Origin of the sequence: Brevibacillus sp. B_LB10_24, from assembly GCF_046036945.1 — a bacterium.
In the GTDB taxonomy this organism is placed as follows: domain Bacteria; phylum Bacillota; class Bacilli; order Brevibacillales; family Brevibacillaceae; genus Brevibacillus_C.
Genome location: NZ_JBJQOQ010000025.1, coordinates 1 through 57,671, shown reverse-complemented (window position 1 = coordinate 57,671; position 57,671 = coordinate 1). Strand labels below are relative to the sequence as shown.

The following is a 57,671-nucleotide window of genomic DNA, read 5'->3' as shown; positions in this document are numbered from 1 at the left end:
GTTGCCGCCCGCTGCCGTATTCTCCGACGGCGCCGCCTCCGGCCCTGCCGCTGCCTTCTCTGTGCTGCTTTCGGTTACGCTGCCGGCGGTTCCGCAGCCTGCAAGGGTCAAACCCATGATGGCTGCCGCTGCCAGCAGGCTGATTCGTCTCATCTTCGCTCTGCTCATCTCTGCTCAGCTCCGCTTTCTATTATTTTTTACTTTTGTACCTGGCCTACATAAACCTTTTGGCCGTTTTCAAACTTGTAGACGAATACTTGTGCAAATGAGTTGTCGCCTTTTTCGTCAAATCCGACTTTCATAAACTTGCCCTGGAAGTCGTTTACCTTCTTCAGCGCCTCGACGACCTGCTCGCGGGTCGGCTTGTTGCCGTTGTTGGCTTTGATCGCTTCTTCCACTCCGTGCAGCACGGTATTCATCGCATCATAGCCCAAAGAGGTGAAGATCCCGACTTTTTTACCCGTATTTTTTTCAAATTCTTCTACCCATTTCTTGCCTTCATCGGTAGCGCCTACATCGCCGACCGTCGAGGTGTAGATAACCCCGTCAGCCGCTTTTCCGGCAATTTTCACCATTTCGTCGGAGTCGAGACCGTCGGCGCCCATGAAGCCGCCCTCATAGCCTTTCTCGCGAAGCTGCTTGATCAGGATCCCGCCTTCAGCGTAGTAGCCGCCGAAGTACACCAAATCCGGTTTCTTTGCGACAATCTGGTTGACGATGGCGCTGTAGTCTTTTTCGCCGGCAGTGATACCTTCGTAGCCTACGAGTTCAACGCCGCCGTCCTTTTCTACCTGGGCTTTCACCTGTTCAGCCAAGCCTTGGCCGTAGGCTTGTTTGTCGTGCAGGACAAACAGCTTTTTCACATTCAGCTCGTTTTTGGCGTAGACAGCCGCTTGTGAACCTTGGGCGTCGTCACGGGCGCAAACGCGGAAGACCACCTTTTTGCCCTCTTCCGTAAGCTGGATGCCTGTTGCCGAAGGAGCGACCATCGCCAATCCTTCCTGATCGTATTTTACCGAAGCTGAAATTGCGGCGCCTGTCGTAACGTGGCCGACGACAGCCAGGACGTCTTTATTTGTAATGGCCGCTTCAGCAGCAGCAACTGCCTGCTTGGGATCTGCCTGATCGTCCTGCGGGAGCAGTTCAATGTCAAATCCGAGCTTTTTAAAATCTTCCTTCCGGCTGCTTAGCGCGTATTCAGCGCCCTCTTTCGCCGTTTCACCGTAAGCCGAGTTCGGTCCGGACAGCGGTCCGATCGAAGCGATCACAATTTTGCCGCCAGCCTTTTCTCCTGCAGACGCTTCACTGCCTGCTCCGCTTCCGCTATTTGCCGGCTGGGTTGTCTCGCTGCCGCTGTTGCTGCCTGTGTTGCCCGCACTGTTGCCGCATCCGGCAAGCGCAGTTCCAAGCGCCAGCAATCCGGCCAAAAATGCAAATTTCATTTGTCTTTTCATGCCCGTAGATTCCCCCCTGTTTATTTTGAATGCTTGTTTCGCCCTTCTGCCTTGATGTGACCAGAGTCGCATTATGGCGAAAAACAGCTAGGCTCTGTACTTATTTTAGAATAAATAAGAAAATTTACAAGAGAAAAAATTATTTTTGTAATAACATTAATTTCCAGTTATAATCGAAATATCGCAGACAAACATATCTTTTACACTTTCACGCATGAAAGAAATAGTTTACCCATTAGCTATTTTAAACGTTTTACCCATGAAGTAAGGAACCGGGACGAATGCCCCAAGAACAGGAAATATCGTAAAATGTCGACTCTCCCCATTAATGGTTTATACTGGTTCTGCCTCAACTGATCAAAACTTGCCCAACGGGACGGAATAGTTCATAAATTCGGTCTTTTTCACTTACATCATAACGATTTTCTCGCTTTTTGAACAGACAAAAATTCCCTTGGCTGTTTTTTATTTTGGGGTGCAAACTACTAACTGAAAAAGGGAGGGAAAGTTTGATGCAAAAGAACGTCGGTACTCTTGATGCGTATCTGCGTATTATGTTTGGAATTTTGGGCCTTGCTTACGGGGTGGGCAGAATGGCCCGCCGGCCTCACCGCACGCCATGGATCCTCATGATGCTTTCCGCGATGAAGGTGGCTGAAGGAGTGACCCGGTACTGTCCGATGCTGAAGGCCATGGGCATCAATACGCGCCAAATGCGGCAAATGCAGCTCGGCAATTTCCTGAGCCGCATGACTCCAGGAAAAGGCGAAGATAAAACCGATTTATCCGACAGAATAGAATCCCGCCACCGCGACTCCGACCATCAGGAGCATGCCCTGTCGGCAAGGCGCTCTTCAGAGGATTACCGGCAGAGTGAGCACCTGCATCCCATGTATCCATAGGAGGTGGTAAGCGATGGGCATGGTAGGGCCGCCGATTTACGAATGGATCACGCACAACCTGTTTGTGATTGTCCTGGTCGTTGCTGTGGTTGCCGTACTGATCTACGCTTTTGCCGTCGGCCGAAAAAAGGGGTGGTACCGCTGATGCAGCGATCCACCCCTTTTTTTCGTTATTTACGCAGCCCTGAAGCCGCGATATCCGTACGATAATGCTTTCCTTCAAATGAAATGCGGTCGGCTGCCGCATAGGCGGCATCCCGCGCTTCGGCGAGCGACCCTGCGATCCCCGTCACTCCCAGAACGCGTCCGCCGTCTGTCACCAAGCCTTGTTCCGTCTGTTTCGTTCCGGCGTGAAAGACCACCTGCCCGTCGGTCTCAGCCCCGATCCCCTCGATCACGGCTCCCTTCGGGTATTTGCCCGGATAGCCCGGTGCCGCCATCACCACGCATACGGCACTCTCCCGCTTCCAGGCGATATCGATAGAAGATAGCTCTCCATTTATGGCGGCGATGAAAATATCTGCCAGGTCTGTCTCGAGCAATGGGAGTACCGCCTGGGTCTCCGGATCTCCAAAGCGCGCGTTGAACTCCACCACCTTGGGCCCTTCCTCCGTAATCATCAAGCCGGTATAGAGTACGCCGCAAAACGGAATCCCTTCCTTGACCATGCCGGCGGCGGTCGGCTTGACGATCGTTTCGACTACCTCGTCAACGAGCTTCCCGGACAGGTGCGGAACCGGGGCATAACTGCCCATTCCGCCAGTATTGGGCCCCTTGCCGCCATCGTAGACCGCCTTGTGATCCTGCGAGGTGATCATCGGCTTAACCGTCTCGCCATCGACGAAAGCGAGCAGGGTAAGCTCTTCGCCGCTCATGTATTCCTCGACGATCACGCGCGAACCCGCCTGACCAAACTCAGACCCTTGCATAATCTGATACAGGGCCTCTTGCGCTTCCTCCTGGGTGCCTGCAATGACGACACCTTTGCCCGCCGCAAGCCCGTCGGCCTTGATGACGATCGGAACCGCCTGCTCTTTTACGTAAGCCAGTGCGGACTGGTAGTCGATAAACGACTCGTAACGGGCTGTCGGAATCCCGTAGCGCTTCATCAGGCACTTGGCAAAAGACTTGCTCCCCTCGATCATAGCCGCTTTCGCACTCGGTCCAAAGATGGGCAGACTGCGCTGTTGAAAGAAGTCCACAATTCCCGCCAGCAGCGGACCTTCCGGGCCGACTACTGTCAAATCAATGCCTTCTTCTTTGACAAATTGGGCAAGAGCGGCGAAGTCGTGCACGGGAATCGGCACATTGACCGCGAGCTGAGCCGTGCCGCCGTTGCCTGGCGCACAGTAGAGCTTCTCTACTTTCGGGCTTTGTGCCAACTTCCATAAAATGGCGTGCTCACGGCCGCCGCTTCCTACCACCAGTACGTTCATCCATCTCTCTCCCTTGTGAGGTAGCTCGAAAAGCTTGGTTGCCTGTCTTTTTCGAGCTCATGATTTTACCGCGTCAACAGAAGCTTCTCTAATGCTTGAAATGGCGCACACCGGTAAAGACCATCGCGATGCCGTGACGGTTGCACGAATCGATCGAATCCTGATCCCGAACCGAGCCGCCCGGTTGGATGATCGCTGTCACCCCAGCTTTTGCTGCAGCTTCGACCGTATCGGGCATCGGGAAAAAGGCGTCCGAGGCGAGTACCGCACCCCTGCTTTTTTCCCCCGCCTGTTCGATGGCGATCTGTGCCGAACCGACGCGGTTCATCTGACCGGCGCCAATCCCTACTGTCATGTACTCTTTGGCAAGCACGATCGCGTTCGACTTGACATGCTTTACTACGCTCCAGGCGAAGGACAGTTGGGCGAGTTCATCCTGGCTTGGTCTGCGTTCGGTGACGACTTTCAGCTCATCCTGGGACAATTCGTTCCAATCGTACTCCTGGACCAGCGCCCCTCCTTTGACTGATGTCAGGCGGAAGCCGGCCGCAAGCGGGGACTGCTCCTTCGCTTTACCCTCACCCAAGACCAGCAGGCGCAGGTTCTTCTTCTGCTGCAGGATCGCAAGGGCTTCCGGGGAAAAGGAAGGCGCCAGGATAATTTCCAGGAAGGTCTCCTTGAGCAGCAGTGCTGTCTCCTCATCGATCGGTCGGTTCGCAGCCACAATCCCGCCAAAAATGGAAACGGGATCTGCCTCAAACGCCTTTCGGTAGGCCTCGGCAATGCTGGCTCCGACGCCGACGCCGCACGGATTGGTGTGTTTGACGGCGACGACAGCCGGCTCGGAAAATTCGCGAACGATGGCCAATGCCGCGTCAGCGTCGTTGATGTTGTTGTAGGAAAGCTCTTTTCCGTGGAGCTGCTTGGCAGCCGCAATCGTGCCCTCTTCTGCCAGCGGATCCCGGTAAAAGGCAGCACGCTGATGGGGGTTCTCCCCGTAGCGCAGCTCCTGGGCGAGCTCATAGGTGACGGTGTAGCTCTCCGGCAGCAACTCGCCGACCTTTTCGCTCAAATAGCGGGAAATCAGCGCATCGTAGGCAGCTGTGTGGCGGAATACCTTGGCCGCCAGACGTCGCCGCGTTTCCGGTACGGTGTCCCCGGCTGCTGCGATTTCATCTAGAATCTGGCCGTAATCTGCCGCATCGACCGCTACCGTGACAAAAGCGTGATTCTTTGCCGCCGAACGAAGCATCGTAGGTCCGCCGATGTCTATGTTTTCAATCGCTTCCGCAAAACTGACATCCTTCTTTGCAATTGTCTGCTTAAAAGGATAAAGGTTTACGACGACTAAATCAATTGGTTCAATGTGTAAATCGGCTAACTGACGTCGGTGGGTTTCGTCGTCACGCACAGCCAACAGGCCGCCGTGAATGTGAGGATGCAGGGTCTTTACGCGTCCGTCGAGAATCTCCGGGAATCCGGTAACGTCTGATATCCCGGTCACGGGCACCCCGGCCTCCCGCAGCAAACCGGCCGTCCCGCCTGTTGAAATGATTTCAATTCCCAGCTCGGACAAACGGCGCGCAAACTCGACGATTCCTGTCTTGTCTGATACGCTGATTAGGGCTTTTTTGATTCCCACCAGTAAAACCTCCTCGTTTTATCGAACAAACTAGCGTTATTTACGAACATTATAAGTATATTAAAACATGAACGTACGGTTTATTCAACAAAAACGGCAGAGAAAAAAGGCTTCCACCGAAGCCTTCATCGGACGATCCACGCAGCCGAATAATTATCGCTTGCCCTTGGTACTTTTTTTCAGTACAGCGGCCGTTTTTGGCTTTGCCGTTGCAACAGGCCGCTTTTTTGCCTTGGACGCAGTCTTTTTCTCTGTTTTTTTTACCACTTCCTCCAACTGCCGTTCCATCTTGTTGATTTCTTCCACCGGGATCGCCGGGTCGTCTTTTCTTTTTCGTCTGAGTTTTGATTTTGTCTTTTTTGGTATCTCCAGCCCCATCGTTTCCAGTTCAGACAGAACGTCAGCGAGGCTTTCATCACTCATTTCCGTCAGCTTTTCGGCAAGGCGGAAAATGTCCTCCACATTCCATTCGCGGCCTGTTTTTTTGCTCAGCTTCTTTAATACATTGCTGGTCAAGTCGTCACTCATCACGAAAACTCCTCCCTTTTTGCCTCTGTTTTACGGTATGTGGAGATAGGCAAAAAGGTTAAGGGAAAAGGTGCAGGCACCAGCATCGGCGAGCGAGGCTGCCCGCTTCATTCGGCTTCCCAAAGCCAGCACCTCACTTTGCCGCCTGCCCGCTCATACAAATCAGGAGGCGACTGAAAACAAGTTTCCGCAGCCTGTGGGCAGCGCGTTGAAAAGCGGCAGCCTGTAGGGAATTTGCCCGGAGGAGGCACCTGCCCGGGGATGTACGGCAAGATGTCCTGTTCCTCGTCCATTTTCGGGATGGAGTCTAACAGTCCCTTCGTATACGGATGCATTGGATGTTCAAACAGGGCTTCAACTGTATTTTCTTCCACCACTTCTCCGGCGTACATGACGATGACCCGATCGCACATTTCCGCCAATACCCCAAGATCGTGGGTGATGAGAATAATCGACGTGTCCACGATGCTTCGCATTTCCCTCATCAGCTCGAGAATTTGCGCCTGAATTGTCACATCCAGGGCCGTCGTCGGCTCATCGGCTATCACGAGTTTTGGTGAACAGACCAGCGCCATTGCAATAATGATCCGCTGCTTCATTCCGCCAGACAGCTCGTGCGGGTAACTTTTATAGATCCGTTCGGGATTGGGTATCCCGACTCGTCCCAGGATGTCCAGCGTTTTTTGTTTCGCCTGATCCTTGTTTACTTTCAGGTGTTCCCGAATGGTTTCATCGATTTGCTCACCGATCGTGTAGACTGGATTTAACGACTTCATCGGGTCTTGAAAGATCATTGAAATGCGGTTTCCGCGGATATGGCCCAGTTCCTTTTTCGGCAGGTTGACGAGATCTTTTTCTTCAAATAAGATGCTGCCGCTTACTTGCCCGTTTTTTGGCACCAGTCCCATGATGGCCAGAGAAGTCATGCTCTTGCCGCAGCCCGACTCGCCCACAATCCCGACGATTTCCTTTTCACGAACGTCAAAGGAGACGTTTTTGATGACATTGATCACACCGTCATCCGTCCGGAAGTTCACGTTCAGGTTGTCTACCTTGAGAAGCGCTTCCATAGTCCCCCTCCTTATTCGTATAAATGACATGCGACGAAGTGGTCTTTTGCTATCTCTTTGTATTCCGGCATCTTCGTTTTGCACACTTCCATACAGCTAGGGCAGCGTGGGTGAAAAAAACATCCGCTGGGCGGATTGTCCGGGGTTGGCACATCTCCCGTTAAGATAATGCGCTCCTTTCTCGCCTTCGGGTTCGGCAGCGGCACCGCCGACAGCAGCGACTGCGTATAAGGATGCAGCGGATTTTCGTACAAATCCCGCTTCGCCGCACTCTCGGCGATCTTCCCCAGGTACATCACGCCGACACGATCGCTGATGTGCTGAACGACGCTCAAATCATGGGAGATAAACAAGTAAGTCAAGCCGAACTCCTGCTGCAGTTTTTTCAATAAATTCAGCACTTGCGACTGAATCGACACATCCAAAGCGGAGACGGCTTCATCCGCGATGATCAGCTTCGGATTGAGCGCCAGCGCTCGGGCAATTGCGATCCGCTGCCGCTGCCCCCCGCTGAATTCGTGCGGATAGCGGTTCATGTGATCCTTTGACAGCTCTACCAATTGCAGCAGCTCGGCAACCCGCTCTTCCCGTTCTTTGGCGTTTAACGGCAGGTAAACGGAGAGGGGCTCCGCGAGGCTCTCCTTGATCGTCATCCGCGGATTTAGCGAACCGTACGGATTTTGAAAAACCATTTGCATGTCTTTGCGCACTTGTTTCAGTTCATTGCCTCGCAAATCGGAGACCTTCTTGCCGCCGATCCAGACTTCCCCGCCTGTTGGATCGATTAGGCGCGCTATCGTCTTGCCGGTCGTCGACTTCCCGCATCCGCTCTCGCCGACTAGGCTGAAGGTCTCCCCTGTTCTGATGGAAAATGTGATGTCGTTTACTGCGTAAACGTGGCCAACCGTTCTTCTCAATAGCCCCCTTTTGACAGGGTAATACTTCTTCAGGTTTTTCACCTCTAGCAAAGCTTGGTCCACGTTCTCCCCTCCTGTAAAACGTGTTAACTGCCAGTGTACATGCCTTGCCTGACGACGTGCCGCCCGCCGACAAATACGTCGCGCGGCCAGCCGTCCAGCCGATCGAGAAACGGCTGCCAGCCGAGGTGCCGATCTGCCGGATTCTGGTTTCGAATGATGGCACCCGGCTCGATCACGACGATATCCGCATCTGCCCCCGGCAGCAGCGTTCCTTTGGACGGACTATCGCCCAGCCATTTTGCCGCATTGCCGCACCAGACATCGAGAAAGGTTTTCCAGTCAAGCCGGCCCGTTTTGATGCCAAATGTATACAGCATGGGCAGACGGTATCCCAGGCTGGGCAGCCCCCTTCTGATGTCCTTGATTTTGCTCCCGGTCCGCTTGTCGAAAACGTCCAAGGCGGCGGAATCAGAAGCGACGATATCGATGCGGCCCAGTTGTTCTATTAGCTCCTGTTGTTTGGCCCGCGTCTGTAGGTAAGGGCCGCACATCAGATAATGGCCGTTTTCTCTGGCGACCAGCCCTTCCAGGTTATAAAACAGGTGTTGGACAGCCACCTCTCTGACAAGCCTTCCGCCGGCAGGCTGCTGTGCGATCAGCTTGGGATTGGATAGATGAAATGCGTAAAAGGGGACGCCATGTGCCTTTGCTGCCTGACTGTAGCGGGTAAACAGTGTCGCTTCCAGTTCGTCGTAGCGCTGTCTTTTACCGATAAATTCTTTTAGGGTGCAGTCCAGGAAAGAAGAGTCGACAGCCTTCTCATCTTCCAGGGCATGCAGCCCCAACATCAGCTTGTCTGCCGCAAACAGCGGCATGTAGCGCTCGATTGCCGCTTCGCTCCAGGCGTGGTAAAAGCCAAACAGCGCGACTTTGATGTCTAAATCCGCAAGACAGCGGATGTAGTCGGCCACCTTTTCATGCTCGTTGACAAAGCAGTAGTGAAATTTGACCTGAAGCGGCGTCTGCCGAAAATACTCCGCCCGCTCGACTAATGCCGCCGCAGGAGCCTTGCTCCCGTCGCTGTCCAGGATGAAGTCGTATGCCAAGGTTGTCCCTGCCAATAGCGCAGCTTGTCCGCCAGAGAAGGCATCGTGCTTGATATTCGTGCCGGAGAAAGGAAACTCAAAATGCACATGGGGATCTATCCCTCCTGGAAGGAGCAGGCAATGGCGTACATCGACGACGTTGATTCGGTCTTCGCTGCTCGCTTCGCTAGAATCGACCCACTTGACGATTTTTCCTTCTGATACGACCAGGTCGGCTGAAACCAGTCCAGCCTCTGAAACGATCCTTCCTCCCTTTAGCAGCAGACGGCTATTCCTGCAATTGTCTGTCACGGGCGAATACGACCTCGCCTTCCTTCATGATCAAATGGAAGTTAGTTTTGTTCTGCAACAGTGAAATATGCGTCAACGGATCGCCTTCGACTACCAGCAGGTCAGCGAACTTGCCCGCCTCGATCGTGCCTGTTACATGTTCGCGTTCACAGACGATCGCTCCGTTGCGGGTAGAAGCGATAATCGCATCCATCGGCGTCATTCCGGCATCGACCATCAGTGCCAGCTCCATCGCATTCTCGCCGTTAAAATTGTACGGGGTGCTGGCATCAGTCCCCATCGCCACTTTTACGCCTTTGGCAATCGCTTGGCGGAAGCGTTCTTTGTGTTCCTCGTCTACTCGTTTGCTCTTCTCGATCACTTCATCGCGAATCCCGGCCTCTTTTCCGTAACGAAGAATCATTTCACTCGAAGCAAAAGTAGGAATCATATAAATTCCTTTTTGCGCCATTAATTCCATCGATTCCTCGTCCGGAAGAGAGCAGTGTTCAATCGTATTGATTCCGGCCTCAATACAGTTGCGAATCGCCTGGGCGCCATGTGCGTGAGCGCAGGTGCGTCTGAAGTGCGTCCTGGCTTCATCGGTAATTGCTCGAAGCTCGTCCATCGTCATCTGGTGTGCCCCTACGTAGGTTCCCTTAGAAAGCACACCGCCGGATGCGATTACCTTGATCTGGTCTACGCCCGCTTTTATATGCTCTCGTACAGCCAGCCTGGCATCGTCGGCGCCGCAGACTTCGCGGATCACCGGGGTTCCGTGCCCGCCCAAAATGCTGATGCCCCGTCCGCATGTAATGACGCGGGGGCCAATCGTTTCTTTGGCTTCGATCGATCTGGCGAGGTGGACGTCAATATACGCTTTTTCCCCGACGTTCCGCACCATCGTAATGCCTGCCTCCAGCGTCTTGCGAGCATTGGCCGCGGCGCGAAGGGTAACGACTGCCTCCGGATCCGTGAAGCGTTCCAGTACGTCCGGCAGACCGTTTCCGCTTAGGTGTACGTGACTATCTACCAATCCGGGCAGCAGCGTTTTGCCCGTTCCGTCCCATACCGTTCCGTCAAAATCCTCAATAGGCTTGTCGCTTACTGTTTCGATCATGGTGCCGTTGATGACGACGTGTCTGTTTTCCAACGGTTTTGGACTGATTCCGTCAATAACCCGAACGTTTTTCACATACAGCTTCATTACAATTTCCCTTCTTTCATGAATGTGGCACTGGTGGTAATCGCAAAGTTTTCCTCGCTTACGGAGCCGCTGATCTGGTTTGCGATCATCTGGCAATCCGCGATAATCTCTGCCTCGTCTACGGTAAGGTATTTTCCGTCCTGATAGAGTGTCTTTCCGTCTACCATGACGCGGCAGATCTCATGGCCTCGGGCCGAGTATACGAGGTTTGGCACGTGGTTGCGCATCGGTGTTTTAAAGACCGGCAGCATCGTCTTCGCCTTCAGATCGATAAAAATGAGATCGGCCTTTTTGCCGCTCTCCAGCGACCCTACTTCATCGCCGATGCCTACCGCCCTCGCTCCTTCGATCGTCGCCATCCGCAGTGCTTTCCAGGCCGGCAGCTTTTCTGGATCCTGGTACTTGATCTTGTTGAACAGCGACGTCAGCTTCATTTCGTTGATGATCTGGTTGCAGTTGTTGCCTGCCGCCTGGTCCGTCCCCAGCCCGACTGTTCCGCCCGCTTCCATAAAGGGAACGGCCGGCGGAACGACGCCGTCGATGATGCCGATGCTGCCGGAACATACGACCATCGAAGCGCCGCTTTTCGCCACGTAGCGGGCCTCTTCTTCGGTTGCATCGGTTAGGTGGACAGCGATCAGCGACTCGTCGAGATATCCGATTTCATCGAGGAAGGCGATCGGACGCTTCTGGTAGCGGCCGAGCATTTGTTTTGTCTCGCGGTCGCCCTGTGCCACGTGCATGTGCAGCTTCAGGTTTTTGGCTTTGGCGATCTCCCGCACTTTGAGCATCAGTTCTTTGCTGAGCTGGTCAGGGCACTGCGGACCGAGCATTGCGGTAATCCGGTTGTCTTCCGCCCCGTGCCAGCGCTCGACCAGCTCCAGGTTTTCGCTTAGCGTCCGCTCGCCGATCGCCGGATCAAACGGGTACAGATCGTGTTCTTTTAATTTGTGTTTGACCGGGGGCACTTCCTTGATGCTGGTGGTAAGCCGCGCTCTCGCTCCGATTTTTTTGAAAAAAGCGGCGATGTCAAGAATCGGCGATGAGTAATCGCAAAAGGTCGTGGTACCTGCCGCAAGCGCTTCAAGGATGTTCATCCTGCTGCCGGCCAGCTCGCTCACCTCGTTGATAAAGGGAACAAACGGCCCGATCCCTTTATGCATCCAAGCATTCGTGTCCTGCGCCAACCCGCGAAAAATCGCCAGCGAAGTGTGCATGTGGCAATCGACAAAACCGGGCAGAACCATCATTCCGGTCGCATCGATTACCTCATCGGCGGCGTAATCTTTCAGCAATTCGTTCGACGCCCCGACGGCGACAATCTTGTTTCCGTTTATTGCGACAGCGCCGTCGTCGATAAAACCTACGCCTTGCCCGGCCATCGTGAACAAGTCGGCGTGAACAACCAAGGTATCAATTTTCATTGCAGTCTCTCCTTACATTTTCGGATCAAGGGCATCCCGCAGGCCGTCTCCGACGACGTTCACGGCCATCGTCAGCAGGAACAGAGCCGCACTCGGGAAGGCGACCAGCCACCAATTTACCCGCATGTAATACCTTCCCGCATCAATCATTGCACCCCAATCAGGAGTCGGGGGCTGTACTCCCAGTCCGAGAAAACTCAGGCTGGAGGCCGTAAGAATCCCTGAGGCAAAGCGCATCGTCCCCAGCACGATAATCGAAGCCATGACGTTTGGCAGAATGTGCTTTGATACGATTTTCCAATTGGATAATCCGTACGATTTTGCTGCATCGATAAATTCGTTTTCTTTTACTCCCAGCACATTAGACCGGACGATTCTGGCAAACGTAGGAATCGAAAAGGTGGCTACTGCGAGCGTGACGTTAAATGTGCTTGGCCCGAGTGCGGCAATGACCGCCATGGACAGCAGGATTCCTGGAAAAGCGAGCAGGATATCCATCAGCCTCATTAAAACGCTGTCCCACCTGCGGTTATAGCCTGCGATTAGCCCGATCGGAACGCCGAACAGCATAGCGATCGCCACCGAACAAAAACCGATCATGACCGACACTTTTGCCCCGACAATGACCCTGCTCAGCACGTCCCGGCCAAAATCATCGGTGCCAAACCAATGTTCCGCAGACGGCGGTTTCAACCTCGCCAACAAATTCTGACCGTCGTAGTCATATGGGGCAATCACATTGGCAAAGATCGCAACCAAAAAATACAGCAGGCAAATGAACAAGCTGACAACGGCACCCTTGTTTCTGGAAAACTTTCGCCAAAATCGCTTAACGTTCTGCATGTCATCCCCTCTAATCATAGGAAATCCTAGGATCCAAAATCGCGTATAAGAGGTCAACTACAAGGTTGACAAGCACAAAGACAAGTACGATCAAGAGAACGGCTCCCTGGACCACCGGAAAGTCTTTTGCCATAATCGCATCAACCGTTAAGCGGCCTACCCCCGGCCAGGCAAAAATCGATTCGGTGACCACCGCTCCGCCCAGGAGGTAGCCAAATTCGAGGCCGATAATCGTTGTGATGGGGACAGAAGCATTGCGCAGTGCATGTTTGACGATGACTTTCGCGACCCTCAATCCCTTTGCCATAGCAGTCCGTATGTACTCCTCATGCAGGACTTCCAGCATCGCGGACCGCGACAGTCTGGCGATGACCCCGGCGGCAGACAGGCCGAGCGTTAGAGCGGGAAGAAACGCATGCTGAAAGCCTTCAAGCGTCCAAATCGGTCCGCCTCTGCCTGTTGCCGGAAAAACCGGCCACAGCGAGGAGAAAACCAGGACAAACAAGACCCCCAACAGAAAGATCGGCAAAGACAGACCGACCAGCGAGAACGACATCACCAGATTGTCCAGCCAGCTATTTTGCCTAATCGCCGCCAGTACGCCCAGAGTCACCCCGACTACAGCCGCTATCAAGGTGCCGAGGACAGCCAGCTCCATTGTATTTCCAAAATAAGTCATAAGCTCAGGGAGAACTTCGCGGTTGCTGCGAATGGAACGGCCAAAATCAAGCGAAACGACGTTTTCCATGTACGTGGCGTACTGGACCAACAAGGGCTTGTCCAAACCCAGCTTTTGCCGCAACAATTCCACATCCTGCGGCGATGCGCCGTCGCCCGCCATGAGCTGCGCAGGATCGCCGGGCGACAGGTGCATTACCATAAAGACGAGGAAAGTCGCTCCAATCAGCACGGGAATGGAGATGAAAAGTCTTCTGATGATGTATGCGGCCATTCTTCATCCCCCATCTAAGGCATAATGGAAAGGGGGTATGCTCCCCCTTTCAGAAACGTTACTTTGCAACTTTTACATGCGTGATATCAAAGGTAGAGGCACTATGCTGGTATCCTTCCACTTTTTTCGAGACAGCGAGCAAATTGTACTCGGAATAGAGCGGGATCACCGGGAAGTCATCCGCGATCAGCTTTTGCGCTTCGCTATAGAGCTGTTTGCGCTTGTTCAGATCAACTACGGTGCGGGCTTCTTCCAGCAGCTTGTCTACTTTTTCGTTTTTGTAATTTGAGGTGTTGTTGGAACCTTTCGAATGGAACTGCATGTCGAGGAACATCACCGGCTCGGGGTTGTCCTGCGACAGACCGAGCATGTACACGCCGTACTTGTCTTTGGCCAATACGTTCTCGACGTATTTGCCCCATTCCACGATGTTCATCTTTGGCTCGACGCCAATTTGTTTCCACTGGTTCTGCACAGCTTCCATAATCTCTTTGTCCATCAAGTAGCGGCCGTTTGGCACATTCAGCTCGACAGTCAGTTTCTTGCCGTCTTTCTCCACGATGCCGTCGCCGTCGGCGTCTACCCAGCCTGCTTCCTTCAGCAAGCTTTTTGCTTTCTCAACATCGTAAGTGTACGGTGTCGTATCGGGTTCATAGGCCCAGCTTATCTCCGGCTGAAACCCGTTTGCCAAATCGGCCACTCCAGCCAACAGCGACTGGTGAATTGCCGCACGGTCAACAGCGTAGGTGAGCGCTTGTCTTACCTTTTGATCGTCAAACGGGGCAATGTTCTCATTGAAGAATATCCAGCGAATGTTGTAATCTTTGGCTTCTTCCAGTGAAATCTTGTCGCTGGCCTTGATCCGGTCCGCTTCCGTCGGCAGCACTTTTTGCAGAATATCGAGGCCGCCGTTTTCCATTTCGATCATCGCTGTCATCGGATCGGGCATGACTCGGAAAACAACCTGTTTGGTCTCGGGAGCTCCAAGGTAGTAATCGGGGTTTGCTTCCAACACTACTTTGTCACCGGTCACCCACTCTTTAAATTTATACGGTCCGGTACCGACCGGATGTGAGGTGAAATCTTTGCCGTACTCCTTGAGCGCCTTCGGACTGGCAATCAAGGTTGGGTTGATGATTATGCATTTGTCGATAAAAGCGGCAAACGGCTCTTTCAGGTGGAACACAAGCGTGGTTTGATCCTTGGCTTCAATGGAGTCGATAATCTCCAGGTCGCTGGCCCGCGGCGAAGCAGTTTGCGGGTCTTTGATCCGATCGAAGTTGAACTTCACGTCTTCGGCCGTCAAATCACTGCCATCGTGATATTTGACCCCTTCGTGAAGATAGAATGTCCAGGTCTTCCCATCCTCTGAAGTTTCCCACTTTTCAGCGAGCTGTCCGACAACTTGGCCATCCTTGTCATAACGGACCAGGTGATCAAACAGCAAATTGGCGATTCGGCTGGTCGGCACGCCACTGATGTATGCCGGGTCCAAGTCCGTCAAATCGGAAACGTTCTGGATCACCAGCTGGTCCTTATACTCCTTGCTGCCGCCGGCATTTGCGTCCGCTGATGTCCCGCCGGTCTGACCCGAACAGCCAGCGACGAGCATGACGCCAAGCAAAACAGTTAGTACCTTTGTAAGACCTTTCTTCATGATTCCACCCCTTAATTCTTGAATGTACCCTTCATCTTTTGATTCTTTTCTCTTAGCAGTTCCTGAACGCTTGCGATATTTCCGGCGATCTCCTGCTGGCGTATAGCCATTGTGATGTAGAGCGTGTCGAGCAGATGCAGCACTGCATAACGGGAAGACAGCGGCTCACCGCGAAAAACGCTTTCGCGGTACGGCGTATACAGCATTAATTCGACCAGCTTAGACAATGCTGATTCGTATTGGCTGGTCACAGCGATGCGATACGCTCCCTTTCTCCCTGCTACTTCCATCACGAAGTTCGCGTCTTCCACGTCTCTCGGGTGAATGATGACAAGCGCGACGTCGTCAGGTGTCAGCATTGCCGCAGACATCAATTGCATATACGGGTCGGTATGTATCTCACACGCTTTTCCCAGCTTGATGAAGTGGTGGTGAGCGTCGAAGGCCAGCGGCCCGTTCCCCCCTGATCCATAGATCGCGATGCGCTTGGCTTGCAAAATTCTGTCAACAGCTGTTTCCACCTTCGAAAAGTCGGTTACGCGAACCTGTTCGTTCAAAATGGCTTCCGTAGCCCCGATCAGCTTCGCCATCACCAGTTGGGCGTTATCCTCTACTTCGATTTCTTCGTTTAACGCCTCAGCCTGGTCATTAGAGTCAAAAGCCAGCGACAAGAGAAAATCACGGTAGTGTTTAAACCCCATCTTTTTGTAGAAACGCACAATAGAAGCTTCACTCACACCGGCTTTTTGCGCCAATTCATTTAACGGCTTCCCGGAGATCTCGGCAGCGTTTTCGATAATGAATCGGGCAATTTTTTCACTAACTCCTTGCAGGCTTTCAAGTGAAGAGTGAATCTTACTCAATATCCCGCCAGATTGAAGATTACTAATAAAAATCCCCCCTCAAATAACAGCAAGCATATCATTCAGAAATTTCACTTCACTTTTTTAAAAAAATAGGAAGAAATATTTCTTCTTGTAATTTTAAAAAAATAAAGCGAAATAGTCAAACGATTTAAAAATACCCTACAAATAAAAATTATTTTATTAAATTCACAAGCCCTGCCATGCGGTACTCTGCTTGATGACAAAACAAAAAAACGCCACTTATTGTGACGTTTCCTCTGATCGAACAAACTTTTCCGTTATAGAGCTCATCCCAGCCGTTTCACGAACCGTCCGTCCAGCGTGAGCCTTCCCCTCGACAACTCCCCGAGGACATCGATCAGCAGCCGATGCTCCACCGCATGGATGCGGGCGGCGAGACTTTCCGGAGTATCCTCTTCCTCCACCGCGATCGGCTCCTGAGCGATGATCGGACCGGTGTCCAGGCCGGCATCGACGTAGTGGACGGTGACACCGGTCACTTTGACACCGTAGCGAAGGGCCTGGCCGATCGCGTCTTTTCCTGTAAAGGCAGGCAGAAGTGACGGATGCAGGTTGATCATCCGCCCTTCGTAAGCGCCGAGCAGCACGTCCCCGGCCAGCCTCATGTAGCCGGCAAGCACGACAAATTCGATGCCTGCCGCCTGCAGTCTGGTGACGATCTCCGTCTCAAATGCTGCTTTATCCGGGTACTCTTTTGGGCGGAACGAAAATACGGGCACATCGAGGCGGACCGCCCGCTCGATGGCATAGGCCTCCGGTTTGTCTGAGATGAGCAGCGCCACCTCTGCCCCCGGCAGCCGCCCGTCCCGCGTTGCCTGCACGATCGCTTCAAAATTGCTGCCGCTTCCCGATGCAAATACGGCCAGCCTCATGACCAAGCCACCCCGCCGTAGACGACGCCGCTCTCTCCCGCAGAAACCCGTCCGATCAGATACGCTTCCTCATTCCATTCTGCCAGCGTCTCCAGGACGGCTCCCGCCTGGTCGGCAGGCACGGCCAGCACCATGCCGATGCCCATGTTGAACGTACGGAACATATCGGCCATGGCGACGCCGCCAAGCTCCCTGACAAGTTCGAAGATCGGGTGAACCGGCCACGAGCCGCACTCGATTTCCGCTTGCACGCCCGCCGGCAGAACGCGCGGGATGTTCTCCGTAAATCCGCCCCCGGTGATGTGGGCGAGTGCCCTCACATCGTATTTGGCCAGCAGCGCCAAGATCGTTTTCACGTAGATTCTGGTCGGTGTCAAAAGCTCTTCGCCGAGCGTCTTGCCCAGTTCGTCCACATGCTCGTGAAGCGACATCCCCCGGTCGGCCAACAGCACTTTGCGCACCAGAGAAAACCCGTTGCTGTGCAGGCCGCTTGCGCGAATGCCGACCAGCACATCACCCGGCCGGACACGGCTGCCGTCGATCAGGTTTTTCTCGTCGACGACCCCTACCGTAAAGCCGGCAATGTCGTACTCGCCTTCACTGTACATGCCCGGCATCTCCGCAGTCTCGCCGCCGATCAGGGCGCAGCCCGCCTGCTCGCAGCCGTCGGCGATGCCTTTTACAATCGCTTCGATCTTGGCCGGGATCACCTTGTCACAGGCGAGATAGTCGAGAAAAAACAGCGGCTCCGCCCCTTGGACGGCCACATCGTTGACACACATCGCTACGGCGTCAATGCCGATTGTGTCGTGGCGATCCATCGCGAAGGCGATTTTCAGCTTCGTTCCTACTCCGTCCGTCCCGGACACGAGAATGGGCCGTTCGTACTTGCTTGCATCCATACGAAACAGAGCGCCAAATCCGCCGAGGTTGGTCATCACTTCCGGCCGGAGGGTGCGTTTGACATGGGTTTTCATCAACTCGACTGCTTCGTTGCCGGCGGAAATATCGACTCCTGCCTGTTTATACGCGTCGCTCATGACTTTTCCTCCCTAGCTGTTTCTCAGCACTTTTCCGCTGGAAGTGCTCCCTCAAACTGAATTTCCGTCGGGTACTGTCCGTTGAAGCAGGCGAGACAATGGCCGCGGCTGGCCGTCTTGTCGCTGCGCCCGATCGCCTCCAGCATACCTTCAACCGATAAAAAGGAAAGCGAATCGGCGCCGATCAGTTGCCGGATCTCTTCCACTGACTTGGTGGCTGCGATCAACTCTTCTCGCGTCGAGGTATCGATCCCGTAAAAACAAGGATTCATCACCGGCGGCGAACTGATTCGGACATGCACTTCCGCTGCTCCCGCTTCCCGGAGCATGCCCACGATACGCCCGCTCGTCGTGCCGCGAACAATCGAATCGTCGATCATGACGACACGCTTGCCTTCCACCACTTTGCGTACGGCTGACAGCTTCAGGTGGACGCCGCGCTCGCGGAGCTCCTGTGTCGGCTGGATAAACGTACGGCCGACGTAACGGTTCTTCACCAATCCCAGCTCGTACGGGATGCTGGTCGCTTCTGCAAAACCAATTGCCGCAGAAATGCTGGAGTCAGGCACACCTGTCACGACGTCGGCCTGCACCGGCGCCTCAAGGGCCAACTGCTTGCCCAGCCGCTTGCGGGCCATGTGAACGTTGATGCCGTCAATATCGCTGTCCGGCCGTGCGAAATAAATGTACTCGAACGTGCAGATGGAGCGCTCCGCTTTCTTGGTAAACTTGCTGGAAGTCACGCCTTCCTCGTCAATGACGATCAATTCGCCCGGTTCCACTTCCCGCCAGTACTCGGCGCCGATGATATCAAACGCACAGGTCTCCGAGGCGACGCAGACCGCGTCGCCCAACCGGCCGAGCGACAGCGGCCGCAAGCCGTTGGGATCGAGCGCGATCACCAGTTGTCGTTCGTTCATCACTAATAAGGCGTATGCCCCCTTGATCTGCTGCAGCGCTTCTTTGACCGCGCTAGGCAGATCCTTGCTCTTTGATCGAGCGATCAGGTGGGCGATCACTTCGGTATCGCTGGTCGTCTGAAAAATCGACCCTTTTTCTTCCAAATCCCTGCGGATGACAGAAGCATTAACCAGATTGCCGTTGTGGGCGACCGCCATGCTGCCGTGGGCGTAGCGGAAAAACAGCGGCTGAGCGTTTTCGATCTTGCTCGAACCTGCCGTTGTGTACCGGGTGTGGCCAATCGCGATGTGGCCGCGAAACTTGGCCATATCCGCCTTGCCAAACGCTTCGCTGACTAGGCCCATACCGCGGTGCTTATACCACTTTTCCCCGTCGGAGGAGCACATCCCGGCGCTCTCCTGGCCCCGGTGCTGCAGGGCGTGCAGCCCCAGGTAGGTGAGCGGGGCCGCTTCGCCGTGGTCGTATATGCCAAATACGCCGCATTCTTCATTCAATTTGTCCCAAATCATCCGATCAAGCATGGAATCGCATCCTTCCAAGCCGCTTTCAGCTCAGCCAGCGGCGCATCAACAGCATCGCGTGCATTGACCTTGAGGACGAACCGTTCACCGCCAATCTTTCCGATCTCCTTCGCCGGAACCCCGTATTTTTCCGCCATCGCGAGGATCGCTGCGGCGTGTTCGGGGCTGGCGCTGACGACGATGCGGGATTGCGATTCACTGAACAGCGCCACATCAGGACGCAACTCGGTCTCCACCGTGATCTCGGCTCCCAGATCCGCTCCAAAGCAGCACTCCGCGAGCCCGGCGGCCAGACCGCCTTCCGACAAATCGTGAGCCGATTGGATCAATCCGGCGCGAATGGCCTCCAGGACCATCTGCTGCAGCGCGGCCTCTTTCTTCAGGTCGAGCTGCGGCGGGCGGCCTGCGATCCGGCCCAGGACCATTTTCTGATACTCGCTGCCGCCCAGCTCTGCGAAGGTCTCGCCGAGGAGCAGGATGACATCGCCTTCCCGCTTGAAGTGCTGTGTCGTGATATGTTCGATATCGGTGATCAGGCCGACCATCCCGACTACCGGAGTTGGGTAGATCGCGTCCCCGCTCCGCTCGTTGTAAAAGGAAACGTTCCCGCCGATGACCGGCGCATTCAATGCCTGGCAAGCCGCGCTCATGCCGTCGACGGCTTTTTCAAATTGCCAGAACACCTCCGGCTTATCCGGGCTGCCGAAGTTGAGGCAATCCGTAACGGCAAGCGGCTCTGCACCGGCACAGACGACGTTACGCGCTGCCTCCGCGACGGCGATCGCCCCGCCTGTCTCGGGATCGAGGTAGACGTAGCGCCCGTTGCAATCCGTACTCATCGCCAGCGCTTTGCGAGTGCCGCGGATCATCACCACGGCCGCGTCCGATCCCGGCTTGACCGATGTAGAAGCGCGGACGATGTGATCGTACTGCTCATATACCCAAGCCTTGCTGGCCACCGTCGGCTGGGCGAGGATTTGTTTCAGCGTTTCGCCCAGGTCTTGCGGCACCGGCAGGTCAGTCGTATCAATCGATTCGTTTTTAATGTAATAAGCTGGAACAGATGATGGTTTATGGTAAACCGGCGCATCCTCCGCCAAGCTGTCAACGGGTACGTTGGCTGCCACTTCGCCCTGATGAAGCAAGCGCAGCATCCCGTCATCGGTAACGCGGCCGACGACAGCCGAATGCAGCCCCCACTTGTCAAAGATCGCCTTCACTTCCTGTTCCCGACCCTTTTCCACGACGACCAGCATCCGCTCCTGGGACTCGGACAGCATCATCTCGTACGGCGTCATCCCCTGCTCCCGCTGCGGAACGAGGTCGAGGTTGAGCTCAATGCCGTTGCCTGCCTTGGACGCCATCTCGGCACTGGAAGAAGTGAGTCCGGCCGCTCCCATGTCTTGGATGCCGACGACTGCTCCCGTTTCGATCAGCTCGAGGCACGCTTCCAAGAGCAGCTTTTCCATAAACGGGTCGCCTACCTGAACAGCAGGCCGCTTCTTCTCCGATTGCTCGTTCAGCTCCTCCGAGGCAAAGGTGGCCCCGTGGATGCCGTCGCGGCCCGTGCTGGCGCCCGCGTAGATCACCGGGTTGCCGATTCCCTTCGCAACGCCTTTTTGAATTTGGCCGTGATCAAGCAGGCCGACACACATGGCGTTGACCAGCGGATTTCCTTCATAGGTCGGATCAAACTGGACCTCGCCGCCCACCGTCGGAATTCCGATGCAGTTGCCGTATCCGCCGATTCCGGCAACGACGTTTTCAAACAAATATTTGACCCGCGGCGACTCCAGTTCACCAAAGCGAAGCGAGTTGAGCAAAGCGATCGGACGCGCGCCCATGGAGAAGACGTCGCGGACGATTCCCCCTACTCCCGTCGCCGCCCCCTGGTAAGGCTCAATCGCGGACGGGTGGTTGTGGCTCTCAATTTTAAACACGACAGCCTGACTGTCGCCGATGTCTACGATTCCCGCTCCTTCACCCGGTCCCTGCAGGACGCGCGGTCCCTTAGTCGGAAAACGGCGCAGAACGGGCTTGGAGTTTTTGTAGGAGCAGTGCTCCGACCACATGACGCTGTACAACCCCGTTTCCGTCCAATTCGGCTGACGCCCGAGCAATTCCACGACACGGCTGTACTCTTCGTCCGTCAATCCCATGTCGGCGTACAGGCGCTGCTCGGCGATCTGTGCTGGCGTCGGTTCCTTATGCGTGAGTTGTGGCACTGTTTCTTTCCCTCCAAGTCGTCAAAATTGAGGTGAAAATGCGTTTCCCGTCGGCTGAACTCATCCATTCGTGCACAGCCCGCTCCGGATGGGGCATCATGCCAAGGACGTTTCCTGCCTCATTCACGATGCCGGCGATGTCGTCGATCGATCCGTTCGGGTTCTCCCCCTCATAGCGAAAGACGATTTGACCGTTCGTCTGCAGCCTGGCCAAGGTTGCCTCGTCACAAAAGTAGTTTCCTTCCCCGTGGGCGATCGGGATTTCAATCACTTCGCCGGCTGCATAATCCCGCGTAAACGGCGTGGCATTGCTGGCGACCCGCAGCTTCGAGAGCTTGCAGCGGAATTTCAGCGAGTCGTTGCGCAGCATGGCGCCTGGGAGCAATCCCGCTTCCAAGAGAATCTGAAAACCGTTGCACACCCCCATGACCAATTTGCCCGCTTCTGCCGCCTTGACTACCTGCTCCATCACGGGAGAAAACCGGGCGATAGCCCCGCAGCGAAGGTAATCGCCGTAGGAAAAACCGCCGGGCAGCAAGATGACATCGTACGAAGAAAGATCGGTAGTGCTGTGCCAGACGTACTCGACAGACCCCCCCATAATATCCTCTACCGCATTGAACATGTCCACATCGGCGTTGGATCCCGGAAAGACAATGACAGCTACACGCATCGCTCAGCCCTCCACGATCTCAAAACGGTAATCTTCAATGACGGTGTTAGCCAAAAGCTTTTCGCACATCTGACGCACCCGTTCTTCAGCCTGCTTGCGGTCTGCGGTATCGAGCACCACTTCCATGTACTTGCCGATCCGCACCTCTTTTACTTCGTCAAATCCCAATGTGTGAAGCGATCCTTGCACGGCATGCCCTTGCGGATCGAGGACACTTTCCCGGAGCGTCACGTAAACAACTGCTTTACACATGCAATTCCCCTCCTAAACGGCGCAGCATTTCTTGATAGGCTTCTTCCACACCGCCGAGATCGCGGCGGAAGCGGTCTTTATCCAATTTCTCTTTTGTCTCCATATCCCAAAACCGGCAGGTGTCCGGCGAAATCTCGTCCGCCAGCAGGATGTTTCCGTCGGACGTCGTGCCGAACTCCAGCTTGAAGTCGACCAGAATGACATTTCTTTCGGCGAGATACGTTTTTAAAATCTCGTTTACCTTAAGTCCGATCGACTCCAACACAGCCAGATCGGCATCGTCGGCAATCCCGAGAATCCTGGCGTGCGAGTTGTTGATCAGCGGATCACCCAACTCGTCATTTTTATAGTAAAACTCCACCACCGGCTGTTTGAGTGCTGTTCCTTCGGCAAAGCCGAGCCGTTTGGCAAGCGAGCCGGCAGCGATGTTACGCACTACCACTTCAATCGGAATAATTTGCACCTGACGAACCAATTGTTCCGTTGCCGACAGCGTCCGGATGAAGTGATTGTCAATCCCTCGTTCCTTCAGCATCGTAAAGAAGATCGAACTGATGCGGTTGTTCAACTCACCCTTGCCCGCGATCTGTCCTTTTTTTTCACCGTTAAAGGCGGTCGCGTCGTCTTTGTACTCCACCCAATAGACATCTGGTTCGGAAGTCCGAAAAACCCTTTTCGCCTTTCCTTCATAGAGTTGTTCCCGTTTTTCCACAACGGAGTCCCCTTTCTTCAGGCAAACGATTCGATATCAAAGTTATTGACGAACATTACAATCTAATTTAAACATAAACATACGTGTTTATCAACGAATAAAATCATTCATCCATTCGACAAACGTTCGGAATTACCCCCTCTTTTGCTCCCCATCCTCACTAAAATGGCGTAAGCGACACATTTGTACGCATAAGATTGTCTATTTTTCTCCAACTACTGGCGTTTTGTCCAAGCATCTTCTCCGGATTTTCATACTTTGCTGTATCAAACAAAGGGAGGTGAAACCATGCGTGCACGAGTTCTTGATTACAGAGCGGTACAGCCTCGCCGCACTTTTAACACAGCGACTGCATTCGTTATTCCCCGCAGCCCCAAGAGGGTTCGACTGGCCACCCTGCGCGTGACGATCCCGACTGCTGCTCGAAGAAACAAAGTGGAATTGATTGGGACGGTTGGCGTACGAGGAGTTACCGGCATCGCCCAAATCGTCTTCCGCATCTTCCGCGACGGGAGAGAAATCTTCAGAACGCGGCAAGGGGTGGAATCGGCCGGCTCCGAGCAAAATTACGCCATTACTTTCCAGGCGATTGATTTCAACCTGACAGCGGGAACACATGTATACCGCCTGACTGCTGAAAATGCCGCTGCCGGCACGACAGCAGAGGTCGTAGGACCTGTCTCATTCAGCGCCTTGGCGATCAGACAAAGACAAACTGTTTAATAAGCAAAACTTTGGGCGCTTTTCCGGCGCTCCTTTTTTATGAAAAAGGGGATACAAAAAAAAGCGCACTCCGTTTGACTTTGTGCCAAGCGAAGTGCGCTTTGTACTATTTTTACAGCAATCCGAGACGTTTAAAAATCGTGTCCACGTATTTCAGGTGGTAGCGGTAATCGAAGCAGTCGTCCAGTTCCTCCGGTGTAAGCAGCGACTTGACCGTTTCATCCGAACCGATAATCTCCCGAAACGAACGCTGCTCTTCCCAAGCCTGCATCGCTCGGGGCTGAACGGTATCGTATGCCTGCTCGCGGGACAGCCCTTTGTCGATCAGCTTCAGCAAAACCTGCTGCGAGTAGATCAACCCGAAAGTCCGGTCCATATTGCGCTTCATGTTTTCCGGGAAGACGGTCAGGTTTTTCACGATGTTGGTAAAGCGGTTCAACATGTAATTGAGCAATTGCGTCGCGTCCGGCAGGATGACCCGCTCGACTGAGGAATGGGATATGTCCCGCTCATGCCAGAGCGGTACGTTCTCGTAAGCGGACAGCATATGGCCGCGGATCACCCTCGACAGGCCTGAGATGTTTTCGCAGCCGATCGGATTGCGCTTGTGCGGCATGGCTGACGAACCTTTTTGTCCCTTGGCAAAGGGCTCTTCCACTTCGCGCATCTCGCTCTTTTGCAGGGCGCGAATTTCCGTCGCAAACTTGTCCAAAGAGGTCGCGATCAGCGCCAGCGTCGCCATGTACTGGGCGTGCCGGTCCCGCTGCAGCGTCTGCGTGGAGATCGGGGCTGGGGCCAGTCCCAGCTTTTCGCACACGTACTCCTCCACGAACGGATCGATGTTCGCATAGGTGCCGACTGCGCCGGAGATTTTCCCGACAGCTACCTCTCGGGCAGCATTGCGAAAACGCTCCAGATTGCGCTTCATCTCTTCATGCCAGAGGGCCATTTTCAGGCCAAACGTGGTCGGTTCGGCGTGTACGCCATGGGTCCGCCCCATCATTACGATGTCTTTGTAATCGCGGGCCTTCTCAGCCAATACAGCGATCAGCCGCTCCAGATCCTGCTCCAAAATCTGGTTGGCCTGCCGCAGCAGGAAGGAGAGAGCCGTATCGACGACGTCCGTAGAGGTCAGGCCGTAGTGCACCCACTTCTTCTCCTCGCCCAGCGTCTCCGATACCGCCCTGGTGAAAGCGACGACATCGTGGCGGGTCTCCTGCTCGATTTGATAGATCCGCTCGATGTCAAAACCCGCTTTCTCCCGCAGCTTCAGCACGTCCTCCGCGGGGATGACTCCAAGCTTCGACCACGCTTCGCAGGCGAGGATCTCCACCTCAAGCCAGGCGCGAAACTTGTTTTCTTCGGTCCAGATCGCGGCCATTTCCGGCCGTGTATATCGTTCAATCATCGCTATCCCTCCACTTTTTCCCAGATGCCCAGATCGTTAATGATGCACAAGGCTCCCTCTACCGTATCTGCCAGCACGTTGATATGTCCCATCTTTCGCTTCGGCTTGCTTTCATGTTTTCCGTACAAATGCAATTTGCACGCAGGAGACAGTTGTTCCAGCTTCTCCGCTATTTTCTCCACATCGCCGCCCAACAAGTTTACCATTACCACGGGTGAAAGCAGTTTGACCGAGCCGAGCGGAAGATTGCAGACTGCCCGAAGGTGCTGCTCAAATTGGGAGGTCACGCACGCGTCCATGCTGTAGTGGCCGGAGTTGTGCGGACGGGGAGCCAATTCATTCACATACAGCTGATCGTCGGCGGTCAAAAACATCTCCACGGCAATCAGACCGATCACATCCAGCTCTTCGGCAATCTGTCGGGCGATTTTCTCTGCCCGTTCTGTCACTTGCGGTGATATCCGCGCCGGGACGATCGACATGTGCAGGATATTCTCCCGATGAATATTCTCTGCTGCCGGAAAAGCGGCGCATTCCCCGGAGCTGCTTCGCGCCGCAATGACGGAGAGTTCTTTGACGAACGGAATGTACTTCTCCACGATCAACTGAACACCGGGCTGCGACAGGGCGGCAAACGCCTCTGCCAGCTCGCTCTCGTCCCGCAGCACCCGCTGACCCTTTCCGTCGTAGCCGCCCGTGGCCGTCTTCATCACACAAGGAAGGCCGAGCTCGGCTGCTGCTTCCTGCAGGTCTTCCTGCGACGCGACGACCCGGAACGGGGCGACCGGAATCCCCAGCGACTGGATCGTGCTTTTCTCCGTGATCCGGTTTTGCGTGATGGACAGCAGGCGGCTTCCCTGCGGAACAAATGACGTCGATTCTAGTACCTCGGCCACCGCCGCATCCACATTTTCAAATTCGTAGGTAATCAAATCACAGGCCTGGGCAAGCTGCTCCGCCCCCTTGATGTCGTCAAAGGCAGCGACGATCTGCCGGTCAGATACTTGTCCGCTGGGCGAATCCGGCGTCGGATCCAGCGTTACAAAGCGATAACCCATCGCCCGGCCGGCGAGAGCGATCATCCTGCCCAACTGTCCCCCGCCCAACAGCCCGATCGTCTTGCCAGGCTTTACGATACGATCTGCATGTTTGTTTGAACGATGTGTACTCACGGCAGTTGACTATCCTCCAGTACTTTTTGGCGAACGGCCTCGCGGCGCGCAGCAAAGCGCTCTTGAATGTCGGGATATTTGATGCCCAGGATCTGCGCCGCCAGCAAACCGGCATTGATCGCACCGGCCCTGCCGATCGCTACGGTAGCCACAGGCACTCCGCCCGGCATCTGAACGATCGAAAGCAGTGAATCAAGCCCGCTTAAGGCAGACGACTTCACCGGAACCCCGATCACCGGCAGTTCGGTTTTCGCCGCCACCATCCCCGGCAAATGCGCCGCGCCGCCGGCTCCGGCAATGATCACCTCTACGCCCCGCTGTTTCGCTGTCTCGGCGTACTGAAACATCAAATCAGGCGTGCGGTGTGCCGACACTACCCGCTTTTCGAACGGAATCTGCAACTCTTCCAGTATATCACAAGCTTCTTTCATTGTTTCCCAGTCAGAGGTGCTGCCCATAATCACGCCAACCAAGGCATTCTCCATGCTGCCCTCGCCCCTTTTGGAATTCGTAATTTGCTGCAGACAGGTGTTTTGCGCATACACCTGCGAATCAAATTTAGTGTACCAAGCAGCGAGAAGACCTGTCAAGGAATTTTCCGAACGATCGTAACAACTAGTGCATATAATATTCGGTTTTTGTCGATTGTGTTTACCGCCTGAATTTTATATCTTGTTATTGACAAAAGATTTTCATTATCCTATTCTACAGTTGACTGAATGAGTCAGTCAAATGATCTTTGCTTGCCATCAAGGATTGTGGCCTTTTATTTTTGATTATTTTTGACTGATCAAATCAGTCAATAACCAATGAGGAGCGATGAAGATGACCAACAGTCAAAAAGCGGGTAAGGCGATTGTAATCGGCGGGGGAATGGCCGGACTGCTAACCTCAAAGGTCCTTTCTACGTATTACGAAGAGGTGCTGATCGTTGAGCGGGACGACTTTCCCGAGAAACCCGAGGAACGCCCCGGCACTCCCCAGGCTTTTCATCCCCACCGCTTTACAAGACGCGGAGCCGAGATTTTAGGACGCCTGTTTCCAGGCTATGAGGATGATCTATTGGCAAAGGGCGCTCCTACGTCATTGAACAAGACCGTCCATCAAATGAATCAGTATGGAACCATGGTCGGCCAATATCCGCGGAACGATATCAAGTTCAGTAGAGCCGTGCTTGAGTGGGTGCTTCGCAAGCGAATCAATGAGATTCCCCATGTTCGCTTTCTTCCCAAGCATGATGTGGTCCGTCTCGTAACCACTCAAGACCGGTCTGCCGTCACAGGGGTTCAAGTCCGAGAGCGCGGAGCGCGCGGCGAGGAGAAACAGCTGACGGCCGATATCGTATTTGATGCGAGCGGCCGATCCTCCAAATTGGCGAGATGGCTTGAGCAGTTGGGATATGAAGTGCCGGTACCAGACCTGCTGAAAGTCGATCTGGGATACAGCACTCGCCGTTATAAACTTCCCTCCCGTCTCTTGCATCTGGCAGAAACATGGGATGTCATCAACATTGCAGGTCAGCCCGCCAACGGGACATTCGCTGGTGTCTTTTCCTTTATTGAAAATCAGGTAGCGGAAGTGATGCTCTACCGTCCGGGCGGACATTATCCCCCCGTAAATGCAGAAGAGTTTGAACAGTCCATAGCTAAACTCCCCTCTTCGACCATCGCAGAAATCTTGCAAGAGCTTGAACCGATCACGACTCCTCGCGGTTACCGCGTGCCCGAGCTGTACCGTCATCACTTTGAACGAATGCAGCGCTGGCCGGCGGGATTATTGGTTTTAGGGGATGCATTCTGCATTTACGATCCGATTTTTGGGCAGGGGATGACCGTCGCGGCCATGGAGGCAGAAGTGTTGGAGGAGTGTTTGCGGGAACACCGAAAAAGCCCAATGCCCCATTTTGAGCAGCAAGTCCTTCAAAAAATGCAAGCGGTGATTGAACCTGCCTGGTGGTTGAACTGCGCTGCCGATTTGCAATGGCAAGGCGTCGAATACGTCGGTTCAGAGCCGCTGCAAGGGATTTTATTCGGCCAAAAATACATGGACCTCTTCCTTAAACATGCAACAGTTGGAGGCAATTGGGAGCTATACGGACTCTATTGGGCTGTCAATACGCTGTCCGTCTCACTGCGTGAAATCATGAATCCTCAACTGGCATCGACCGTTCTCGCCGCATCTGACGAAGGCAGACAATTGCTCGATCAGCTTTTGCAAGAGTACGGTCATCCGCTGGAGGAAGTGTGGGCTGAGATTGTACCCCGTTTTGTTTTTTCGGCATAGCTGCGCTGGATTGCAAATTTGGTATACTCATTCCTAGATAACTCAAAAATATAGGGGCAAAGGAATGATCAATGATTGGCGCCTTTAAACGATGAACAATTGCATCTGATTCGCGATGAACGCAGAGAGCAGATATTGCTGGCAGCCCTTAGAGTCTTCGCCGCACGTGGCATCGTCGGAACAAAAATGAGCATGATTGCCTCTGAAGCAGGCATCAGTCACGGCCTGCTTTACCACTACTTCAAATCGAAAGACGAACTTTTCACTACACTTGTGGAGGGAGCGATGGCGGCGGCGGATGATGAAATGAGGAGAGTCGCCGATCTGCCAGGATCACCGATCGAAAAAATAAAAGGGTTAACGCAAGCCATCCTGGATGAAAGCGGTTCGCCGTTTTTTATGCTGATTCACCAGGCACGTATATCGGATGGCGTTCCCGAAAAGGTCAACCAGTTACTAGAAGATTATTCGATGAAAACGTTTGTAGAGCAATTGCTGCCCATATTTTTGGAGGGCCAAAAGACCGGCGAGATTGCGGCAGACAATCCCGAAGAACTGATCGCCTCCTATTTGACGGTTCTCACCAGCCTGATGGTGGTGAATACGCATGGGGATGAAGGCTACCTCATCCCTTCAGTCGACATCCTGCTGCGGATGGTAGCCTGTCCCAAATAGCGAAGGCAAGGTCCCAGAACCTTGCCTTCGCATCACATCCTCGCCGTGTGTGTCCGCACACCCAGCTTTTTCTCAACGACATCCAGCAGCAAATCGGCTCCGATGGCCAGCAGCGCGGCAGGTATCGCACCCGCGAGAATTTTCATGTCATCGACGGTGGCAATGCCGCGCAGGATCAAATCTCCCAGGCCGCCCGCTCCTACGAAGGAAGCGATTGTCGCAATTCCTACCGACACTACCATCGCTACGCGAATGCCGGCGATCAGCACCGGAAGCGCCAGGGGAAGCTGAACCATCATGAGCAGTTGAAACACGGTCATGCCCATGCCTGTTCCCGCTTCGATCAGATTGGGGTCAACCGTTTTGAGTCCGGTGTACGTGTTCTGTATGATAGGCATCAGCGAATAGCAGAACAAGGCGAGAATCGCCGTATCCTTCCCCAGGCCAAACAGCACCATGATCAAGAGAAGCAGGGCAATCGACGGTATCGTTTGGAGGACACCTGCCGCCGTTTGGATGACGACAGCCAGCCGGGGACTCCGGAGCATGATGATGCCCAGCGGTACCCCGACCGCGATGGCCAGCAAAACCCCGATCAGACACATGACCAGGTGCTCAAGCGTCAAGACGAGCATCTTCTCGCCGTATCGGGACAGCATTTCCGGGAATTGAGCAATGACGTTCATAACCATCCTCCTTTTCGCCGGTGCATCAGGGTTTCAGCAGCCCTTTGCTGATCAGAAAGTTTTTCGCCACTTCCGACGGCTCCATTTGCTTTACGTCCACTTGATAGTTCAATTCGGTCATCGTTTCACTGTCGATCAGGCCAACCAGTTTATTCAGCACGTCTTTCAGCTCAGGGTGCTTCTCCAGGATGCTGTTGTTTGCCACGGTACAGATCTCGTATGGAGGGAAAAAGTTCTGGTCGTCTTCCAGCGTTTTCAGATTGTATTCTTTTAGGCGGGCATCCGTAGAATAGGCCAGGACGACATCCACATCGGCGTTGCGGACAGCCTTGTAGACGAGACCGATGTCCATCGGCGACGTGCTGCCGAATTCGATGCCGTATACCTTCTTAAACGCCGGATACCCGTCCAACGGCCTTTCCAGCCAGCCGTTGTCCGTGCCGAGCTTCATATCCTTGGAGTAGGGCTTCAGATCGGACACCTTGACCAGGTGGAGTTTGTCGGCGATATCCTTGCGAACGGTAAAGGCATAGGTGTTTTCAAAGCCGTACGACGGAAACCAGGTCATCTTGTACTTTTCCTGGAACGCGTCATGCACCAGTTTAAAGGCTTCCTTCCGGTCGCGCGGCACATCTTCCGTCTCCAACACACCCGTGATATCCGTTCCCACGTAACGCGGCGAGATATGAACCTCATTCTTTTGCATGGCTTGATGGACGATAGCCGTATTGGCCAAGCCTTCCTTTACCTCTGCCTTAAGTCCCGTATCCTGTTCAATCAAATGCTTGATCATATACGAGAGGGTGTACGTCTCCGTAATCGCTTGCGGACCGATCACGATCGTATCCTGGTCCGAACTGGCGGCACCCGAGCAGCCGCTGATCATCGCAGCGCCAAGCAGACTGATCAGGAAAAGCCAAAGTCGATATTTCATATCCTGCACCTCTTTTTCATTTTAATAGCCCCGCGGGAGTACACCACTTTTGCAGTTTGCGTCCAAACCAGTCGGCCAGGATCGCCAGCAGCGCTGTCGCCAAAGCACCCACGATGATGTAGGTATTGTTAAAAACCCACAGACCGGTAAAGATCAAATACCCGATCCCTCCGCCGCCCACCAGAGCGGCAAGGGTGGCCCAACTGACGGTATAGATCGTCGCCGTGCGAAACCCGCTCATGATTACGGGAATCGCCATCGGGATCTCCACCATGATAAGTGTCTGGAAGCCGGTCATGCCCATGCCTTTGGCCGCTTCCTTGAGCGCGGGGTTCACTTCCCGGATCCCGACATAGGTATTGCGCAGCATCGGCAGCAGAGAGTAGAGAAACAGCGCCCCAATGGCAGGCTTCAAACCAATTCCTAAAAATGGAATCAAAAAACCAATCAGGGCCAGACTGGGAATGGTTTGAACCGTGTTGACCAGGCCGATCACTACTTTGCTCCACTTCTCGCTCCGGGAGAGCAGAATGCCTAATGGCACGGCTGTGAAAAAGCCCAGGACAACCGCTGTCAAGGAGATGTACACGTGCTCGACCATCCGCCACAGGATATCGGGGTACCGCTCGGCAATAAATTGAACGAGCTTGTTCATCCTGACAACCCCTCCTTGCTCTTCGCAGCTCCTTTCAACGGAAGCGGCTGCACATGCCTTTCTTGTCGGTATTTCATAATCCTCTCTTGTCCGACAAAATGGGCTACGAACTCGTTCGCCGGGTGCAGCAGCACTTCTTGCGGCGTTCCGATCTGCGCGATTTCTCCGTCCTTCAACAGACAAATCCGATCGGCGATCCGGATCGCCTCATCCATGTCATGGGTCACGAACACGATGGTTTTGCGAATCTCTGTCTGCAGCCGCTTTAGTTCCTCCTGCAGCTGGTCGCGGCTGATCGGGTCCAAGGCGCTGAACGGCTCATCCATCAAGATAATCGGCGGATCGGCTGCCATCGCCCGGATGACGCCGATCCGCTGCTGCTGCCCGCCGCTCAGCTCATTCGGGTACCGCTTTTTAAAGGTTTTCGGATCCAATCCAACCATCGCCAGCAATTCATCCACCTTGTTCAGATAGCTTTGCGGCGGCTGCTTCTTCAATCGCGGAACCAATGATACGTTTTGCTCGATCGTCATATGGGGAAACAAGCCGATCTGTTGAATCACATAGCCGATATTGCGCCGCAATTCGACCGGGTCTCTGGAGGTGATCGGTTCTCCTTCGATCAGGATGCTGCCTGATGTCGGTTCAATGAGACGATTGATCATTTTCATTGTCGTTGTCTTGCCGCAGCCGCTGGGGCCGATCAGCACGAACAATTCACCCTTGTTGATGTGCAGATTCAGCTCTTTAATGACAGGAATACCGTTGTTATACAGTTTCGTCACGTTCCGAAAGGTGATCATAGGCTCCTCCCTCTCTGGTTGTATCCGCGCCTGACAGAGAAAAGGGCGGAGATACTCTGCCCTTTTCACGATCAGCGGCGGGGTGGCTCGTCGGCCAAGCGTCAGGTCTGGCTCATTGCTGAGCGTATCTTGGAGTGAAAATAGCGGAGTCCGTGCTCAGTGGGTGAGTAGAGTCCTTGGGGAAAAGCGCGCGAACGCAAGCCGATCTGCAAGCTTTCCACCAGCCCAAAATCTTCTTCCCTCACCTGGTTGACAAAGCGGATCATCTCTTCCTGTTCCTTTGTCAGCTCCTCGTTTTCGAAGAACGTTGCGTAGACCGCCAGTGTATTGTGGGCGTCTATCGGGAGAATCTGGCTTGTCGTAACGCAGTTGCTCTGCGGATAAAAACTGGCAAACATATTGGGCCAGACCCAGTAGAACCGGCTCGTTTTATTGTCGCCGTACGCCCCCTCCACGCCTTCCTTGATGTCTCCGTATTGATAGGTGTAATTTTCACAGTTGACGATCTTGTATTGGGACAAGTCGAATGTTGCGGCAAAGCCAGGATGGGCGATCGGGCAGTGATCGCATTCCAGGTAGTTGTCCACGACCGCCTTCCAGTTGCTTTTGATCATGCGCGTAAAGAAATGGACCCGCTTCAGGCGGTCAAGGAACGAAAAACGCCCCAATTCCCGGAGCCAGTCCCGGTACTCTTCGGCGAACGAGGAAGCGCTTTCATCCAGGTTGACGAAAATAAAGGAATGGTGGACCTCCAAACGGATCGCACGAAGCTGCGCATGCTCCGTACAAGGGCTGTCCTCCTTAAAATTGGGAGCCTTGTGAAGCTTGCCGTCCAGCGTAAAGGTCCACCCGTGATACGGGCATTGCAAAATTTTCTTATTCCCGCACTCCTTTGCCTCTACCTCAGCCCCGCGGTGCGGACATACATTATAGAAAGCGCGAATCTCGCCATCTTGGCCGCGCGTGACGAGAATCGGCTCGCCCGCTGCCTCAAACCGGAAAAAATCCCCGGCCTTTTGCAGTTGACTGGCGTGGCCCACATAGTGCCAGGAGCGAGCGAAGATTTTCTGTTGTTCTTCCTGAAATACATCAGCATCCACGTAAGAACGGTACGCCAGTGTTTTGGCCTCCTGCGATTCAGTAAGATTGGACATCAGGGTTGCCTCCTTTGTGATTGACTGCCTGACTCTATCGCAAGATGCGTGCCAATCTTCACCATGCCTTTCGTGCAGGGAAAAACAGACTTTTCTCTTGGTATTTTTGTATAATTGTGAACATTCCACACAGAGACAAGGTGTGTATTTTTCCTACAGTGTGTCATTTTTCTACACTTCCTTATGCCCATGCATACAGCTGACGCAGATGACACCCGCAGCCCCGGCCAGACACAGCAAAACGCCGGCACGCGGACAGCCGGCTTTCAGGATGGGTCGGCATGCTCACTCGGGATCAGTCCCTCCTGAGTGAGAAAAATCCTGGCCACTTTCGACGGGGGTTCGTTGAGCACGCTTACCCTGTAGTTCAATTCCCGCATCTTTTCTTCCGTCAAAACATCGGTGAGCTTCTGGAGCAGCTCTCTCAGCTCAGGGTGTTTTTGCAGGGCCTGCTCATTCATGACCGGTGCGATATGGTAAGGCGGAAACATGTGACGGTCATCCTCTAAAACGACCAGCTTGGAATCCATCAATTTCCCGTAGGTCACCCACCCTACGGCTACGTCTACGTTGGCTTCCAGCACAGCGTGCCCGAGCAGATCATTGTCCAGCGTGATGATATCCGCTTTTGCCGGAGAAAATCCGTAGGTCTGCTTCAGCCGATCAAAGCCCTTTTCCGTATCCGTAAACATGCGGGTAGCCGCAAACTTCACGCGGTATTCGCTGTTTTCAGCATAGGCAACGAGGTCGCTGATCGTCTTGATGTGAAGAATTCGGGCTACCTGTTCTTTCATGATAATGGCCCAGGCATTGTTCAAGTGGCTTGGCGCAAGCCAGATCATTCCCTTCTTCCTGTCTTCCTCCGCCACTCTCTCAAAGGCAGCCTGCGGATCAAAAATCGGCGGTTTTTCCTGGTAGATAATTCTGGCGGTGTTGGTGTACTCCCAATACAGATCGATATAGCCTCTCTCAAGGGCATTGCGGATCGTATAGCCGTCGGCAAACGTCATCTCCTCCACTCGGTATCCCTGCTCCTTCAGCAGGATCGAGGTCAGCTTCATCAATAGCATTTGTTCAACCCCTGCCGGCGTGCCAAGCGTCAAGCTGGCCTTCGTCTGCCAGACGGGAGGGACAAGCTGTACAGCATTCTCCTGATTCGTTTGACAAAAATCCTGGCCCGCGACGAGCAGGATGGCCAGCAAGAGGAACAACGTGGCGACACCGGCTGCTCTTTTCGGCTTCATCCTTGTCTTTCACTCCCGCTCGCCTTCCACCGCTTCAGCTTGTAGATGAGCGCATGCCGGGAGATCCCCAGCAGGCTGGCTGCCCGGAGCTGATTTCCGCCCGTTTTCGCCAATGCCTTGCGGACCATTTCCTTTTCTACCTGCTCTAAAACGGCAGGCAAACTGCCTTCCTCGTACTCCACGGCCGCCGCTGTCTTCTCTCCGGCTGATACCCCCAAGGAAAGCGACGGCGGAGGGGGTGCTGCCGGAAACAGCTCCTCGGCGGTGATCTGTCCGCCATTCTTCAAAATGTGATGCCGCTCCAGCAGATTCAGCAGCTGCCGGATATTCCCCGGCCATTTTTCCCGCTTCATCGCTTCGATCGCTTCGGGGGCGAGCGTCAATTGCTTCTTGTACTTCTTGTTCAGCTGCGAAATGAAGTGGCAGGCGAGTGCCGGGATTTCTTCCGGCCGTTCTCGCAGCGGCGGCAGCTCCACTTCGGCCAAATTGAGCCGATAGTAGAGATCCTCTCGAAACAGCCCGCTGCGTACCATCTCCGGCAGTTGTTTGTTGGTGGCGGCGATAATCCGGACATCGACTGAGCGATAGGAATCGCTGCCCAGCTTCATGAACCGCTTCTCTTCAATCACGTGCAGCAGCTTGGCCTGCATGGAAAGGGACATCTCGCCAATTTCATCCAAAAAAATCGTTCCGCCGTCTGCCATCTCAAATTTGCCCGGTCTCGTCTCCGTCGCCCCGGTAAACGCTCCCTTTCGATAGCCGAATAATTCACTCTCCAGCAGCTGCTCCGGAATGGCTGCGCAGCTGACCGAAATGAAGGGAAACTCCCGGCGATTGCTGTTCTCGTGAATCCATTTTGCCAAAGCTGTCTTCCCTACGCCGCTCTCGCCGAGGATCAGAATGCTGGCGTCCGTTTCCTTGATTTTCTCCAGAAAGCACATCACCTTGTTCATTTTTTCACCGTGGTAAAGAAAGCTGCCGGGGGGCTGCGCCTGTTTCAGCTCTTCCTTCAGCAGCTGATTCTCATATTTCAACCTTTTCGTTTCCGCCGCCTTTTCGACCATCTCCTTCACCAGATTCAATTCTACCGGTTTGTTCAGATAATCGTTGGCTCCCAGCTTCATCGCTTTGACCGCATTTTCGATATTGCCATAGGCCGTCAGCATGTACACGACAACTTCCCGATTGTCCTGTCTGATCGCTTGCAGCACGTCGATTCCCGTCATATCCGGCAGCATGTAATCGAGGAAAACGACGTCGATCTCCTCCTGCTCCATCACCTGCAGAGCCGTTTTTCCATCCAGTGCCTGGAGTGTTCGAAACCCTGCCTTGTTCAGTTTTCGCGCCATGATTCGGCAAATCTGCTCCTCGTCGTCTACGATCAAAACAGCAATGGACCTCAACGGCATGCACATCCTTTCTTATGTAAGGCTATCGCGGAAATTTGCAGCAGATGCTCGTTCCTTCTCCTACCCTGCTCTCAATCTCAATCGTTCCCCCATACTCAGCTATGATGTCTCTTGCGATGGTGAGCCCGTATCCCGATCCTTCTTCCTTTGTGGTAAAAAATGGATTGAAGATCCAGTCCAGATTCTGCTCGGGAATCCCTATCCCGCTATCCTTAAAAGCGACGGCCAACCATTTTTCTTCGCCTGTCTTCATCTCCTCTTTTACGGTGATCGCCAGGAGACCGCCAGAGGGCATCGCTTCGATGCTGTTGAGGATCAAATTCAAAAAAGCCTGGATCAATGTGTCTTTATTGCCGATTAGCGTGGTTTGGCGAGTTAGCACGTTCATCGTGACCTGCACTTTCGCTTCATTTAATTTGAACCGCAGCAAATGAATCACTTCCCGGAGAATGCTGTCTGTTTCAACGGGCTCCTCGACAGGATTCTTCTTCTTGGCGAAGGACAGAAAATCGTTCACGGTGCCGTTCATGCGGCGAACCACCCTGTGTATGTCGTCTGCCAATTCCCGGATCGCCTGCGGGTCTCGCCTGGCCTTAGGCTCATCCAACTCCTCCACCAAAAGCTCCGATGCTCCCGACAAAATGGCCAGCGGATTCTTGATTTCATGAGCGATTCCCGTTGAAATTTGGCCGATGAGCGCCAGCTTTTCATTTTGTTTGACCCGCTCCTCCAGCAGCTTCAGATGGGAGATATCCTGAATGGCCATTATCGTGCCGATCACTACCGACTCTTCATTGAAAAAGGGGGAAGCAGCTATTTTCACGATATGTCTTTGCCCGTGAATATCGCGAATACTGGCTTCCTTGGCATCGGCAGCGCCCTCGCCGTCCATCGCCCGCCAAAATTCCTCTCCGCCATCCATTAACGGCAGCTGCGGAAGATGTTTGCCGACGAGCGCGTCCGCCGGCAGCCCCGTCAGCTCAACCAGCTTCTGGTTTACGTATGTGATGTGATTTGTCATGTTCACCGTGAGGATCGCATAGGGCATCCCTTCGATCACATCGTGTAAAAAGCGCTCATTGGCCGCAAGCAGCCTCTGCTTTTCCAAATTGGTCAATCCCATGTGCAGAATTGTTTTCATCAGGTGGCCAATCTCGTCGTTGGATTGAAACCGCTTCAGCCTTTTTATACTCAAAAGTGCCTGTTTGTCGTCATAATGGCGGGATATCTGCGTCAGCTTGGTGATCGGGTAGAGAATCTGCCTCATCCCCATTCCAATAAAGAACAGCGACAGCAGCAGAATCCCCAGAAAGCCGATGCGCAAGATCATCGCAAGACGGTAGAGCGGCACAAAGGCAACCTCTTCCGGGATCCCCAGAATCATCCCCCATCCCATTCGCGTCGGCTGGTAGGCGATGATGCTTTCCTCCCCTTGAAACGTATCCCTGATCAGCCCGAACCGATCCAGGGACAGCAGGGAAAAAATCGGCTGCGCCGAGTAATCCTTGCCGATGTCAGCAGGATTGGTCGAAGCCAACACCTTGCCTTTGCGGTCAAAAATATAGCTGAAGCCGCCATGCGGCAGCGTAACCGCTTCCAAAAGATCGGACAGGTACTGTTGACTGATCTCCGCGATGACGAGCCCCTGGAACGTGTACTGCTGCGTCGTCACAGGAACGGCTACCGTCACGGCCCGGTAATCCCGAAAGTTGAAAATCATGTCGGAAACGTGGTAGTTCAGGCTCCATTTCACTTTCTCAAAATCCGGATAATCATACGTGGTGACTGGCAGATCGGGATCAAACGGAGCTTCAAACACCAGCTTCTTCTCTCTGTCGATGTAGGCGACAGACTGGATCAAGGGCGTCCTGACAATCGTCTGCTTGGCCCGCGTGAACATAGAGCCGACATCGATTTTGCTGTCGTCCTCCTGTTTGGCGATCATCTCCAACTGAAAGATGACGCTGGTCATGTCCGCTTCCAGCCGTTTGATCAGGGCGTCCAGGTTGACCATTTTCTTCTCCGTGATCTCCTTTTCCATGACGGCTTCCGTATAGCCCATCGTCATGGCGTAGATCAAGCCGATCGGAATGATAATGACGACAGAAAAAATCAGGAGGTAGGTTCTCGTTACACTGTTCTTGATGGATTCCAGCTTCATCGTTCCCCTCGGCCACAAGTTCATCAATTTATCTGAATTTTAACACATACAAGGGCTAAGCTTCGCTTTTTTCCTTTCCCTTTTGCAAACTCCNTAGGTTCTCGTTACACTGTTCTTGATGGATTCCAGCTTCATCGTTCCCCTCGGCCACAAGTTCATCAATTTATCTGAATTTTAACACATACAAGGGCTAAGCTTCGCTTTTTTCCTTTCCCTTTTGCAAACTCCTTAGAAAAACTTGGCTTATCGCCAAGTCAAATAGCGAAAGCCTTCGTTTTTCTTATACTTTCATCATCTAACGCGTTAGCGAAATTAAACTTTCCGAAAGTAGAACAAAAAAGGGGCTGTCCAGAAAGTCAATGCAAACTGACTAGCTGGACGCCCCAAAAGGCGGTTTTATCCCGGATTTGTTTACGCTACTTCTACACCAGACTTAACTCTGATTAATGACCGAATGCCCCTCTGAATTGAAATATGATCTCTGCAAACAACGTTGCAAATAAAAACGATCCAGTAAAAACCACGAGAGAAACCATGATAATTCTCCAGCCCAGCTTTTTGAATCTTCCAAAGTCTTTTCCTAAAGATAATCCTGCATAGGCAAGGACTGGAGTAGCAATTGCCATAAAATTAATTTTTCCAGTGGCTTCAGCAATGAAACTATTGCTTGGAAAAATTGGAGAGGTAATAAGTAAAGCTAATAATGAAACCCAGACAACAGTTGGAGATTCAATAGGAAGAGGAATAACTTTGCTGATCCCCCATCCAATGATGCCAATCAAAACAATGATTGCCATGCCAGGCAAGGCTTCGATAGGAGCAACGTCGTATCCGATCCAGTTTCCGAAAATGACTATAATACCAATAATAAAAAGAATGATCACTTGCTGTTTCATGCACTGTGCTCCTCTCTGCTATCCGGATTTGTAGCCTTCTTTCCCAGTTTCGGCTCAAGCCATCGATAAAGCCTTTCAGTTACCGGTAGAGAAAAAAACACGCAAACGAACGTCCCTAAAATGGATGTGAGTAAATTGGCGGAACCAGCAAATACGATAATATCTTGTTCAGACTGTGGAAATACTGCAATTAATGCTCCTGATGCGGCGGCCATCATACTTCCTGATCCTATTCCAGCTCCCATTGCTAATGATATGGGATGAAAAATACCCGTACTGCCTAGCAATCCTGCCAATAAACCTAAATAAATGGCTCCAAATAATGTTCCACAAATATAGACTCCGATTGCCCCTCTGTTTTCTGAAGAATCAACTCCGTATTTTTCGGAAATGATAGCCAAATTAGCTTCACGGTCAATTGAGAAGGTTGCGCCAATAGCTTCCCGTTTCATTCCTAATAATAGGGCAACAGGGAGACCTAAAATAATGGTTCCAATGAAATGGCCTACCTCTTGTAAGGAAAGGGCAAATCCGGCATCAAATATTTTCGATACAGAGGGACCGAGCGTTGTTCCCAACTTTGCAACAAGCAGGATGAAAGAAATTCCTAAAATGTTTGCTGCTATTTTCATATCCTTTTCCTTGAGCCATTTAAAGGAAGGCCAACTAATAACCCCCCCCATGATTAATGCATAAAGCATGGGGAATAGAGCTAAAACACCAAACCCTAAATTAATCTTGTGAGTTCCTATTAACTCCGCTACGATCACGAGAGCTAAAACAATAACGTGGATCTTTAATTGGTTTACACGTTCCTGACTCATTTTTGCATCCCCCTCATTTAAATTAAGTTTGACGAGTAACCATAGAAGACTATACCTACCAGGGTAAGCTAGGGCTTCACATCATATAAGCAAAAACCGCTTGGAAAAAGGGACACTTTTCAAAAAGTGCTTTTTCCATTTTCAGGAACTGAAGAGGCACCTTAGTATTTACACCTGCATATCACTACATGACGATTTTGTTAGCGGTCCGCACAAACAATTCTACTCCCATGGCTAACGAGTCTTCATCAATGTTAAATCGTGGATGATGATGGGGATAGGTTGTTCCTTTTTCTTCATTTCCAGCTCCAAGGAATACGAAACAACCCGGCGCCTTTTCCAAATATGCGGAGAAATCCTCACCTCCCATTATTGGAGGTATGATTGCATAGGTTTCTTTGCCCCATCCCTCGATTATTGTATTTTCTATAATTTTCGTTACTTGATCATCGTTAATCACAGGACTGTACCCATAGGAATAATCCAATTTATAGGAAGCTCCATGGGCCTCTGCGATTCCTTTGACGATCCGTTCCATCCAAACAGGAATATTTTTGCGGATCTCAGGATCAAAGCTGCGTGTCGACCCACCTAATGTAACCGAATCCGGAATAATATTATAGGCGTGACCTGCCTGAAACTGTGTTACCGTTACGACAGCCTTTTCTAATGCACCTATATTTCTGGATACAATTTGCTGAAGGTTGGTTATCACCTGGGCACCAATCACAACGGGATCTATGCTATTTTCGGGTTGGGAGGAGTGACCTCCCTTTCCCACAATCTTGATCTCAAATTTATCCGTTGCTGCGGTAACAGGGCCATAAGCAAGACCAAACTTTCCAACTGACATCGTTGACATCAAATGAATACCAATCATCATGTCGATTCCATCCACATTGCCGGAATTTACAATTTCTTTGGCACCTCCAGGAGGTAACTCTTCCGCGTGCTGAAACACGAAGCGCACTTCTCCCTTGATATGATCCTTACGTTTCGAAAGAATTTTCGCAGTTCCAAGGAGCATGGCTGTGTGCCCATCGTGACCACATGCATGCATGACACCTGGATTTTGGGAAGCGTAAGGCAGCTCATTTTCTTCTTGAAGTGGCAGTGCATCGATATCTGCCCGCATACCGAGAACTTTACCAGGCTTTGAACCGATCAAGCGGGCTATAACACTTGTCTTCGTAGGCCGCAAAATCTCTAGATTGCCAAAAGATTGAAGAGTTTCGTAAATATACTGGGCAGTTTTTTCTTCTTGAAAGGATACTTCCGGATTTTGATGCAGGTACCTTCTCCATGTAATCACGTCATTCTTAACCAACTCAATCATTTCATTGATCCATTCTGTCTTCATCATGACCCTCCATTTTTGATGTTAAACGGTTTCGAACTGACCTTGTTTCAGTTGGGACAGCCGGGGGGGCCGAACGTCGGAGGGCACCAGACAGTCATAAGTCTCGCCGTCCAGCTGCTCCAACAGTTCGGATTTCGCTTTGGCCAGAAGATCAGGATCCTGCAACGCTTCGACTGCGGCGCAAGCCATAATTTTGCCGGCATACAGCATCGCTTTGTGAGCATAGGATGATTGGCCTTGGGCCACAGCCTGCCATGTGTGGAAAGGAGTTCCGAAAGCCCAGGTGGCTGTGAAGCACTGCGCGGTAGGAGCGTTCCAGCTGACATCTGCAACGTCCGTTGATGCCGCCATGAATGACAGTTCTTCTGTAAATGGCACAATGAAATCCGGAATCGGCCGTTCCGCCAACTTTACAGCTAGTTTCTTGCCTACTTGTGCTGCTGCCGTTTTTTTGTCTTCTTTCGAGATCGACTCGTAGATGGCTTTGGCGAAACGAATCTCTTCCTCGGTTGCTGCTGGAACGCCCAGCTCGGTCATGTATTTGTACATGACCCGCCCTAATGTAGCGTTCGGAATCAGGTTAGCGCAGCCGCCTTCTATCCGGTATTCCATCTTCGTTTGGGTCATCAGGGCCGCACCGCGGGCGATATCTTGGACACGAGCGAACAGTTCGCGTACCTGCGACGTTTTGGGAGCACGAATCAGGTAGGTAACTTCGGCTTCCGGCTGCACAACGTTCGGCGAAAAACCGCCTGTGTTGGTTATCGCGTAGTGGATGCGCGCTTCATCGATCATATGTTCACGCATATAGTTGACGCCAACGTTCATCAACTCGACTGCATCAAGTGCGCTACGACCAAGATGAGGTGAGGCGGCAGCGTGAGAACTGCGGCCAATGAATTGGAATGTAGCATGGATAACGGCGTTTGACGAAGCGTGCCAGATCGCATTGCCCGTATATGGATGCCAAGAGAACGCAGCGTCCACATCGCGGAATAATCCATTTCTCGCCATATATGTTTTTCCGTAACCACTTTCTTCAGCAGGACATCCGTAGTAGCGGATCGTGCCAGCTAGTCCGTTCTCCAGCATATATTCTTTCACTGCTACGGCTGCCGCCAAAGCACCGCCGCCAAGTAAATTGTGTCCGCAACCGTGGCCATTGCCTTTTGAAACGAGTGGTTCGTATTCAGTAGAACCGGCTTTTTGGCTTAATCCGGCAAGAGCGTCATATTCACCCAAGATGGCGATAACCGGACTGCCTGTGCCAAAACTCCCGATAAGTGCTGTGTCGAGACCAGCAACGCCACGATCAACGGTAAATCCTTCGTGCGTCAAAACGGAGGCGATCAAATCGGCAGACTGTGATTCTTCAAATCGGGTTTCCGAAAATTCCCAGATGCGATCGCTGGTGTCGATAAACTGACGACTTTTGCTATCGATGATTCCGGAGATTTTTCGGGTAAGTTCCATGGTAAATCGACCTCATTTCCATTTTTTCCGATTCTGTTTGCACATATTTAATTTAAGAATAATATAGGACAATGTCGATAAAATGATTCTATATCATGAAAACTCTTAATTCAATCATTTTTTGAAATTACAAAAAATAAGCATCCAAGACTGGATGCTTATTTCAATTGATAGATTTTACTTGGCCTTCCACGAGTAGCCTGAGACTCCTCTCCAATACACTCAGCTAAATCAACTTCGCACAAATCGCTAATGATCCGGTTTGCATGGCGTTCTGTCATGTGAAGATGGGTGGCCAAATCTTTCGCTGTAAAACCGTTCCAGCCCATTCTACGAATTAATGCGACTATCTTATTAAAAGTCTTTGCGCTAATACTCCCCTTTTTTAGCTTCTTAAACAAATCTTTATCATCCGTGCGGGCTGAATAGGAGAGTTTTTCCTCTCTGCCAACTGATTCAATAATCATTCCGTTCTCCTGAACAATAATAATCCCCCGTTTCGGTTTTTCCTTCGATTGTTGAATCGCATAGTGCGCATTCACTTCCGCAGAAAGGACCGTCTCTCCAAAACCGATCCCCACCGCTATCGTCGTATCGGCTTCAGTGGACATCTGGAGGATGGTGTTCTGTAGCATCGGGATTTCTCGCTCGATCGCACCGCGAGAACTGAAGATGACGTAGCGCCCATATCCCCTATCCGTCAAAGACCCGTCCAATTTCTTACAGAGATGAAGGAGGGTATCTTTCAACCGCAGCTCCAAATGTTGGAGATAGTAGGGAGTCTTAGCCTTCTGAATGATCCGGTCAAAATGTTCGATCTCGATCATTTCAACCCCAATCTGCGTGTCCTTGAAATAAGAAGTCCTCATCTTTTCGGCCAGAATCTTCAGGGTCTGGCGAGTTTCTGATCGAGTGGTCGTGATCCAAGAGGCCGGGACTCCGGCCTCTTTTAATGCCTGACAGATGGAAGGTAAAGCAGTTAAAGCCCCCTGGGTCTTTCCTTTTTTCCACAAATCGAGATGGTAAGACACCAACTCCTCAGGGTCAATATGAAGATCAAAGGGCACGTGAATGTTTCGAGGGGGCCTTTCCAATTGTTTTAATACCTCGTCAATCGGATACATTCCCCTTGGAAAATCGATACTCACGCTGTCCAATATTTCCATCTGGTCATAAGTCAAATCCAATAACGCTTTATAGAGTCCCGATTCCGTTCCCGGTATATAAACCAGATTCTCATCTGAATCCAATACGTCTTTTGCAATTAAGTACGGAACGGGCCCCGAAAAAAGCCATGTATCCACTTGATGATTGAATTCCAATACCAATGTTTTGATCTCTCTAGGATCTTGATAGGGATGAGGAATAAATTCCATCCCTTGTTCAAATTCCTTGGAAACATCCAAAATTCGTTCTACGGAACGATGAGGTCCGACAATTCCTACTTTATACATCAACTTATTCCTACTCTCTTCAAAACTTATATATCATTATTCTATACTCCCTGGTTGATGAAACTCCAGTGTTTTAGGGCCGTTACTCTCGAGACACGATTATTTTATCGATGATGACTGCGGCCGCACTGGGTCTCGTCATTGCTAATTCAGCATCCATTTCTGGAGCTGCAGGAGGATGCCAAGCTGAGGTGGGTTCTGCAACTGCGATGGCGGCAGGTACATTAGTGGAAATCGGAGGAGGTACTCCGGAACAAGTAGGACATGCCGTTGGACTGGCTTTAAAAAACTCGTTGGATCTTTATATGTGATCCTGTTGGTGGCCTTGTAGAGGTTCCCTGTATCATTCGCAACGGATTGCATGCGATCACCGCTTTGGCAGTTGCAGATATGGCGTTGGCCGGAGTCAAAAGTATCATCCCTCCAGATGAGATGATCCAGGTCATGCATGAAGTGGGTATAGAAATGCCAGCTTCTCTTCGTGAAACGGGGATCGGAGGATTGGCTGGAACACCTACGGGAAAAGCGCTAAGCGACTGTTTACTCATTATTCAGGGGGAGGCCGCAGCCTGCCATCCCAAAATGATGCTCAAGGTGATTCTTTACGGCTATTCGCAAAAGGTCTACTCCTGCCGCGGGATCGAAAAGCTGCTGTGCGAAAACCTCCCGGCTATGTGGCTGGCAGCGATGCAGCAGCCGGACTTGGGGGGATTTTCTTCCCCGACTCGCCAATGAAAGTAGCAGGCATCCGCCTCGCTGCTTTCCTACAGAAGCAGTGTCACAAAAAAGGTTGGAGGGAAAACGTAAAGTTTCCGCTCCAACCTTTTTATTTTAGGGACTTATCGGACAGCCCCTTCGCATCTTGCTCTTAATCAGCATTATTCGTGCAGCCAGATGAAGTAGATAAGGAAGATCGCAAATAAAACGTACATGACCGGGTGAATTTGCCGAGCCTGCCCTTTGAACAGCTTCGTAATCGGGTAGACGATAAACCCGCAGGCGATCCCCGCCGAGATGCTGAATGTCAGCGGCATCATGACCACCGTCAAAAATGCCGGCAGCGCTTCTTCGATCTCATTCCAGGCGATCTTGGTCATATTGGAGGCCATCAACACTCCGACGATGATCAATGCGGGTGCGGTAACAGCCGGAGTCACCACAGTCAAAAGGGGAGAAATGAACAAGGCAACAAGGAAACACGCCGCTGTCACGATCGCGGCGAATCCGCTTCGTCCGCCTGCCGCAACCCCTGCCGTAGACTCGACGTACGCAGTAGTCGTAGAGGTGCCGAGCACCGCACCGGCCATCCCGGCGACCGCGTCGGACGCCAATGCCTGTCCTGCCCGCGGCAGCCTGCCGTCCTTCAGCAGACCGGCCTGGCTGGCTACGCCAATCAGCGTTCCCGTGGCGTCAAAGAAACCGACAAACAGAAAGGTAAAGATGACGATCAGCATATTGCCGCTGAACAGTACGGACGGGTCGGTCATGTAAGAGAATGCGGCTCCAAATGTGGGCGCCAGGCTTGGCGGCGCATCGAACACTTTTTCCGGCAGGTCCACAAGTCCAAATACCATCCCGACGACGGCGGTAATCGCCATGCCGATGAAGATGGCGGCATTGATCCGGCGGGACATCAAGATACCGGTGACGACCAGTCCAAACGCGGCCAAAAGTGCATTCTTTGCAGCCAAAATGTCTTCCGGGCTCATCCCCGAGTGGAAGCTCAAATGACCCAGGGAGACGATTGTCGCTTCGTTGGCAATCACGATTCCCGCATTTTTCAAGCCGAGAAACGCGACAAAAAAGCCGATACCCGCTGAAGTGGCGTACTTGAGCCCGGGTGGAATGGAGTTGATGATCGCTTCACGAATACCGGTAAGCGACAGAATCAGGAAGATCGTACAAGAGATAAAGACACCTGCGAGGGCTTGCTGCCAGGGAATGTTCATGGTCAGAACAACCGTGTAGGTAAAAAACGCGTTTAAACCCATTCCCGGAGCCAACCCGATGGGCAGCCGGCCGAAAATCCCCATGATCAGCGTACCAATCGCCGCGGCCAGGGCCGTCGCCGTAAAAATGGCGCCAAACGGCGGGTAGTTGGCTTTCAGGTCTGCTCCCAAATCCGCCCCGCTCAAAATGAACGGATTGACCGCCAAGACGTAGGCCATTGCCAGAAACGTGGTGATGCCGGCGATGATTTCGCGGCGGTAATTGGTTCCCAGCCTGTCGAACTCAAAATACTTTCGCACTGACTTTTCCTCCTCTTGTTCTTGCAACTAGTCTTTCCATAAAGTTACATCGGAATCATAAGTCCAAAAAAGAAGACTGCCTTCCGTTGACATGAGAAGTGTAGCAAGAAACGAAACAGGCTGTCAATAAAAAAACGAACATTCTTCTGCATAAAACAGAAAAATATCCGTTTTTATCTTGATCACCAGCTTATTCCCACTCGATCGTCGCAGGCGGTTTGGAGGTCACGTCGTAGACGACCCGATTGACGTTCTCTACCTCGTTCGTAATCCGGGTGGAGATTCTCTCCAGTACGTCCCACGGAATCCGCGCCCAGTCGGCGGTCATGCCGTCGATTGAGGTGACTGCGCGAATGCCCACCGTATAAGAATAGGTTCGCACGTCGCCCATTACCCCGACGCTTTTCATATCCGGGAGAGCCGTAAAGTACTGCCAGATTTCGCGGTCCAACCCCGCTTTGGCGATCTCCTCGCGCAAAATCTCATCTGATTCACGAACAATCGTCAATTTTTCTTCCGTCACTTCACCCAGCACCCGAATGCCCAGCCCCGGTCCCGGGAACGGCTGACGCCAGACGATCTCATCCGGCAGCCCCAGTTCGGTGCCCAGCTTGCGCACCTCGTCTTTAAACAGGGTCTTGAGCGGTTCGATCAGCTTGAACTTCATATCTTCAGGCAGTCCGCCCACATTGTGGTGGGACTTGATCGTGTGTGCGGTGGCCGTACCGCTTTCGATAATATCGGTGTACAGCGTCCCCTGCGCCAGGAAGTCCATATCCTTCAATTTTGCCGCTTCTTCATCGAAAACGTAGATAAACTCGTTCCCGATAATTTTGCGCTTTTGTTCCGGATCGGTCACTCCGCGAAGCTTGTCCAGAAAGCGCTGCCGGGCATCGATCTTGATCACCTTCATGTCAAATTTGCCGACGAAGGTCTCCATGACACCTTCGGCCTCGCCCTTGCGCAGCAATCCGTGGTCGACGAACATACAGGTAAGCTGATCGCCGATCGCCCGGTGAATCAACGCGGCAACCACTGACGAGTCGACCCCGCCGCTCAATGCGCAGAGAACCTTTTTATCGCCCACTTGATCGCGAATCCGCGCCACCTCGTCGTCGATAAAGTTGGACATGCTCCAATCGCCCGTGCAGCCGCAAATGTTAAACAGGAAGTTGCCGATAAATTCGTTCCCTTTTACGGTATGGCGCACCTCCGGATGAAACTGAACCCCGTACACCTTTTTTGCCGGATTGCTCATGGCCGCTATCGGACAAGCGGGACTGGTAGCGTCAATCTCAAAGCCTTCGGGCAATTCGACGACCTTGTCCGAATGGCTCATCCACACGATTTCGTTGTCCTCCCACTTATCGTACAGCTCGTGCCTCCGCTGAAGCTTGAGCTCCCCTTTTCCGTACTCCCGCACACCTGCCCGTTCCACTTTTCCTTTCAGCAGATGGGCGGTCAGCTGCATGCCGTAGCAGATACCGAGAACCGGAATTCCCAACTCGTAGATAGCCGGATCAATCGTAGGGGCGCCTGCTTCGTACACGCTCGCCGGCCCGCCCGAGAAAATAATTCCCTTCGGCTGCAGAGCTTTGATCTTGTCAATCGGCGTATTGTAAGGCAGCAATTCGCTGTACACTCCCAAATCGCGTACCCGCCGGGCAATCAGTTGGTTGTACTGGCCCCCAAAATCGAGTACGACTACCATTTCCATTGGTTTGTCCATAAGTATCCTCCTCACCTCTCAGAAAACTTGGTCCTGCACCAAGCATCCGTACAAGCGGCCGCCTGATCAACCAAAAAAAAACGGGTCATCCTCCTTTGCGGTTAACCGAAAGGAGGAGTCCCAGTTCTTCTGGTACTAATGAAGCACATTCTAGCAGACCGCTCCAAAATATTCAAGGCTTCAATTGGGAAGCCAAACGCTCAACGATTTTATTGGCCGTTTCCCGAGCCTTTGCCCCGATCTCCTTGTACCCGTAGCAAACTTTTTCGTACAGCTTCGTCAGGTACAGCAGATCCTGGCGTTTATCGCCTGAAAGACTCAGACGCTGCACGTACTCCCGCAGCGTTTCCGCCGGTTTGCGGGGGAACAGGATGCGCTCGCACATGTACAGCAATTTTTCATATTTTTTATGGAAATGATCTTCTTGATATGCTGACATCTGCCGCTTCAGCCACCAGATCAGCAGATAGCGGCGGCTGATCCATGCTGCCAGCAGCACGGCTGCGATGATCCCCCCTGCAGCAGCCAACATCCCTTTGGAAAGGTGGATTCCCGCGGACCCCGACTCCTTGTCGCCTTCCCGTTCATTGCGTGTCCTGTCTTTTTGATCTTTCGGTTTGTCCTGTTGGGCCACCGGCAGCACAGAATCGGGCTGTGTCTCGATCGGCAGATCATAATTGACCCGGACGGGCGAGACGAAAGAGGTCGTCGCCTCGAAAGGAATCCAGCCGTACTGGGGAAAGTAGACTTCTACCCAGGAGTGCGCATCTTTGCTGCGCACCTCGATGATCTTTTGATGGTCCTCTGTTTCTCCTATCTCGGTCCCGGGAGCAAATCCTTTGACCCAGCGGGCCGGAACACCAACGGAGCGAAGCATGACCGTCATCGCCGTAGAGAAGTGATCGCAGTAACCGCGGTGGCTCTCAAACAAAAACTGGTCGACAAAATCTTGATCCGGTCCCGGAGTCGGCACGTCTTTCGTCTCGTAGCGAAACCGCCCGCCCGTACGCAGGTACGATTCAATCGCCCGCACCTTATCGTAAGGAGTTTTCGCATCCTTTGTGATCGTTTCTGCCAGTTCCTTCACGCGGGCCGGCAATTCATTCGGCAATTGCAAATAGGAGCGGCGAATCTCTTCGCTGTAATTGGTGCCGGCTTCTGTCAATTTTTTCACACTGATCACAGGAGCCTCGGCAACGAGCTTATAGCTGACCAGGTTGACCGGGGAGACATGCAGTTCCTGTGTGCCGCTCGCTCTCCGCTTCGGGTCTGCAAGCCTCGAGCCTCTCAGCAGGTCCTCTCCCCTGATCGTCTCCAAATGATTGCTTTTGCGATCGTACACGATAGCCGCGTTTGACGGCGTGTACGCCAAGATCTGGCGCAATTGTCCCGGATAAAAAATCAACGGCAGCTTCTCCAGCTCGGAAAAGTTGAGCGACGCTGTCACCTTCTCCGTGTCCAGCCCTTTAAACATCTCTTCTTCCCATTTGTGGGTGCGCGGTTCTGCGATGGCCTCGTAGACAACGTCGGATTTTTCCCAGCCTTTTCCGGTGTAGATATCTTTTGAATCGCCGCGCCAGTAAAACTTGTCGCCCACGATCGCGCGAAACACCATTCTGTCATCCTGGGCAAACGGGCCGCCGAGATTCTCGTCGTCATCGTCGTAACCCACTTTTTTCATGACCGCTGTACTTCCCCCCGCGCTCTGCTTCCCTTGCAGAAAGGCAACCGGGTCAGGCCAGCTCGGCGCATGTTTCGGAGCGGCGTAAGCAACCCCTACAGAAAACAGGATAATGACCATGGGAACAAACAGGGATTTCCAGAGGGCAAAACGGCTCTTGGCCCTGCCCGTCGTGAGCCGCTCCATCGCCAGCAGGTGGTTGACGGCCAGCAGCAGGAAGCCGAAGATCAGGGTACGGATGATCCCGCCGCTTGCTTCGTACGGAACAAACGTATCCAAGGTTGCCAGGTACACCTCTGTCAAAAAGACAAACCACAACCCCTGACGCTGCTCCACCACCAGGTAAAACAACAGCGATGCGAGAGCCGCCAGCAAGAGATCAAACAGCAGATTTCGCGAAACGAGCGACATTTCCAGCCAGTTTTGTCCCAGCGCAAGCGGGATGTCCTGTTTGAGGTGGATGTAGGTCTGTTTGATCCACTGCAGATGCAGGATGCTGTCTTGAAAAAACGATGCATGAACGAGCCAGATCACTCCTGCCAGCTTCAATACGGCAGCCAGGACGCGGCGTTTGAGCAAGAGATCGAGGAGCAGAACGCCCGCGGTTACCAGATAAAACGGACTCAGGTCAGCCGTATCAGTCAAGGCAGCCAGCGGCAGCAGCCATTCCCTGATCAAAAGGAACAGGAATAGAGCGGCAAGCCATTCCATTGCCTTCGTTGATCTCCACGTCTTCACCTTAAACACCTCCGATCCGTTTTAGCTCGGCAAATTCGCTCAGGTGGAGTGGACGGCAGACCACCTTTGCCGCCGTCAACATATGCAAAACCCGCTGCTCTTCCCCGCTTAAGGGCTTGGCATGGACCAAAAAGAGGTGCACATTTCGCCCGGAGCGGGACAGTTCCATCAGTTGGGCGACCACTCGCTGCTCAAGCGACGGAGTAATGACAGCGAGCGTCATGCCCAAGGGAATTTCCAGCGCTTCCCGCCCAATCACCTGTGAAAACGGCTCATCTCCATCCGGCATGACATGTGCCAACTGGTCAAACACGCGGAAAAAATGCGCCTGTGTGCCCCCGGTTGGGATCGCAACGCGCTGCTGAGCATGATAGATAAAGCCAAAGGGAAAAGGTCGCCTGCTGCAGTAGTAGACAAGGCTCGCCGCCAGTTTTACCGCCAGCTCAAACAGCTGCGGGTCCTGCCCGGCATAGGCAAGCTTGTTGACGTCGAAGAAGAAGACGACCTGGTTCATTGCCTGGTGCTCGAACTCCTTCGTCTTCAGACCCAGGCCGCGTGCCGATGCCCGCCAGTGAATCTGGCTCAACCTGTCACCCCACTGGTAATCCCGCACTCCGCGCACGGCGGCGATGTCGTCCGAGCGGCGATGGGGGACGGGAACAACGCCGCTGATTCGTCCGTCTCCTGTCGCCCAGTGGGTAATTTTCCGATAAGACGGGTACACCAGAAAATCGTTCGTGATGGGAAATGCCTTGGACCGTTGGATGAATCCAAAAAAATCCCCTGCGCTAACCACGCACTCCTGCAGGACGTAATGTCCCCGCGGCAGTGACGGGATCACGTACCGGACCTCCATCTCGCGGCGAAAACCGGGGAAGAGAAGCTCCCGATGCGGCTCGTAGTACCCGGCCAATTTATCCGGCAGCGGCTCCACGAGCAAGTACCAGCCCAGCGGAAACCAGATCTTTCGCCTTAGCCGCAGCGTGACGACTACATCCTCCCCATCGCGGAGCCGGCTCGCCTCGATTTCCCGCTCCACCTCCAGCGTCGCAAACATCAGCAGGTAGGTAAGCGCCTCGTAGCTGGCGAAGGTCAGGCTGCTGTAAAAGAGAAACCAGCTGGCAAAGCCGCCCTGAAACTTGGCAAAAACATAGGTGATCAGCACCAGCAGGGCAATCTTGTATTTACCGTATTTTCGTTGTCTCACGTTCCCGCTCACCGTCCTCTCAACCGATCGGGACACGTGTCTCCTGCAGTACCCCGGAAAGCAAGCGGTCAACCGTTGCCCCTTCCAGCCGCGCCTCGGGTTTCAAGATAATCCGGTGGCGGAACGTAACCGGTACCAGTTCCTTCACGTCATCGGGGATGACAAAGTCTCTCCCCCGCAAAAATGCCAATGCCTGCGAGGCCCGGCAGAGCGCCAATGCCCCCCGCGGACTAACCCCCAGATATACGCTCGGGTGGCTGCGCGTCTTGTGGCAGAGGCGGACAATGTACTCCTTGACTCCCTCGCTGACTTTGATCGAGTCCACTTCCCGTTGAAGGGCTCTCACTTCTTCCACCGTCAAAACCGGCTCTACTTTGTCGATTGGCTGTTGCCCGATGAAGCGGGTGAGTATTTGCATTTCCTCGTTTTCCGTGGGATACCCCAATTGAAGCTGCAAAAGAAACCTGTCCAATTGCGCTTCCGGCAGGGGAAAAGTGCCTTCGTATTCCAAAGGATTTTGGGTCGCCATGACAAAAAACGGTTCCGAAAGCCGGTGGGTCACACCATCAACCGTGACCGAATGCTCCTCCATCGCCTCCAGTAAAGCTGACTGCGTTTTGGGCGACGTCCGGTTGATCTCGTCTGCCAAAATGACATTCGCGAAAATCGGACCCGGGCGGAACTCAAACTCCATCGACCTCTGATTGTATATCGATACCCCTGTGACATCCGTCGGAAGCAAATCCGGCGTAAACTGCAGCCGTTTAAAATCCCCGCCGATTGAGCGGGCGAGTGAGCGAACCAACATGGTCTTGCCCACGCCCGGGACGTCTTCCAGGAGCACATGTCCTTTTGCCAATAAGGCCACAATACTTAGTTCAATGACTTTTCTTTTTCCAATCAGTACTTTTTCAATATTTTGCACCAGGTTTTCAATGGCTTGATGTGGTTGATCCAGCTTGATAACACTCATACTCACAACTCCTTGTCCGCTGACTGGCAACATTCCGTTTTTGGAAGAAGCGCAAATATTCGTATAGGAATTTTCCAGGTCTAATTAGCAAAAAAGAGCAGGGTTCCTTCCTACTCTATATCACAAATGGCGTGCCCTGAGAGATTCGAACTCCCGACCTTTTGATTCGTAGTCAAACACTCTATCCAGCTGAGCTAAGGGCACGTGGTATTTAATTTCCAGTCAATACATGGGGTCATCAGGGCGATACGGAAAGGGAATTCCTCATACACGTATTCATTCTATCGTGTTACATAATACCACGAAATTGACAAAATGGCAAAAAGTCGCTCCAGACCAATCTTTTCCTTTTCAATATAGGAGTAACTGATTTTGGGCATACTACCCATCAAAAAGGAGGATAAACACATGCAGACGAAAAGCAGAGGAATTAGCGGAGCGTTAATTATTGGCATTGTGGTCGGAATGGTAGCCCTGCTCATCCTGTCTACGGTAATCACGATCTTGCCCCATTAGCTTTCCAGGAAAATGAAACGCCCGCCTTCGCACCAATCGGGCGAAGACAGGGCTCTTCACAGCTCCAGTCCCTAAATCCGGGTAATCCATGGTGCCATTGGCATCCGAGACAAATATCACTTGATAATCCCGGAATTGTGCGTCTCCCGCCGTCGACTCGCAATACATATTGGTGACCGTTCTGGTAATGATGAGCGTCTCGATTCCCCTGTCTCGCAGATGCGTTGTAAAACGCGCTGTAACGATGTTTTTAATCTCCAACTCCCCTTCATCGGGGCGATCTCCCGATAGATCTCTCCCCCTTCTGTTCCGTCAACGAGGAGCGGTCTAGCTGCCGATCGGAGCCCAGAAATCGGCCATCAACCCCATGTCTTTGCGATCCTTTCCATGGACATGCGCTGTGTAGATGATGGTCATTTCCTTTTCTCTGCAGGCTTCGAGCAGCTTTTTTATATTGGATACCATGTCGTACGCCATCGGAACAAACATGGGAGCACCCGGTCTTATGAAGTCGTTCTCCATATCAATGACAAGCAGAGCAGCCTTCTTGGGATTGTCAATGCTGAATCGCATACGCAATATTATATTGTTTGATACAAAAGCCACAATTCCTTTCTCGCCGGCAGGTTTATCTCCCTGATACATATGGTAGAATATAAGTGAATCCGACGATAGAGAGAAAGGGATGATTGCACTGAAAAAAATAGCGGTACAAGAAATCTTTTTGGAATATGTCATCTCACATCAGGTCCCGGTTGCGCTAATTACAAAGAACGGCGTTCACATGAAGGGATTCATAATTGCCACCGACCCATACACAATAACGTTGCAGATAGATTCTAAACAAAGCCTTCTTTATAAAGCTGCCATATCGACCATTGTTCCTGCCAAGCCCGTTCCCCTGCACTTTGGAAACAGTTCTGAATGATTGAGTAGCAAAAAAAAGCCCTGATCTCGGGGCTTTTTTCCTTTCCAACACCCCGGTTTCTCGACCAAATCTTTATCATTCAATTGTACCTTCATCGTATTGCCGTCTACTACTTCAATAACTGTTGCCGTTCATTTGATGGCTTATTATTCATAGGAGTAGAGAGAGTTGGATTCGTCGCTTGCGCAATTAACGGTTGTGCAGTCATTGGTGAACTAACAGATCCATTGTTTAATCTCTCTGTGTTCTGCCCCGCCTCTGTTTCTTTCTTATTGAATGAATTGTTTGTTTCATTTGTTCCAGAATTCGAATTAACAGCTGCTGTTTCCTTGACAGATGGAACTGTAGATGGACTTAAAAACCAACCGAACGTAAGGATAAGGCCTATCGCGGCCAGCAGTGACAGATTTTTGAGTTTAGCAATTATCCAAGCCCGATTAACGTTACCATCGAGGCAATGCAATCATCTATACTTACATAAAAAATTACAGTTTGATGTCCCTTTTGACGTCCTTCATTTGTTATAGAAGTGTACTGCGGTTGAGCAAGGGGGTGAAAGAAGCTTTGGATGAAGAAATCGAATACCGGGTCAGACAAGTGCAGGCTGGCCATACGGAAGACTACGCCTATATCGTGCAGATGTACCAACGGCCGATTTACGTTTACTGCTGGCGGCTGCTTGGCAGCCAATCGGAGGCAGAAGATGCCGTTCAGGACATTTTGTTGCCTGTTTCCGTTCGCGACGACCGCGGACAGCGCCGAGCAGGTGATGGAACGCCAACTCTTCAGCGAACCGCTCAGCCGAGCGCTGGGCAAGCTTACCGTGGAAGAGCGCAATTTGCTGGTGCTACGCGTTTTTGAAGAAAAGTCGTTCCCGGAAATCGGACACATCGTCAACAAAAGTCAGGAAGCGGCCAAAAAGCAATATGTCCGGACGAAAACCAAGCTTAAACAAATCATGGAACAGATGGAGGAGGAGCTTTCATGCGTGGAATACCCTACAGCCCTGAAGAACAAAGTCTGAAAAATATGGACCGGCTGCCTCAAAACGCTTCGAACGTACAGGCCTTTGAGGTCACAGATCAGGTAATGGACCGGATTTATAGGAAATCGCAAGCGAAATTCCCATCGGCCGTCCCCCGGCGCTTTCGGCCCGGCATCGCGGCTCCCGCGCTCGTCGCGGTTACGGTTTTGGCTGTGGCCGCGGCAGGTTACGCGGCTTCCCAATATCTCGAATTCCGCAATGGCAAAGGCGATGTCGTCTTAAGCACGGACGTCACCAACGCAAGCGTAGACGATGCCAAGCATCGTGTACGGGTCGAAGAGGCCTATCGCGAAGAAGCGAAGAGTCGGCTTCAGCCCGGAGAATACGCTGCCTATTATGTTAAGGACGATACCGTTTCGAACCTCCAGATCGCTTTTGTCTATAGAGAGGCCGAAGTTTCAAGCTTCGACCGTTTGCAGGAAGAAGCGAAGCGGACAGGGACGCCGCTGTTTACCTCTCCAGTCCATCTGCCGGACGGCTATCAATTCAACTTCGGGTACGTTTATCCGATTTTCACCTTCCCAGACACTATGGACAGCGCGGAATACCAAGCCCTAACCGACGAACTGATTCGCAAGGCGCAGGCCGTTCCGGAAGGCGAGAAACTGGTTACGCATAAGCTGAATCCGAATCCATCTGATCTGGACTTTACGCTTACCTTCGCCCGGTACGCTAAAGGAAAGGACTATGTCAATATTGAGGCCTCCAAATACGACCCTGAGACCACATTCATAGAAGTCATGCAGAACGGCCAGGATACGGCTGAAAAGCTGACCATCCACGGGATCAAAGCCTATTATATTCAAGCGGGCGAAGGAAGCCAGCCTTTAAAGGCGGGAAAAAACCGGCTGGGATGGCTGGACGAACAACGTGGTTTGCATTTCACTTTATCGGATAACCAAGACAGTCCGTTGACCAAGGAAGAATTGATCCGTATCGCCGAGGATCTGATGACGCCGCAGCGGTAATTGGTTCCATTGCATACGAACATCCCCGGGATGACCGCGATCATCGACCGGGGAAGTTTGTGTTATCATTTCATATACAAATGCTTCATCAGCTCACGGTTTTTCCGGGTAAACACTTCGTTATGCGATGAAACCATGCCGAGCCCTCCCGTTCGGTTCAATAGTCCATGAAAAAAACATCGTTTACATGGCCATTCGGCATTCTCTCTATAAAAACAAAAAAAAACCTTGATTTCTCAAGGTCTTCTCACGTATGGTGCGGGTGAAGGGACTTGAACCCCCACGGTTGCCCGCCAGAACCTAAATCTGGTGCGTCTGCCAATTCCGCCACACCCGCATGTATTCAAATACAAATTTACGTACTAAGATTAAAAAACTGGTGAGCCATGAAGGACTCGAACCTTCGACCCTCTGATTAAAAGTCAGATGCTCTACCAACTGAGCTAATGGCTCGTGAAGCTAAATAATGGCTGGGGCGCCTGGATTCGAACCAGGGCATGACGGAGTCAAAGTCCGTTGCCTTACCGCTTGGCTACGCCCCAAAAAAAATGGTGCCGGCGATAGGACTTGAACCCACAACCCCCTGATTACAAGTCAGGTGCTCTACCAATTGAGCTACACCGGCATTGCAATTATTTTATTCAAAAAAAATGGTGGTTCGGGACGGAATCGAACCGCCGACACGAGGATTTTCAGTCCTCTGCTCTACCGACTGAGCTACCGAACCATTTTTGTGTATGTAACAAGAACAGAAACTCAACCAAGAAATGGCGGAGCTGACGGGACTCGAACCCGCGACCTCCGGTGTG

49 protein-coding genes, 6 tRNA genes and 4 pseudogenes (1 of these 59 running past the window's edge) are annotated in these 57,671 nt (G+C 52.6%); 10 read left to right on the top strand and 49 right to left on the bottom strand.

Translation table 11 applies throughout. The features are described from left to right. Nucleotides 1–168 carry the 5' end (the start) of a branched-chain amino acid ABC transporter substrate-binding protein gene (locus ACI7RC_RS19885; protein WP_408109947.1) on the bottom strand. Its footprint begins 1,071 nt before the window's first position, so the window shows 168 of its 1,239 coding nt (coding positions 1–168); it begins with the start codon at nt 166–168; the stop codon falls past the left edge of the window. Nucleotides 169–197: 29 nt separating this feature from the next. After that, complete coding sequence (locus tag ACI7RC_RS19880; protein ID WP_408109946.1) at nt 198–1,454, bottom strand: branched-chain amino acid ABC transporter substrate-binding protein; 1,257 nt, start codon at nt 1,452–1,454, stop codon at nt 198–200. Nucleotides 1,455–1,966: 512 nt separating this feature from the next. On the opposite strand from ACI7RC_RS19880, the gene ACI7RC_RS19875 reads away from it, so the two are divergent. Both ACI7RC_RS19875 and ACI7RC_RS19870 read left to right on the top strand, forming a co-directional pair. Further along, nucleotides 1,967–2,356: a YgaP family membrane protein gene (locus ACI7RC_RS19875; RefSeq protein WP_408109969.1), complete on the top strand. Its 390-nt coding sequence runs from the start codon at nt 1,967–1,969 to the stop codon at nt 2,354–2,356. A gap of 13 nt (nt 2,357–2,369) precedes the next feature. Next, the gene (locus ACI7RC_RS19870; protein ID WP_408109945.1) at nt 2,370–2,501 is read left to right on the top strand and encodes an EYxxD motif small membrane protein; all 132 of its coding nucleotides are present in this window, start codon (nt 2,370–2,372) and stop codon (nt 2,499–2,501) included. A gap of 25 nt (nt 2,502–2,526) precedes the next feature. Here the strand turns inward: ACI7RC_RS19870 and purD are convergent, their stop codons facing one another. The 19 genes from purD to purC all read right to left on the bottom strand — a co-directional run bounded on the left by purD (nt 2,527) and on the right by purC (nt 23,514). Next, complete coding sequence (gene purD, locus ACI7RC_RS19865; RefSeq protein ID WP_408109944.1) at nt 2,527–3,792, bottom strand: phosphoribosylamine--glycine ligase; 1,266 nt, start codon at nt 3,790–3,792, stop codon at nt 2,527–2,529. An 88-nt stretch (nt 3,793–3,880) separates the two neighbouring features. Then, entirely contained in the window at nt 3,881–5,434 is a 1,554-nt protein-coding gene (gene purH / locus ACI7RC_RS19860; protein ID WP_408109943.1) for a bifunctional phosphoribosylaminoimidazolecarboxamide formyltransferase/IMP cyclohydrolase, read from the bottom strand. 153 nt (nt 5,435–5,587) lie between these two features. Next, nucleotides 5,588–5,965 (bottom strand): hypothetical protein, encoded by a 378-nt coding sequence (locus ACI7RC_RS19855; protein WP_408109942.1) that lies wholly within the window; start codon nt 5,963–5,965, stop codon nt 5,588–5,590. Between the two features lie 104 nt (nt 5,966–6,069). After that, the gene (locus ACI7RC_RS19850; RefSeq protein ID WP_408109941.1) at nt 6,070–7,032 is read right to left on the bottom strand and encodes an ABC transporter ATP-binding protein; all 963 of its coding nucleotides are present in this window, start codon (nt 7,030–7,032) and stop codon (nt 6,070–6,072) included. Nucleotides 7,033–7,043: 11 nt separating this feature from the next. Then, nucleotides 7,044–8,012, bottom strand: a complete 969-nt coding sequence (locus ACI7RC_RS19845) for an ABC transporter ATP-binding protein (protein ID WP_408109940.1) — start codon at nt 8,010–8,012, stop codon at nt 7,044–7,046. Nucleotides 8,013–8,035: 23 nt separating this feature from the next. Continuing rightward, nucleotides 8,036–9,349 carry an amidohydrolase family protein gene (locus tag ACI7RC_RS19840; protein WP_408109939.1) on the bottom strand — a complete coding sequence of 438 codons (1,314 nt, stop codon included), beginning with the start codon at nt 9,347–9,349 and terminating at the stop codon, nt 8,036–8,038. Continuing rightward, the gene (locus tag ACI7RC_RS19835; RefSeq protein WP_408109938.1) at nt 9,327–10,535 is read right to left on the bottom strand and encodes a metal-dependent hydrolase family protein; all 1,209 of its coding nucleotides are present in this window, start codon (nt 10,533–10,535) and stop codon (nt 9,327–9,329) included. Before ACI7RC_RS19835 ends, ACI7RC_RS19840 begins: the two co-directional genes overlap by 23 nt. Continuing rightward, a complete protein-coding gene (locus ACI7RC_RS19830) occupies nt 10,535–11,959 on the bottom strand; it encodes an amidohydrolase family protein (RefSeq protein WP_408109937.1) in 1,425 nt (474 codons plus the stop codon). The genes ACI7RC_RS19835 and ACI7RC_RS19830 overlap by 1 nt, the downstream gene beginning before the upstream one ends. Nucleotides 11,960–11,971: 12 nt before the next feature. Further along, nucleotides 11,972–12,802 (bottom strand): ABC transporter permease, encoded by an 831-nt coding sequence (locus tag ACI7RC_RS19825; RefSeq protein ID WP_408109936.1) that lies wholly within the window; start codon nt 12,800–12,802, stop codon nt 11,972–11,974. 10 nt (nt 12,803–12,812) lie between these two features. Beyond that, nucleotides 12,813–13,754, bottom strand: a complete 942-nt coding sequence (locus ACI7RC_RS19820; RefSeq protein ID WP_408109935.1) for an ABC transporter permease — start codon at nt 13,752–13,754, stop codon at nt 12,813–12,815. 58 nt (nt 13,755–13,812) lie between these two features. After that, on the bottom strand, nt 13,813–15,411 hold the full coding sequence (locus tag ACI7RC_RS19815; protein ID WP_408109934.1) for an ABC transporter substrate-binding protein: 1,599 nt from the start codon (nt 15,409–15,411) through the stop codon (nt 13,813–13,815). Nucleotides 15,412–15,422: 11 nt separating this feature from the next. Next, nucleotides 15,423–16,274 carry a MurR/RpiR family transcriptional regulator gene (locus ACI7RC_RS19810; RefSeq protein ID WP_408109933.1) on the bottom strand — a complete coding sequence of 284 codons (852 nt, stop codon included), beginning with the start codon at nt 16,272–16,274 and terminating at the stop codon, nt 15,423–15,425. A gap of 290 nt (nt 16,275–16,564) precedes the next feature. After that, nucleotides 16,565–17,170: a phosphoribosylglycinamide formyltransferase gene (gene purN, locus ACI7RC_RS19805; RefSeq protein ID WP_408109932.1), complete on the bottom strand. Its 606-nt coding sequence runs from the start codon at nt 17,168–17,170 to the stop codon at nt 16,565–16,567. Then, on the bottom strand, nt 17,167–18,210 hold the full coding sequence (gene purM, locus ACI7RC_RS19800) for a phosphoribosylformylglycinamidine cyclo-ligase (protein WP_408109931.1): 1,044 nt from the start codon (nt 18,208–18,210) through the stop codon (nt 17,167–17,169). The genes purN and purM overlap by 4 nt, the downstream gene beginning before the upstream one ends. A 23-nt stretch (nt 18,211–18,233) precedes the next feature. Then, nucleotides 18,234–19,652 carry an amidophosphoribosyltransferase gene (purF, locus tag ACI7RC_RS19795; RefSeq protein ID WP_408109930.1) on the bottom strand — a complete coding sequence of 473 codons (1,419 nt, stop codon included), beginning with the start codon at nt 19,650–19,652 and terminating at the stop codon, nt 18,234–18,236. Further along, nucleotides 19,637–21,877: a phosphoribosylformylglycinamidine synthase subunit PurL gene (gene purL / locus ACI7RC_RS19790; RefSeq protein WP_408109929.1), complete on the bottom strand. Its 2,241-nt coding sequence runs from the start codon at nt 21,875–21,877 to the stop codon at nt 19,637–19,639. Before purL ends, purF begins: the two co-directional genes overlap by 16 nt. Next, nucleotides 21,858–22,550, bottom strand: a complete 693-nt coding sequence (gene purQ / locus ACI7RC_RS19785) for a phosphoribosylformylglycinamidine synthase subunit PurQ (RefSeq protein ID WP_408109928.1) — start codon at nt 22,548–22,550, stop codon at nt 21,858–21,860. Before purQ ends, purL begins: the two co-directional genes overlap by 20 nt. 3 nt (nt 22,551–22,553) lie before the next feature. Further along, a complete protein-coding gene (purS, locus tag ACI7RC_RS19780; protein WP_408109927.1) occupies nt 22,554–22,802 on the bottom strand; it encodes a phosphoribosylformylglycinamidine synthase subunit PurS in 249 nt (82 codons plus the stop codon). Next, a complete protein-coding gene (gene purC / locus ACI7RC_RS19775) occupies nt 22,795–23,514 on the bottom strand; it encodes a phosphoribosylaminoimidazolesuccinocarboxamide synthase (protein WP_408109926.1) in 720 nt (239 codons plus the stop codon). Before purC ends, purS begins: the two co-directional genes overlap by 8 nt. Before the next feature lie 288 nt (nt 23,515–23,802). On the opposite strand from purC, the gene ACI7RC_RS19770 reads away from it, so the two are divergent. Continuing rightward, nucleotides 23,803–24,237: an exosporium protein C gene (locus tag ACI7RC_RS19770; protein WP_408109925.1), complete on the top strand. Its 435-nt coding sequence runs from the start codon at nt 23,803–23,805 to the stop codon at nt 24,235–24,237. A 112-nt stretch (nt 24,238–24,349) separates the two neighbouring features. On the opposite strand, the gene purB is transcribed toward ACI7RC_RS19770, so the two are convergent. Genes purB through purE form a run of 3 tightly spaced genes read right to left on the bottom strand, consistent with a single transcriptional unit; the run spans nt 24,350 to nt 27,302 of the window. After that, nucleotides 24,350–25,645 carry an adenylosuccinate lyase gene (gene purB / locus ACI7RC_RS19765; RefSeq protein ID WP_408109924.1) on the bottom strand — a complete coding sequence of 432 codons (1,296 nt, stop codon included), beginning with the start codon at nt 25,643–25,645 and terminating at the stop codon, nt 24,350–24,352. Between the two features lie 2 nt (nt 25,646–25,647). After that, the gene (gene purK, locus ACI7RC_RS19760) at nt 25,648–26,817 is read right to left on the bottom strand and encodes a 5-(carboxyamino)imidazole ribonucleotide synthase (RefSeq protein ID WP_408109923.1); all 1,170 of its coding nucleotides are present in this window, start codon (nt 26,815–26,817) and stop codon (nt 25,648–25,650) included. Next, entirely contained in the window at nt 26,814–27,302 is a 489-nt protein-coding gene (gene purE / locus ACI7RC_RS19755) for a 5-(carboxyamino)imidazole ribonucleotide mutase (RefSeq protein ID WP_408109922.1), read from the bottom strand. The genes purK and purE overlap by 4 nt, the downstream gene beginning before the upstream one ends. A 340-nt stretch (nt 27,303–27,642) precedes the next feature. Here purE and ACI7RC_RS19750 point away from each other — a divergent pair, with 340 nt between their 5' ends. Together ACI7RC_RS19750 and ACI7RC_RS19745 are read left to right on the top strand one after the other, a co-directional pair. Next, on the top strand, nt 27,643–29,100 hold the full coding sequence (locus ACI7RC_RS19750) for an FAD-dependent oxidoreductase (RefSeq protein WP_408109921.1): 1,458 nt from the start codon (nt 27,643–27,645) through the stop codon (nt 29,098–29,100). Between the two features lie 75 nt (nt 29,101–29,175). Further along, a complete protein-coding gene (locus ACI7RC_RS19745; RefSeq protein ID WP_408109920.1) occupies nt 29,176–29,775 on the top strand; it encodes a TetR/AcrR family transcriptional regulator in 600 nt (199 codons plus the stop codon). Between the two features lie 32 nt (nt 29,776–29,807). On the opposite strand, the gene ACI7RC_RS19740 is transcribed toward ACI7RC_RS19745, so the two are convergent. The 13 genes and pseudogenes from ACI7RC_RS19740 to ACI7RC_RS19680 form a co-directional block, all read right to left on the bottom strand. Next, a complete protein-coding gene (locus ACI7RC_RS19740) occupies nt 29,808–30,461 on the bottom strand; it encodes an ABC transporter permease (protein ID WP_408109919.1) in 654 nt (217 codons plus the stop codon). Between the two features lie 25 nt (nt 30,462–30,486). Next, complete coding sequence (locus ACI7RC_RS19735; RefSeq protein ID WP_408109918.1) at nt 30,487–31,395, bottom strand: glycine betaine ABC transporter substrate-binding protein; 909 nt, start codon at nt 31,393–31,395, stop codon at nt 30,487–30,489. A 16-nt stretch (nt 31,396–31,411) separates the two neighbouring features. Further along, entirely contained in the window at nt 31,412–32,050 is a 639-nt protein-coding gene (locus tag ACI7RC_RS19730; RefSeq protein WP_408109917.1) for an ABC transporter permease, read from the bottom strand. A 50-nt stretch (nt 32,051–32,100) separates the two neighbouring features. Then, nucleotides 32,101–32,853, bottom strand: a pseudogene (locus ACI7RC_RS19725) (ABC transporter ATP-binding protein); the annotation flags it as partial. Between the two features lie 101 nt (nt 32,854–32,954). Continuing rightward, nucleotides 32,955–34,007: an aromatic ring-hydroxylating oxygenase subunit alpha gene (locus ACI7RC_RS19720; RefSeq protein WP_408109916.1), complete on the bottom strand. Its 1,053-nt coding sequence runs from the start codon at nt 34,005–34,007 to the stop codon at nt 32,955–32,957. A gap of 266 nt (nt 34,008–34,273) precedes the next feature. Continuing rightward, on the bottom strand, nt 34,274–35,251 hold the full coding sequence (locus tag ACI7RC_RS19715; RefSeq protein ID WP_408109915.1) for an ABC transporter substrate-binding protein: 978 nt from the start codon (nt 35,249–35,251) through the stop codon (nt 34,274–34,276). Continuing rightward, complete coding sequence (locus tag ACI7RC_RS19710) at nt 35,248–36,654, bottom strand: sigma-54-dependent transcriptional regulator (protein WP_408109914.1); 1,407 nt, start codon at nt 36,652–36,654, stop codon at nt 35,248–35,250. The genes ACI7RC_RS19715 and ACI7RC_RS19710 overlap by 4 nt, the downstream gene beginning before the upstream one ends. Nucleotides 36,655–36,682: 28 nt before the next feature. After that, nucleotides 36,683–38,821 (bottom strand): sensor histidine kinase, encoded by a 2,139-nt coding sequence (locus ACI7RC_RS19705; RefSeq protein WP_408109913.1) that lies wholly within the window; start codon nt 38,819–38,821, stop codon nt 36,683–36,685. Between the two features lie 443 nt (nt 38,822–39,264). After that, nucleotides 39,265–39,717: a hypothetical protein gene (locus ACI7RC_RS19700; RefSeq protein WP_408109912.1), complete on the bottom strand. Its 453-nt coding sequence runs from the start codon at nt 39,715–39,717 to the stop codon at nt 39,265–39,267. Then, a complete protein-coding gene (locus ACI7RC_RS19695; RefSeq protein WP_408109911.1) occupies nt 39,714–40,541 on the bottom strand; it encodes a DUF3100 domain-containing protein in 828 nt (275 codons plus the stop codon). Before ACI7RC_RS19695 ends, ACI7RC_RS19700 begins: the two co-directional genes overlap by 4 nt. Nucleotides 40,542–40,725: 184 nt before the next feature. Further along, nucleotides 40,726–41,901 carry an amidohydrolase gene (locus tag ACI7RC_RS19690; RefSeq protein WP_408109910.1) on the bottom strand — a complete coding sequence of 392 codons (1,176 nt, stop codon included), beginning with the start codon at nt 41,899–41,901 and terminating at the stop codon, nt 40,726–40,728. A 21-nt stretch (nt 41,902–41,922) separates the two neighbouring features. Next, the gene (locus ACI7RC_RS19685; protein WP_408109909.1) at nt 41,923–43,374 is read right to left on the bottom strand and encodes a M20 family metallopeptidase; all 1,452 of its coding nucleotides are present in this window, start codon (nt 43,372–43,374) and stop codon (nt 41,923–41,925) included. Between the two features lie 158 nt (nt 43,375–43,532). Continuing rightward, nucleotides 43,533–44,828 carry a helix-turn-helix domain-containing protein gene (locus tag ACI7RC_RS19680; protein ID WP_408109908.1) on the bottom strand — a complete coding sequence of 432 codons (1,296 nt, stop codon included), beginning with the start codon at nt 44,826–44,828 and terminating at the stop codon, nt 43,533–43,535. A 119-nt stretch (nt 44,829–44,947) separates the two neighbouring features. On the opposite strand from ACI7RC_RS19680, the pseudogene ACI7RC_RS19675 reads away from it, so the two are divergent. After that, nucleotides 44,948–45,365 (top strand): annotated as a pseudogene (locus tag ACI7RC_RS19675) (L-serine ammonia-lyase, iron-sulfur-dependent, subunit alpha); the annotation flags it as partial. 11 nt (nt 45,366–45,376) lie between these two features. Continuing rightward, nucleotides 45,377–45,530, top strand: a pseudogene (locus tag ACI7RC_RS19670) (transposase); the annotation flags it as partial. A 176-nt stretch (nt 45,531–45,706) separates the two neighbouring features. On the opposite strand, the gene ACI7RC_RS19665 reads toward ACI7RC_RS19670, so the two are convergent. The 7 genes and pseudogenes from ACI7RC_RS19665 to ACI7RC_RS19635 all read right to left on the bottom strand — a co-directional run. After that, the gene (locus tag ACI7RC_RS19665; protein WP_408109907.1) at nt 45,707–47,077 is read right to left on the bottom strand and encodes an NCS2 family permease; all 1,371 of its coding nucleotides are present in this window, start codon (nt 47,075–47,077) and stop codon (nt 45,707–45,709) included. Nucleotides 47,078–47,267: 190 nt separating this feature from the next. Then, nucleotides 47,268–48,806 carry a glutamine-hydrolyzing GMP synthase gene (gene guaA, locus ACI7RC_RS19660; protein WP_019121740.1) on the bottom strand — a complete coding sequence of 513 codons (1,539 nt, stop codon included), beginning with the start codon at nt 48,804–48,806 and terminating at the stop codon, nt 47,268–47,270. Between the two features lie 172 nt (nt 48,807–48,978). Next, a complete protein-coding gene (locus tag ACI7RC_RS19655) occupies nt 48,979–51,225 on the bottom strand; it encodes a transglutaminase TgpA family protein (RefSeq protein ID WP_026074414.1) in 2,247 nt (748 codons plus the stop codon). A 1-nt stretch (nt 51,226) separates the two neighbouring features. Then, nucleotides 51,227–52,432, bottom strand: a complete 1,206-nt coding sequence (locus tag ACI7RC_RS19650) for a DUF58 domain-containing protein (protein ID WP_026074415.1) — start codon at nt 52,430–52,432, stop codon at nt 51,227–51,229. Nucleotides 52,433–52,451: 19 nt separating this feature from the next. After that, nucleotides 52,452–53,405 (bottom strand): AAA family ATPase, encoded by a 954-nt coding sequence (locus ACI7RC_RS19645; protein WP_408109906.1) that lies wholly within the window; start codon nt 53,403–53,405, stop codon nt 52,452–52,454. A 127-nt stretch (nt 53,406–53,532) separates the two neighbouring features. Beyond that, nucleotides 53,533–53,609 (bottom strand) — tRNA-Arg (locus tag ACI7RC_RS19640). 408 nt (nt 53,610–54,017) lie between these two features. Continuing rightward, a pseudogene (locus tag ACI7RC_RS19635) lies at nt 54,018–54,494 on the bottom strand (isochorismatase family protein); the annotation flags it as partial. Nucleotides 54,495–54,606: 112 nt separating this feature from the next. Here ACI7RC_RS19635 and ACI7RC_RS19630 point away from each other — a divergent pair. The 3 genes from ACI7RC_RS19630 (at nt 54,607) to ACI7RC_RS19620 (ending at nt 56,862) form a co-directional block, all read left to right on the top strand. Continuing rightward, nucleotides 54,607–54,849: an RNA chaperone Hfq gene (locus ACI7RC_RS19630; protein WP_408109905.1), complete on the top strand. Its 243-nt coding sequence runs from the start codon at nt 54,607–54,609 to the stop codon at nt 54,847–54,849. A 703-nt stretch (nt 54,850–55,552) separates the two neighbouring features. Continuing rightward, a complete protein-coding gene (locus ACI7RC_RS19625) occupies nt 55,553–55,873 on the top strand; it encodes an RNA polymerase sigma factor (RefSeq protein WP_408109904.1) in 321 nt (106 codons plus the stop codon). Next, the gene (locus ACI7RC_RS19620) at nt 55,834–56,862 is read left to right on the top strand and encodes a DUF4367 domain-containing protein (RefSeq protein ID WP_408109903.1); all 1,029 of its coding nucleotides are present in this window, start codon (nt 55,834–55,836) and stop codon (nt 56,860–56,862) included. The genes ACI7RC_RS19625 and ACI7RC_RS19620 overlap by 40 nt, the downstream gene beginning before the upstream one ends. A 254-nt stretch (nt 56,863–57,116) precedes the next feature. On the opposite strand, the gene ACI7RC_RS19615 is transcribed toward ACI7RC_RS19620, so the two are convergent. The 5 genes from ACI7RC_RS19615 to ACI7RC_RS19595 form a co-directional block, all read right to left on the bottom strand. Then, nucleotides 57,117–57,199: transfer RNA gene (locus tag ACI7RC_RS19615), tRNA-Leu, on the bottom strand. 40 nt (nt 57,200–57,239) lie between these two features. After that, nucleotides 57,240–57,315 (bottom strand) — tRNA-Lys (locus ACI7RC_RS19610). Nucleotides 57,316–57,329: 14 nt separating this feature from the next. Beyond that, nucleotides 57,330–57,404 (bottom strand) — tRNA-Gln (locus tag ACI7RC_RS19605). A 7-nt stretch (nt 57,405–57,411) separates the two neighbouring features. Further along, nucleotides 57,412–57,487, bottom strand: a tRNA-Thr gene (locus ACI7RC_RS19600). Between the two features lie 26 nt (nt 57,488–57,513). Further along, nucleotides 57,514–57,589: transfer RNA gene (locus ACI7RC_RS19595), tRNA-Phe, on the bottom strand. Nucleotides 57,590–57,671 lie beyond the last annotated feature (82 nt).

What these genes read in the sequence shown, in the direction of transcription:
- purB (WP_408109924.1), bottom strand. Translation starts at nt 25,645, where the DNA reads ATGATTGAACGATATACACGGCCGGAAATGGCCGCGATCTGGACCGAA.
- ACI7RC_RS19880 (WP_408109946.1), bottom strand. Translation starts at nt 1,454, where the DNA reads ATGAAAAGACAAATGAAATTTGCATTTTTGGCCGGATTGCTGGCGCTT.
- ACI7RC_RS19850 (WP_408109941.1), bottom strand. Translation starts at nt 7,032, where the DNA reads ATGGAAGCGCTTCTCAAGGTAGACAACCTGAACGTGAACTTCCGGACG.
- ACI7RC_RS19630 (WP_408109905.1), top strand. Translation starts at nt 54,607, where the DNA reads ATGATTGCACTGAAAAAAATAGCGGTACAAGAAATCTTTTTGGAATAT.
- ACI7RC_RS19770 (WP_408109925.1), top strand. Translation starts at nt 23,803, where the DNA reads ATGCGTGCACGAGTTCTTGATTACAGAGCGGTACAGCCTCGCCGCACT.
- ACI7RC_RS19730 (WP_408109917.1), bottom strand. Translation starts at nt 32,050, where the DNA reads ATGAACAAGCTCGTTCAATTTATTGCCGAGCGGTACCCCGATATCCTG.
- purQ (WP_408109928.1), bottom strand. Translation starts at nt 22,550, where the DNA reads ATGCGTGTAGCTGTCATTGTCTTTCCGGGATCCAACGCCGATGTGGAC.
- purE (WP_408109922.1), bottom strand. Translation starts at nt 27,302, where the DNA reads ATGGAGAATGCCTTGGTTGGCGTGATTATGGGCAGCACCTCTGACTGG.
- ACI7RC_RS19825 (WP_408109936.1), bottom strand. Translation starts at nt 12,802, where the DNA reads ATGCAGAACGTTAAGCGATTTTGGCGAAAGTTTTCCAGAAACAAGGGT.
- ACI7RC_RS19620 (WP_408109903.1), top strand. Translation starts at nt 55,834, where the DNA reads ATGCGTGGAATACCCTACAGCCCTGAAGAACAAAGTCTGAAAAATATG.
- ACI7RC_RS19750 (WP_408109921.1), top strand. Translation starts at nt 27,643, where the DNA reads ATGACCAACAGTCAAAAAGCGGGTAAGGCGATTGTAATCGGCGGGGGA.
- ACI7RC_RS19875 (WP_408109969.1), top strand. Translation starts at nt 1,967, where the DNA reads ATGCAAAAGAACGTCGGTACTCTTGATGCGTATCTGCGTATTATGTTT.
- ACI7RC_RS19735 (WP_408109918.1), bottom strand. Translation starts at nt 31,395, where the DNA reads ATGAAATATCGACTTTGGCTTTTCCTGATCAGTCTGCTTGGCGCTGCG.
- ACI7RC_RS19820 (WP_408109935.1), bottom strand. Translation starts at nt 13,754, where the DNA reads ATGGCCGCATACATCATCAGAAGACTTTTCATCTCCATTCCCGTGCTG.
- ACI7RC_RS19685 (WP_408109909.1), bottom strand. Translation starts at nt 43,374, where the DNA reads ATGGAACTTACCCGAAAAATCTCCGGAATCATCGATAGCAAAAGTCGT.
- ACI7RC_RS19720 (WP_408109916.1), bottom strand. Translation starts at nt 34,007, where the DNA reads ATGTCCAATCTTACTGAATCGCAGGAGGCCAAAACACTGGCGTACCGT.
- guaA (WP_019121740.1), bottom strand. Translation starts at nt 48,806, where the DNA reads ATGGACAAACCAATGGAAATGGTAGTCGTACTCGATTTTGGGGGCCAG.
- purF (WP_408109930.1), bottom strand. Translation starts at nt 19,652, where the DNA reads ATGCTTGATCGGATGATTTGGGACAAATTGAATGAAGAATGCGGCGTA.
- purD (WP_408109944.1), bottom strand. Translation starts at nt 3,792, where the DNA reads ATGAACGTACTGGTGGTAGGAAGCGGCGGCCGTGAGCACGCCATTTTA.
- ACI7RC_RS19695 (WP_408109911.1), bottom strand. Translation starts at nt 40,541, where the DNA reads ATGAGTCAGGAACGTGTAAACCAATTAAAGATCCACGTTATTGTTTTA.
- ACI7RC_RS19815 (WP_408109934.1), bottom strand. Translation starts at nt 15,411, where the DNA reads ATGAAGAAAGGTCTTACAAAGGTACTAACTGTTTTGCTTGGCGTCATG.
- ACI7RC_RS19835 (WP_408109938.1), bottom strand. Translation starts at nt 10,535, where the DNA reads ATGAAGCTGTATGTGAAAAACGTTCGGGTTATTGACGGAATCAGTCCA.
- purS (WP_408109927.1), bottom strand. Translation starts at nt 22,802, where the DNA reads ATGTGTAAAGCAGTTGTTTACGTGACGCTCCGGGAAAGTGTCCTCGAT.
- ACI7RC_RS19715 (WP_408109915.1), bottom strand. Translation starts at nt 35,251, where the DNA reads ATGAAGCCGAAAAGAGCAGCCGGTGTCGCCACGTTGTTCCTCTTGCTG.
- ACI7RC_RS19690 (WP_408109910.1), bottom strand. Translation starts at nt 41,901, where the DNA reads ATGAAGACAGAATGGATCAATGAAATGATTGAGTTGGTTAAGAATGAC.
- ACI7RC_RS19740 (WP_408109919.1), bottom strand. Translation starts at nt 30,461, where the DNA reads ATGAACGTCATTGCTCAATTCCCGGAAATGCTGTCCCGATACGGCGAG.
- ACI7RC_RS19705 (WP_408109913.1), bottom strand. Translation starts at nt 38,821, where the DNA reads ATGAAGCTGGAATCCATCAAGAACAGTGTAACGAGAACCTACCTCCTG.
- purM (WP_408109931.1), bottom strand. Translation starts at nt 18,210, where the DNA reads ATGAGCGACGCGTATAAACAGGCAGGAGTCGATATTTCCGCCGGCAAC.
- ACI7RC_RS19830 (WP_408109937.1), bottom strand. Translation starts at nt 11,959, where the DNA reads ATGAAAATTGATACCTTGGTTGTTCACGCCGACTTGTTCACGATGGCC.
- ACI7RC_RS19680 (WP_408109908.1), bottom strand. Translation starts at nt 44,828, where the DNA reads ATGTATAAAGTAGGAATTGTCGGACCTCATCGTTCCGTAGAACGAATT.
- ACI7RC_RS19645 (WP_408109906.1), bottom strand. Translation starts at nt 53,405, where the DNA reads ATGAGTGTTATCAAGCTGGATCAACCACATCAAGCCATTGAAAACCTG.
- purN (WP_408109932.1), bottom strand. Translation starts at nt 17,170, where the DNA reads ATGAGGCTGGCCGTATTTGCATCGGGAAGCGGCAGCAATTTTGAAGCG.
- ACI7RC_RS19700 (WP_408109912.1), bottom strand. Translation starts at nt 39,717, where the DNA reads ATGAAACAGCAAGTGATCATTCTTTTTATTATTGGTATTATAGTCATT.
- ACI7RC_RS19870 (WP_408109945.1), top strand. Translation starts at nt 2,370, where the DNA reads ATGGGCATGGTAGGGCCGCCGATTTACGAATGGATCACGCACAACCTG.
- ACI7RC_RS19625 (WP_408109904.1), top strand. Translation starts at nt 55,553, where the DNA reads ATGCCGTTCAGGACATTTTGTTGCCTGTTTCCGTTCGCGACGACCGCG.